At 73.6% G+C, this 43,886-nt stretch carries 34 protein-coding genes and 1 pseudogene; 14 read left to right on the top strand and 21 right to left on the bottom strand.

Annotated features, from left to right (window positions below; genetic code table 11):
• Together ACZ4MU_RS01125 and ACZ4MU_RS01130 are read left to right on the top strand one after the other, a co-directional pair.
• The coding region (locus tag ACZ4MU_RS01125; protein WP_467869455.1) for a Scr1 family TA system antitoxin-like transcriptional regulator at positions 1 to 200 on the top strand (200 nt) is incomplete at its 5' end.
• A gap of 212 nt (positions 201 to 412) precedes the next feature.
• Positions 413 to 622, top strand: a complete 210-nt coding sequence (locus tag ACZ4MU_RS01130; protein WP_467869457.1) for a DUF397 domain-containing protein — start codon at positions 413 to 415, stop codon at positions 620 to 622.
• 97 nt (positions 623 to 719) lie between these two features.
• On the opposite strand, the gene ACZ4MU_RS01135 is transcribed toward ACZ4MU_RS01130, so the two are convergent.
• Entirely contained in the window at positions 720 to 1,562 is an 843-nt protein-coding gene (locus ACZ4MU_RS01135) for a hypothetical protein (protein ID WP_467869459.1), read from the bottom strand.
• Between the two features lie 81 nt (positions 1,563 to 1,643).
• Between ACZ4MU_RS01135 and ACZ4MU_RS01140 the strand changes: the two genes are divergently transcribed.
• A complete protein-coding gene (locus ACZ4MU_RS01140; protein WP_467869461.1) occupies positions 1,644 to 2,426 on the top strand; it encodes an SDR family oxidoreductase in 783 nt (260 codons plus the stop codon).
• Between the two features lie 332 nt (positions 2,427 to 2,758).
• On the top strand, positions 2,759 to 4,354 hold the full coding sequence (locus ACZ4MU_RS01145) for a sodium:solute symporter family protein (RefSeq protein ID WP_467869463.1): 1,596 nt from the start codon (positions 2,759 to 2,761) through the stop codon (positions 4,352 to 4,354).
• Positions 4,355 to 4,361: 7 nt separating this feature from the next.
• Here the strand turns inward: ACZ4MU_RS01145 and ACZ4MU_RS01150 are convergent, their stop codons facing one another.
• The 4 genes from ACZ4MU_RS01150 to ACZ4MU_RS01165 all read right to left on the bottom strand — a co-directional run bounded on the left by ACZ4MU_RS01150 (position 4,362) and on the right by ACZ4MU_RS01165 (position 12,977).
• Positions 4,362 to 5,486, bottom strand: a complete 1,125-nt coding sequence (locus tag ACZ4MU_RS01150; protein ID WP_467869465.1) for an ADP-ribosylglycohydrolase family protein — start codon at positions 5,484 to 5,486, stop codon at positions 4,362 to 4,364.
• 519 nt (positions 5,487 to 6,005) lie between these two features.
• The gene (locus tag ACZ4MU_RS01155; protein WP_467870573.1) at positions 6,006 to 7,610 is read right to left on the bottom strand and encodes a tetratricopeptide repeat protein; all 1,605 of its coding nucleotides are present in this window, start codon (positions 7,608 to 7,610) and stop codon (positions 6,006 to 6,008) included.
• A gap of 1,850 nt (positions 7,611 to 9,460) precedes the next feature.
• Complete coding sequence (locus ACZ4MU_RS01160) at positions 9,461 to 12,070, bottom strand: bifunctional FO biosynthesis protein CofGH (protein ID WP_467869467.1); 2,610 nt, start codon at positions 12,068 to 12,070, stop codon at positions 9,461 to 9,463.
• A gap of 76 nt (positions 12,071 to 12,146) precedes the next feature.
• Positions 12,147 to 12,977, bottom strand: a complete 831-nt coding sequence (locus tag ACZ4MU_RS01165) for a TIGR03619 family F420-dependent LLM class oxidoreductase (RefSeq protein ID WP_467869469.1) — start codon at positions 12,975 to 12,977, stop codon at positions 12,147 to 12,149.
• Between the two features lie 203 nt (positions 12,978 to 13,180).
• On the opposite strand from ACZ4MU_RS01165, the gene ACZ4MU_RS01170 reads away from it, so the two are divergent.
• Complete coding sequence (locus tag ACZ4MU_RS01170; RefSeq protein ID WP_467869471.1) at positions 13,181 to 14,749, top strand: CehA/McbA family metallohydrolase; 1,569 nt, start codon at positions 13,181 to 13,183, stop codon at positions 14,747 to 14,749.
• Between the two features lie 604 nt (positions 14,750 to 15,353).
• On the opposite strand, the gene ACZ4MU_RS01175 is transcribed toward ACZ4MU_RS01170, so the two are convergent.
• The 8 genes from ACZ4MU_RS01175 to afsR all read right to left on the bottom strand — a co-directional run bounded on the left by ACZ4MU_RS01175 (position 15,354) and on the right by afsR (position 26,446).
• The gene (locus tag ACZ4MU_RS01175; protein ID WP_467870575.1) at positions 15,354 to 16,808 is read right to left on the bottom strand and encodes an aldehyde dehydrogenase family protein; all 1,455 of its coding nucleotides are present in this window, start codon (positions 16,806 to 16,808) and stop codon (positions 15,354 to 15,356) included.
• A 2-nt stretch (positions 16,809 to 16,810) separates the two neighbouring features.
• Complete coding sequence (locus tag ACZ4MU_RS01180) at positions 16,811 to 18,553, bottom strand: N-acyl-D-amino-acid deacylase family protein (RefSeq protein ID WP_467869473.1); 1,743 nt, start codon at positions 18,551 to 18,553, stop codon at positions 16,811 to 16,813.
• Between the two features lie 472 nt (positions 18,554 to 19,025).
• Entirely contained in the window at positions 19,026 to 20,153 is a 1,128-nt protein-coding gene (locus ACZ4MU_RS01185) for an LLM class flavin-dependent oxidoreductase (RefSeq protein WP_467869475.1), read from the bottom strand.
• A 115-nt stretch (positions 20,154 to 20,268) separates the two neighbouring features.
• On the bottom strand, positions 20,269 to 21,054 hold the full coding sequence (locus tag ACZ4MU_RS01190) for an SDR family NAD(P)-dependent oxidoreductase (RefSeq protein ID WP_467869477.1): 786 nt from the start codon (positions 21,052 to 21,054) through the stop codon (positions 20,269 to 20,271).
• Between the two features lie 11 nt (positions 21,055 to 21,065).
• The gene (locus ACZ4MU_RS01195) at positions 21,066 to 21,971 is read right to left on the bottom strand and encodes an LLM class F420-dependent oxidoreductase (protein WP_467870578.1); all 906 of its coding nucleotides are present in this window, start codon (positions 21,969 to 21,971) and stop codon (positions 21,066 to 21,068) included.
• Positions 21,972 to 22,149: 178 nt separating this feature from the next.
• Positions 22,150 to 22,557 (bottom strand): PaaI family thioesterase, encoded by a 408-nt coding sequence (locus ACZ4MU_RS01200; RefSeq protein WP_467869479.1) that lies wholly within the window; start codon positions 22,555 to 22,557, stop codon positions 22,150 to 22,152.
• A 343-nt stretch (positions 22,558 to 22,900) separates the two neighbouring features.
• Positions 22,901 to 23,179: a hypothetical protein gene (locus tag ACZ4MU_RS01205; protein ID WP_467869481.1), complete on the bottom strand. Its 279-nt coding sequence runs from the start codon at positions 23,177 to 23,179 to the stop codon at positions 22,901 to 22,903.
• Positions 23,180 to 23,479: 300 nt separating this feature from the next.
• Positions 23,480 to 26,446 (bottom strand): SARP-family global regulator AfsR, encoded by a 2,967-nt coding sequence (gene afsR / locus ACZ4MU_RS01210; RefSeq protein ID WP_467869483.1) that lies wholly within the window; start codon positions 26,444 to 26,446, stop codon positions 23,480 to 23,482.
• Positions 26,447 to 26,804: 358 nt separating this feature from the next.
• Here afsR and ACZ4MU_RS01215 point away from each other — a divergent pair, with 358 nt between their 5' ends.
• Complete coding sequence (locus tag ACZ4MU_RS01215) at positions 26,805 to 28,022, top strand: amidohydrolase family protein (RefSeq protein WP_467870580.1); 1,218 nt, start codon at positions 26,805 to 26,807, stop codon at positions 28,020 to 28,022.
• An 88-nt stretch (positions 28,023 to 28,110) separates the two neighbouring features.
• On the opposite strand, the gene ACZ4MU_RS01220 is transcribed toward ACZ4MU_RS01215, so the two are convergent.
• On the bottom strand, positions 28,111 to 28,320 hold the full coding sequence (locus ACZ4MU_RS01220; protein ID WP_467869485.1) for a DUF397 domain-containing protein: 210 nt from the start codon (positions 28,318 to 28,320) through the stop codon (positions 28,111 to 28,113).
• On the bottom strand, positions 28,317 to 29,144 hold the full coding sequence (locus tag ACZ4MU_RS01225) for a helix-turn-helix domain-containing protein (protein WP_467869487.1): 828 nt from the start codon (positions 29,142 to 29,144) through the stop codon (positions 28,317 to 28,319). Before ACZ4MU_RS01225 ends, ACZ4MU_RS01220 begins: the two co-directional genes overlap by 4 nt.
• Before the next feature lie 106 nt (positions 29,145 to 29,250).
• Here ACZ4MU_RS01225 and ACZ4MU_RS01230 point away from each other — a divergent pair, with 106 nt between their 5' ends.
• Positions 29,251 to 29,478, top strand: a complete 228-nt coding sequence (locus ACZ4MU_RS01230) for a hypothetical protein (RefSeq protein WP_467869489.1) — start codon at positions 29,251 to 29,253, stop codon at positions 29,476 to 29,478.
• A 247-nt stretch (positions 29,479 to 29,725) separates the two neighbouring features.
• On the opposite strand, the gene ACZ4MU_RS01235 is transcribed toward ACZ4MU_RS01230, so the two are convergent.
• Positions 29,726 to 31,327 carry a FadD3 family acyl-CoA ligase gene (locus ACZ4MU_RS01235; RefSeq protein WP_467870582.1) on the bottom strand — a complete coding sequence of 534 codons (1,602 nt, stop codon included), beginning with the start codon at positions 31,325 to 31,327 and terminating at the stop codon, positions 29,726 to 29,728.
• 161 nt (positions 31,328 to 31,488) lie between these two features.
• On the opposite strand from ACZ4MU_RS01235, the gene ACZ4MU_RS01240 reads away from it, so the two are divergent.
• Genes ACZ4MU_RS01240 through ACZ4MU_RS01250 form a run of 3 tightly spaced genes read left to right on the top strand, consistent with a single transcriptional unit; the run spans position 31,489 to position 33,842 of the window.
• Positions 31,489 to 32,631: a lipid-transfer protein gene (locus ACZ4MU_RS01240; RefSeq protein ID WP_467870585.1), complete on the top strand. Its 1,143-nt coding sequence runs from the start codon at positions 31,489 to 31,491 to the stop codon at positions 32,629 to 32,631.
• A 9-nt stretch (positions 32,632 to 32,640) separates the two neighbouring features.
• Positions 32,641 to 33,075: a Zn-ribbon domain-containing OB-fold protein gene (locus tag ACZ4MU_RS01245; protein WP_467869491.1), complete on the top strand. Its 435-nt coding sequence runs from the start codon at positions 32,641 to 32,643 to the stop codon at positions 33,073 to 33,075.
• A complete protein-coding gene (locus ACZ4MU_RS01250; protein WP_467869493.1) occupies positions 33,072 to 33,842 on the top strand; it encodes an enoyl-CoA hydratase/isomerase family protein in 771 nt (256 codons plus the stop codon). Before ACZ4MU_RS01245 ends, ACZ4MU_RS01250 begins: the two co-directional genes overlap by 4 nt.
• 60 nt (positions 33,843 to 33,902) lie before the next feature.
• On the opposite strand, the gene ACZ4MU_RS01255 is transcribed toward ACZ4MU_RS01250, so the two are convergent.
• The 3 genes from ACZ4MU_RS01255 to ACZ4MU_RS01265 all read right to left on the bottom strand — a co-directional run bounded on the left by ACZ4MU_RS01255 (position 33,903) and on the right by ACZ4MU_RS01265 (position 37,943).
• A complete protein-coding gene (locus ACZ4MU_RS01255; RefSeq protein ID WP_467869495.1) occupies positions 33,903 to 34,448 on the bottom strand; it encodes a hypothetical protein in 546 nt (181 codons plus the stop codon).
• A gap of 156 nt (positions 34,449 to 34,604) precedes the next feature.
• Entirely contained in the window at positions 34,605 to 36,944 is a 2,340-nt protein-coding gene (locus ACZ4MU_RS01260) for a serine/threonine-protein kinase (RefSeq protein WP_467869497.1), read from the bottom strand.
• A 222-nt stretch (positions 36,945 to 37,166) separates the two neighbouring features.
• The gene (locus ACZ4MU_RS01265; RefSeq protein WP_467869499.1) at positions 37,167 to 37,943 is read right to left on the bottom strand and encodes a VOC family protein; all 777 of its coding nucleotides are present in this window, start codon (positions 37,941 to 37,943) and stop codon (positions 37,167 to 37,169) included.
• A 425-nt stretch (positions 37,944 to 38,368) separates the two neighbouring features.
• On the opposite strand from ACZ4MU_RS01265, the gene ACZ4MU_RS01270 reads away from it, so the two are divergent.
• Positions 38,369 to 39,016, top strand: a complete 648-nt coding sequence (locus ACZ4MU_RS01270) for a TetR family transcriptional regulator (protein ID WP_467869501.1) — start codon at positions 38,369 to 38,371, stop codon at positions 39,014 to 39,016.
• Positions 39,017 to 39,244: 228 nt separating this feature from the next.
• Here the strand turns inward: ACZ4MU_RS01270 and ACZ4MU_RS01275 are convergent.
• A pseudogene (locus ACZ4MU_RS01275) lies at positions 39,245 to 39,724 on the bottom strand (nitroreductase/quinone reductase family protein); the annotation flags it as partial.
• Complete coding sequence (locus ACZ4MU_RS01280) at positions 39,721 to 40,935, bottom strand: acyl-CoA dehydrogenase family protein (protein WP_467869503.1); 1,215 nt, start codon at positions 40,933 to 40,935, stop codon at positions 39,721 to 39,723. The pseudogene ACZ4MU_RS01275 and the gene ACZ4MU_RS01280, both read right to left, overlap by 4 nt.
• Before the next feature lie 222 nt (positions 40,936 to 41,157).
• Between ACZ4MU_RS01280 and ACZ4MU_RS01285 the strand changes: the two genes are divergently transcribed.
• The 3 genes from ACZ4MU_RS01285 to ACZ4MU_RS01295 are packed head-to-tail and all read left to right on the top strand — an operon-like array spanning position 41,158 to position 43,669.
• Complete coding sequence (locus tag ACZ4MU_RS01285; protein WP_467869505.1) at positions 41,158 to 42,336, top strand: thiolase C-terminal domain-containing protein; 1,179 nt, start codon at positions 41,158 to 41,160, stop codon at positions 42,334 to 42,336.
• A gap of 43 nt (positions 42,337 to 42,379) precedes the next feature.
• Positions 42,380 to 42,970, top strand: coding sequence for a GNAT family N-acetyltransferase (locus tag ACZ4MU_RS01290; protein ID WP_467869507.1), 591 nt, complete (start codon positions 42,380 to 42,382; stop codon positions 42,968 to 42,970).
• A gap of 42 nt (positions 42,971 to 43,012) precedes the next feature.
• A complete protein-coding gene (locus ACZ4MU_RS01295) occupies positions 43,013 to 43,669 on the top strand; it encodes a pyridoxine/pyridoxamine 5'-phosphate oxidase (RefSeq protein WP_467869509.1) in 657 nt (218 codons plus the stop codon).
• The last annotated feature ends 217 nt before the right edge of the window (positions 43,670 to 43,886 follow it).

The raw sequence follows: 43,886 nt of genomic DNA on the forward strand, positions 1-43,886 counted from the left end.
AGTTCGCCATCCTGGAGTTCCACGACGCCATGGACGCGAGCGTGGTCTATCTGGAGGGCGTCACCAGCGACCTGTATCTGGAGAAGGCCGCCGATGTGCAGAGCTACACGGTGATGTACGAGCATCTGCGGGCCAAGGCGCTCAGCGCCGAGCACTCCCGGGACTTCATCCACGAAGTGGTGGACGGGTACTCGTTGTGAGCGAATGACACGAGGGGTGGCCGGGGCCCCCGGGGGCGGGCACCTTACACCTTGGCATCCTCAACTGAGAAGAACCCGATGGAATATGCCATCCGGACGGGTGAACGACCCCTGCGGCCGGTGATGTTGCGGCGTAGCGTCACACGCACAGCCGCTGGCCCTCAGCGGCCGGGCACATCACCCGGACAACCGGATCAAGCATCGGAGCCATCATGCGCGTTCAGAAGCCCGTACTGACGGACTGGACCAAGTCCTCGTACTCCGCCGTGAACGGCGACTGCGTGGAGGTCAAGGCGGCGGACAGGACGACCGTGTCCGTCCGCGACTCCAAGAACCCGCTCCACGGAATGCTCGACTTCGCCCCCGAGACGTGGTCGGCCTTCCTCCAGGACGTCAACCGCACCTCCCCGCGTGGAGTCTGATCTTCACCGGCATCGCTCCACCGCGAAGTGAGCAAGGCCCTCTCGACTGGTCCGCCGTCCTGGCCGAGGGGGCTGGTTGCTGTCCGGACCCCTCCGCTCAGCGGCGCAGCCGGTCGACATGGCGGTCGGTGCCCGGCACCGTGGGGATGAACGGCGCGGCCAGCTCGACCCGCCCGAGCCCCGATCCGGCCACCTCCTCCCCCAGGTCCGCGAAGTGCTCGGACCACACCCCGGCCGGATCCCGCTCCAGGAACCACAGCAGCGTGAGGCGGGTGTCGACCCCCTCGACCTGCTTGACGTAACTCATCCGGTCACCGGGCAGCGGGGTCGGCCGGAAGACCGTCACCAGCGCGGCCGGCCCGCCCGCGAGCCGGCGCGGCAGGTGCCGCGCGCGCAGCCACTCCAGCAACTCGGCGCGCCGGCCGGGGTTCTCGGAGTCGATCACCTGGAGCACCAGGCCCGCGTACGGGTGGTCCAGCGCGTGGTAGTCGCGCGGCCCCGCCGCCCCGTCCCGGTAGACGGTCGCCTCGTGGTCCTGGAAGGCCGTGAAGACGTGCGTGCGGTCCTGGTAGACGCGGCCGTCCCGATTGAGCCGCCTGTTGATGCCGACGGTCCACTTCATGTGGTCGTCGTAGCGGCCCTCGGTGATCCAGTACGTGGAGAGGTAGCACCCGGCGGTCACCGGAGTGGCGATCGCCGACCTCTCCGGGTAGCGCAGCTCCTGGAGCTCGCGGGTGGCCACCCAGCGCCGCCCCGCGAACATCCAGGGCATCGCCATGGCCCCGGCGTAGTAGTGGTCGTCCTCGTACCAGCGGTTGTACGCGTACTCGTGGCCGGGGTGCGGCTCCACCATGGTGATCAGGGCATGGCCCGGGTGCACCCCGTACGGTCCCACCGCCGCCAGCTCCGCGTACGTCTCGCTCCTGGTCTCCTCACCCACCGCGCTCCCCTTCCCTCCTGCCGCCGACCGCCCTACTCTGACGCCCCGTCAGAAGAACTGCCAGAGCCGGGAGGCACCCGGATGTCGTTGAACGGGAAGACGGTCGTGGTGTCCGGCGTCGGGGCGGGCCTGGGGCACCAGGTGGCCGCGACCGTCGTCCGGGACGGGGCCAACGCGGTGCTCGGCGCGCGCACCGGGGAGAACCTGCTGAGGACGGCCCAGGAGATCGACCCCGGGGGCGGGCGCACCGCCTGGCGGCCGACCGACATCACCGTGGAGGCGCAGTGCGAGGCGCTGGCCGCGCTGGCGCTGGAGCGGTTCGGCCGGATCGACGCGGTGGTCCATGTCGCCGCCTGGGACAGCTACTTCGGCGGGGTCGAGGACGCCGACCTCGCCACCTGGCAGCGCGTCCTCGACGTCAATCTGCTCGGCACCCTGCGCATGACCCGGGCGTGCCTGGCGGCCCTCAAGGAGCGCGGCGGCGCGGTGGTCGTCATCGGCACGCAGTCGGCGATCGCGGCGCCCTCCCAGGTGAGCCAGGCGGCGTACGCGGCGTCCAAGGGCGCTCTGACCTCCGCGATGTACTCCATGGCCCGGGAGTTCGGGCCGCACCGGATCCGGGTGAACACCGTTCTGCCCGGGTGGATGTGGGGGCCGCCGGTACAGGCGTACGTCCGGTTCACCGCGCACGCCGAGAAGGTGCCCGAGGAGGAGGTGCTCGGGCGGCTCACCGAGCGGATGGCGCTGCCGGAGCTGGCGACGGACGCGGACGTGGCGCACGCCGTGGCCTTCTTGGCCTCGGACCGCGCCAGGGCGATCACCGGGCAGTCGCTGCTGGTGAACGCGGGGGAGATCATGCGCTAGCGGAACCAGCCGACCCGCTCTCTCGGCCGCACGGGACCCGCATCCCGTGCGGCCGTTCACGTTGGTACGCGTCTGACGAAGTGGCCCGTTCATGGTGGGGCGGGGGCCCTCGGGGCGACAACACTCGGTGCGGTAAAGGCGGAGCAAAACCGTTCTGCCTCCTGACCTGTGTTCATATCCATGACCACCACAAGCCTTGACCGGCCCTCCGCACAGGCGGTTCAATCCCCGGAAGTCCCCGCTCCCGCACGGGGCCCGCTGAGCCGGACGTACTGACGAAGAGCACCGGCATACACCTCGACGTTCACAAGGCGGACCCCTCGGAGGGGACAATGAACAGTCTCGACTGGGCCGTACTCCTCGGCTACTTCGGCGTCATGGTCGCGATCGGCGTCTGGTCCCACAAGCGGGTGGACGACGTCTCCGACTTCTTCACGGCCGGGGGCCGGATGCCGTGGTGGCTCTCGGGCATCTCGCACCACATGTCCGGGTACAGCGCGGTGATGTTCACGGGGTACGCGGGCATCGCCTACCGCTACGGTGTGACGTCCTTCGTCACCTGGTCCTTCCCCATCGCGGTCGGCATCGGCATCGGCGCCAAGCTCTTCGCGCCCCGGCTCAACCGGCTGCGCTCCAAGCTGCACGTGGCCTCGCCGCTCGAATACCTCAAGAACCGCTACAACATCTCCACCCAGCTCGCGCTCGCCCTGTCGGGCATGCTGCTCAAGATCGTGGACGTGGGCGCCAAGTGGGCCGCCATCGCCACGCTCCTGTCGGTCTTCACCGGGGTCACCCTCACCCAGGGCATCTTCATCACCGGCTGCATCACCGCCGTGTACTGCACGGTCGGCGGGCTGTGGGCGGACGCGCTCACCGAGCTCGGGCAGTTCGTCATCCAGCTGTGCGCCGGCGTGGCCATGCTGGTCGCGACGATGGGCGAGCTCGGCGGGATCAGCGCGCTGTGGACCGTGTGGGACAAGCTCCCCAGCGGCCACGCCGACCCGACCGCCGGGCCCTACACGGTGACGTTCCTGCTCGCGTTCCTCTTCATCAAGACCTTCGAGTACAACGGCGGGATGTGGAACCAGGCCCAGCGGTACATGGCCACCGACTCGGCGCGCTCCGCCACCCGTTCGGCCCGGCTCTCCGCGATCCTGTGGCTGGTGTGGCCGGTGGTGCTGTTCTTCCCCATGTGGTGCGCGCCGCTCCTGGTGCAGGCGAAGAAGCCGGACGCCTCCGACAGTTACGCCCTGATGACCGAGACCCTGCTGCCGCACGGGCTGCTCGGCCTGGTCATCGTCGGTTTCTTCTCCCACACGATGGCGATGTGCTCCTCGGACGCCAACGCCATCTCGGCCGTCTTCACCCGCGACATCGCCCCGGCGCTCTCGCGGCGGGCACGCGGCTGGGACTCGCGGGCGGGGCTGCTGGCGGCGCGCCTGTCGACGCTGGTGTTCCTCGGCCTGTCGATGTCGATCGCCACCCAGGTCAACTCCCCCGCCTTCAAGGACATCATCACCGTGGTGATCAAGTGGGTGGCGGGTCTGATGGGCCCGATCGCGATCCCGTTCATGCTGGGCCTGCTGCGCGCCTTCCGCACGTGTGGCCCCACGGCGGCGCTCACCAGCTGGGCGGTGGGCCTGGTCGCGTTCTTCCTGGTCAACTACGACCTGGACGGCTCCGACCGTACGGGCGTGGCGCTCCAGTACCAGGTGTCGGTGCCGCTGGCGATCTCGCTGGTGCTGTACGTGGTGGTCGGCCTGGTCAGGCCGGAGGACACTCCGGAGCGGGACGCGCTGCTGGACCGGATCAACTCCGACGGCGACGGGCCGGGCGCGGGGTCGGGGACGGGGGCCGGTCCGGGATCCGGTTCGGCGTCGGCGGCGGTCCCGGGGCGGTCGGGGCAGGCGAAGGCGCTGGAGCTGTGAGGGCGGGCTAGGCCCGGGGGTAACGGGCCAGCCAGCCCGGGGAGTTGATGCCGGGCCCGTGCAGGGCGGGGCCCTGGGTCATCTCCATCGCGAAGTCGTCGGCGAGTTCGAGGACGGTGGAGCGCCCTTCCAGCCCCGCGAGCCAGCCGGGCGGGAGGGCGGTCTCGCCGTGCAGGGCACCCAGGAGCGTGCCACACAGGGTGCCGGTGGCGCCGGAGGGGCCGTCGTGGTTGACGGCGAGCAGCAGGCCGTGGCGGATGTCCTCGCCGACGAGGGCGCAGTACACGGCGATGGCCAGCGCGTCCTGGGCCAGGTGTCCCTCGCCCAGCGAGGCCACCGGGCCCGGGCTCGGCACGCCCTGGCGTACGGCGCCGAGCGCGTGCTGGAGGGCCTCGGTGACGGGCTGGTGGCCGGGGCGCTGGGCGAGCAGGCCGAGCGCCCGCTGGACGGCCGCGTCAAGCGGCTCGCCCCGGGCGAGCCCGTGCACGACCACCGCGAAGGCGCCGGCCGAGAGGTACGCGGCGGGATCCCCGTGCGTCTGGGCCGCGCACTCCAGCGCGAGCTGGAACACGAGCTGCGGCTCCCAGCCGACGAGCAGGCCGAAGGGGCCGGAACGGGTGACGGCGGCGGGGTCGCGGGCGTCGGGGTTCTTGGGCCGGTCGAGGGTGCCCATGACGTCGTCGGCGAGCCCGAGCAGGCACGGCCGGGCGGGGTCGCGTCTGCTGTACAGCCACTCCTGAGCGGCCAGCCACCCGTTGTCCGTCCGCCGCTCGTCCGGCCCCCAGTCCCGCTGGGTGGCGCTCCAGCGCAGATACGCCCGGTGCACGTCGGTCGGGGGGTGCCAGGCGCCGGTGTCGCGGCGGACCTGGGCGCGGATGAGGCCGTCGACGGTGAAGAGGGTGAGCTGGGTGGCGGCGCCGATCCGGCCTCCGCCGGCGCCGCCGGCCGGGCCGGTGACGCCCTGCGGGCCGTAGCGGGTGCGGATCGCGTCGAGGGCGAGGGGGGTGACCGGGGCGCCGAGCGCGTCACCGATCGCCCCGCCGAGGAGGCTGCCGCGGACCCGGCTGCGGAAGTCCTGCTGTTCGGTGCGGCCCCATATGGAGGTGGTGGGTCCGGTGGCTGCTGCGGTCATGGCGCAGCACTGTAATTGATTGGGTGCGGGTGAATAAGACCGTGGGGGACCGCTCTGTGGCGAGTTTTGTTCCCCCACCCCGCCCGTTCCCTCAACCCTCCGGGGGCGGGGGCCCTGCGGGGGGCGGGCTGTTCGTCTGCGGGTGGGTGGGGGCTGGTCGCGCAGTTCCCCGCGCCCCTGAGGGGGTCGGTGGGGGTGCCTGGATTTTGGCGGCGGGCCGGTGGTGGGCTGGTCGCGCAGTTCCCCGCGCCCCTTGGGGGGTCGGTGGGGGTGCCTGGATTTTGGCGGCGGGCCGGTGGTGGGCTGGTCGCGCAGTTCCCCGCGCCCCTGAGGGGGTCGGTGGGGGTGCCTGGATTTTGGCTGCGGGCCGGTGGTGGGTTGCTCGCGCAGTTCCCCGCGCCCCTTGGGGGTGCGGGTGCTGTTTCGGGGAGGTTCGGGCAATCCAGCCCCTCCGGCCTGTGAGGAGCGGGGTGCGGGGGCGGAGCCCCCGGGAAGTATCTTCCCCCGGCCCCGGAGGGTTTAGGGGAGCGGGTGGGGTGGGGGGAGTTCTCTCAGGAGGGCCCAGGCCTGGTGGGTTCGGGGGAGCAGGGCCCGGGGGGGCGTTCCGCACAGGCCCAGTTCCTCCAGGCCCTCCGCCCACCCCGCCCACACCTCCCACCCCGCGCCCCCGGACGACGACAGCAGCGCGTCCGCCCGGGCCCAGTCACCCCGGGCGCACGCCGCCACCACGTCGTCGCCCCGCCACCGCGCCACCCCGCCCGCCCGGCTCGCCGCCATCGCCCGGTGGAACGCGCCCTCCGCCCCCGCCAGCGAGGCCGCCGCGTCCGCCGCCGCCCCGAAGTTCCCCCGCGCCCGGTGCGACGCGGCCCGGGCGGGCCCGGCGGGGACGCGGCCGGACAGCAGCGCCAGGCAGTGGTCCAGGAACGGACCCGCCGCACCCCCGGCCGCCAGGCACTCCCGCGCCCGGCGCCCGTACGCCCAGCCGATCTCGGGATCGAGCGGGATCGCCCGGTCCAGGGCCGCCAGAGCCTCGCCCGGCCGGGAGAGGCCGAGCAGCGCCGACGCCGCCGCCGCGTGCGACGCGCCCTGCCCGGGGTCGAGCTCCACCGCCCGCGCCAACGACTCGTACGCCTCCTCGTACCGTCCGAGCGAGAGCAGGACCCGGCCGCGGCCCGCCACGGGGACCGCGTCGGCCGGGTCCTCCCCGGCCGCCGCCGCGTAGTCGCGCAGGGCCTCCTCGTACCGCCCGGCCCGCCAGTACGCCTCCGCCCGCGCCGTAAGGACCCCCCGGTCCCGTGGGCCCGCCAGGGCCACCGCCCGGTCCAGGTCGGCCAGTTCGGCCGCCGTCTCGCCCAGGTCCGCCAGCAGGAACGACCGCTCCAACAGCGGCGGCGCACCGGACGCGGGAAGGTCTGCCGCGCGGTCCAGGTCCGCGCGGGCCCCCGCCACCCGCCACAGCCGCCGCCGCACCCGCCCGCGCCAGGTGAGCGCGTACGCGTCGTCCGGCGCCTGCGCGACCGCCCGGTCCAGGTCCTCCAGCGCGCCCTCGGGGTCGCCCGACTCCGTCCGCAGCCGCGCCCGCATGATCAGCGCCCAGGTGTAGCCGGGGTCCACCTCCAGCGCGCGGCCGAAGTCCGCCAGCGCCTCCTGGTGGCGGCCCAGCGCCTCCAGGGACAGGGCGCGGCTGCCCAGGGCCCACGCGTACGCCCCGTCCAGCGCGAAGGCCCGCCCGTACTCCGCCACCGCCTCCTCGTGGCGGCCCGCCGCGCGCAGCACGTCACCGCGCTCGCCGACCACCCACGCCGGATCCGCCGCCAGCCGCTCCGCGCGCTCCAGGTCGGCCAGCGCGCCCGCCGTGTCCGCGAGGTCGCGCCGCACCTGGGCGCGGCGCACCAGCGCCCAGCCGTAGTCACCGTTCAGCTCCAGTGCCCGGTCCAGGTCCGCGAGCGCGTCCGCCGGCCTGCCCAGCTGATGGCGGATCCGGCCGCGGCTCGCCGGGGCCCAGGCGTCGCCCGGGTCGAGGAGGATCGCGCGGTCGAGATCGGCCAGCGCCTCCTCGAAGCGCCCGAGCCGCCGGTACATGTCGCCCCGGTAGCCGATGAAGTACGCGTCGTCCGGGGCCAGTTCGCATGCCCGGTCCGCATCGGGCAGCGCCGCCGCCGGGCCGTGCAGCGCGTAGCGCGCCACGGCCCGTCCGTAGTACGCCCGTGCCCGCCCGGGGTCGAGCGCGATCGCCTGGTCCAGGTCGGTCAGCGCCTGTTCGTGGGCGCCGGTGTGGCGCAGTTCCCTGGCCCGTACGACATGGGCGGCCGCGCGGCCCTCCGCGTCGAGGCCGCCCCGGGACAGCAGCAGCCCCACCACCCCGGACACGCCCGCCGGTTCGTCGCCGAGCGCCGCCAGGCAGTCGGCGCCCCAGCGCCGCAGCGGCCCGTCGTCGCCGTCCTCGCCCGCCTCGGCGAGCGTGGTGGCCCAGCGGCGGGCGGCGGCGGGCCCGGCCTCGCAGGCGTCGACGCCGTCGCGCAGCATCCGGGCGAGCGCGGCCCCGGGCCGGGCGCACAGCAGGTGGTAGGACTCCTCAAGGCGCAGCTCGCGCCACCGCTCAGCGCTCCACGGGCTGCGCGCGGGGACGGGGCCCGCGGCCTCGCGGCGCGCCCCGAGAGCCTCGGCGAGCCGCTGGTGGCCGGCGCTCCAGCGCTGCGGCGAGCCGGTGCGCTGGACGCCGAGCATGGCCGTGCGCACCACCGGGTGGTACTGGGCGCGCCCGCCGTGGTCGCTGACGAACGGCAGGGACCGCAGCCACCCGTACAGCCCCGCCGCGTCCTCTTCGACCGCCGCCCGGAACACGTCCTCGTCGATGTGCCGGGGCAGCGCGCAGGCGAGCGCGGCGGCCCGCCGCACCGGGTCGCCCTCCCACTTCAGGAAGCGGTCCACGGCGGTGGCGCCGGGGGCGCGCGCGTCGCCGGGGTTCTGGGCGAGCGTGGAGACCAGGACCGGCAGCCGTCCCGACAGGCGCAGCACGTCGCGGACGACGTCCTCGTCCACCACGCCCTTGGCGGCGAGCAGTTGGCGCGCCTCGGTCTCGGTGAACAGGTCGAGCGGCAGCTCCGCCACCAGGTCCGCGCTGTCCGCCCAGCAGCCGGGGTCGAGCCGGCGCTGGCCCGCGAGGACCACCACGACCCGGGCGGGCAGCGCCCCGTACCGCTCGGTGGTGATGAGGTCGCGCAGCCAGGTGTCGAGGAAGGGCGAGGTGCGTTCGTACGTGTCGAAGAAGAGCACCGTCCACGGCGCCTCGTCGGCGAGCCGCACCAGCTCCGCCACGAACACCGGGGTGAGGACCCGCACCGGGTCCAGGACCAGCTGGACGTCCTCCTGCTTGCCGAACCGGGCGCCCAGCGCGGCCCGCGCCCGGTCCGCGCCCTGGGCGAGCTGCTGGGCGTCCACCCCGCCCGCCAGCATCCCCACGCCCGGCACCAGGCCGAGGCCCACCAGGGAGGCCTGGGCGAGCAACGAGGAGCCGGGCGAGGGCGCGGCGGGGCCGGGACCCGCGGGGGCGGCGGACTCCGCCTCGTACCGCATCCGGCGGTAGGCCGCGAGCAGCCGCTCCAGGGACTTGAGCGGGCGTCCCTGGCGGGCGAAGTGGACGCAGAGCGCGGCGAGGGTCTCGGGGACGCTGTTGACGGCCTCGTCGGCGCAGGCCGTCACCGCGCCGCGTTCACGCGCGGTGTGTTCCAGCTCCCGCACCAGGGAGGTCTTGCCGACCCCGGCGGCTCCGTGGACATGGAAGACGAACCGGTGCCGCTCGTCGTCCACGGGGATGTCGAAGTTCTGCCGGAAGAGCGCGAGTTCGCCGCGCCGTCCGACGAATCCCGCCCGTCTGCGCCGCCGGATGAGCTCCTGCATCGACGCGCCGCCCGCTGCCATGGGATCAGTATGCGACCCCCCTGTGACAACCGCCCCCCCTCGACGACAGGCTCTCAGTCCCCCAGCACCGGCAGCAGCTCCGGCAGATGGCCGTCCGAGGCGAGCGCCGCCTCCCGGCGCTCGGGCGGCACCTCGCCGTAGAGCGTGGTGCGCGGCCTGGCCGGGCGGCCCGCCGCCTCCGCGATGGCCTCCAGGTCCCTGATGGAGCGGTACGAACCGTAACTCGACCCGGCCATCCGGGAGATGGTCTCCTCCATCAGCGTGCCGCCCAGGTCGTTGGCGCCCGAGCGCAGCATCTCGGCGGCGCCCTCGGTGCCCAGCTTCACCCAGCTGGTCTGGATGTTGGGGATGTGCGGGTGCAGCAGGAGGCGGGCCATCGCCACCACCGCGCGGTTGTCGCGGGTGGTCGGGCCGGGGCGGGCGATCCCGGCCAGGTAGACGGGCGCGTTGGTGTGGATGAAGGGCAGCGTCACGAACTCGGTGAAGCCCTGCCGGCCGGAGTCCAGTGCGGCCTGCTGGACGCGGGAGAGCGTACGGAAGTGGCCGAGCCAGTGGCGGGGCTGGTCCACATGCCCGTACATCATCGTGGACGAGGAGCGGATGCCCAGCTCGTGGGCGGTCTGGACGACCTCGATCCAGGTGGCGGTGGGCAGCTTGCCCTTGGTGAGGATCCAGCGGACCTCGTCGTCGAGGATTTCGGCGGCCGTGCCGGGGATCGAGTCGAGGCCCGCCTCCTTGGCGGCGGTCAGCCACTCCCGGATGGACAGACCGGTGCGGGTGGCGCCGTTGACGACCTCCATCGGCGAGAAGGCGTGCACGTGCATGCCCGGTACGCGCTCCTTCACCGCCCGCGCGATGTCGAAGTACGCCGTGCCCGGCAGGTCCGGGTGGATGCCGCCCTGCATGCACACCTCCACCGCGCCCACCTCCCACGCCTGTTCGGCGCGGTCGGCCACCTGCGACAGGGAGAGGGTGTACGCGTCGGCGTCGGTGCGGCGCTGGGCGAAGGCGCAGAAACGGCAGCCGGTGTAGCAGACGTTGGTGAAGTTGATGTTCCGCGTGACGATGTACGTGACGTCGTCGCCCACCACGTCCCGGCGCAGCTCGTCCGCGATCCGGCAGAGCGCGTCCAGGGCCGGGCCGTCCGCGTGCAGCAGCGCAAGCGCCTCCGCGTCGGTCAGCTTCGTGGGGTCGTCGGCGGCGGTGGCGAGCGCGGCCCGTACGTCGGTGTCGATCCGGGAGGGCGCCATGCCGGGCGCGGCCGCCTCGCGCAGCGCCTCCCAGTCGCCGTACACCTCGTCGAAGTCGTCGCGGCGGTCGCCGGTGCGGCCCTCGGTGTCGATGGTGCGGTGCAGATCGGTGCGGCCGGTGGAGGCGAAGGCCTCCTCGGGCTCCTGCCACGGGTGGCCCTCGACCACCGCGTCCGGCCGGGCCAGGCCCGTCTCCGGGTCCGCGAGCGCCCGGACGTGCGGCAGCAGCCGGGGGTCCAGCCAGGGCTCGCCGCGCGTGACGAACTCGGGGTAGACGCAGAGGCGTTCGCGCAGCTCGAACCCGGCGGCGGCGGACTCCGCGGCGAGCTGCTCGATCTTCGGCCAGGGCCGCTCCGGGTTCACATGGTCGATGGTGAGCGGCGAGACCCCGCCCCAGTCGTCGATGCCCGCCCCGATGAGCCGTCCGTACTCGCTGTCCACCAGGTTCGGCGGCGCCTGGAGGCAGGCGGAGGGGCCCATGATGTGCCGGGCCACCGCGACCGTGGCGACCAGCTCGTCCAGCTCCGCGTCCGGCATGCCGCGCATCGCGGTGTCCGGCTTGGCGCGGAAGTTCTGGATGATCAGTTCCTGGACGCCGTGGTAGGCGCGCGCCACGCGGCGCAGCGCGAAGAGCGACTCGGCGCGCTCCTCGTGGGTCTCGCCGATGCCGATGAGCAGCCCGCTGGTGAAGGGGACGGAGGAGCGGCCGGCGTCCTCCAGGACCCGCAGCCGCACCGCGGGCTCCTTGTCCGGCGAGCCGAAGTGCGGGCCGCCCGGCTCGGACCACAGCCGGGTCGCGGTCGTCTCCAGCATCATGCCCATGCTCGGAGCGACGGGCTTGAGGCGCTGGAAGTCGGTCCACGACATCACCCCGGGGTTGAGGTGCGGCAGCAGGCCGGTCTCCTCCAGGATGCGGATGGAGATGGCCCGTACGTACGCGATGGTGTCGTCGTAGCCGTGCGCGTCCAGCCATTCGCGCGCCTCGGGCCAGCGGTCCTCCGGCTTGTCGCCGAGGGTGATCAGGGCTTCCTTGCAGCCGAGCGCGGCGCCCCGGCGGGCGATGTCCAGGACCTCGTCGGGGGAGAGGAACATCCCGTGCCCGGCCCGGCGCAGCTTGCCGGGCACGGTGACGAAGGTGCAGTAGTGGCACTTGTCCCGGCACAGCCGGGTCAGCGGGACGAAGACGCTCTTGGAGTAGGTGATGACGCCCGGGCGGCCCGCCGCCTCCAGGCCCGCGTCGCGGACCCGGGCGGCGGAGGCGGCGAGGTCCACCAGGTCCTCGCCGCGCGCCTGAAGCAGCACGGCCGCCTCGGCGGTGTCCAGCGCGACACCGTCCCTGGCCCGTTTCAGGGCGCGCCGCATCGCGTTGGCGGTCGGTGCGTCTGCCTGCGGTCGCTGCGCGCTGGAAGTCATTCCCCGAGCATACGAGCGGCCCCCGCTCGGCCGAGTCCCGGCGTGGTGGCCCGGCCGGTGCCGGGCCACCACGCCCTCACACGTACGGCGCGAACTCGTCCAGCGCCTTCAGTACGGTCCGCTCCTCGGCGGACGGCAGCTGGAGGATGATCTCGTCGATGCCGAGGTCCGCGTAGTGGGCGAGCTTGCCGGGCGAGGGGAGCACCGCGTACGGGACGACCCGCAGGTCGGCCGGGGCGCGGCCGGCCTCCTCCCAGGCCCGGCGCAGCAGCGGCAGCGAGTCGGTGAGGCCGCCCCCGCCGATCGGCAGCCAGCCGTCCGCGAACTCGGCGATGTGCGCGAACAGCTTCGGCCCCGCCGCGCCGCCGACCAGGACGCGCGGCGCCCCGTTCCGCACCGGCTTGGGGTGGGCCTCGCTGGCCCGCAGCGAGCCGAAGCGGCCCTCGTACGCGGTGGGCTTCTCCGCCCACAGCGCCCGCATCAGCGCCATGCGGTCGCGCACCAGCTCGCGGCGCGTGGACCACTCCACGCCGTGGTCGGCGGCCTCCTCGCGGTTCCAGCCGTAGCCGACGCCGAGGGTGAAGCGGCCGCCGCAGAGGTGGTCCAGGGTCGCGGCCTGCTTGGCCAGGTCGATCGGGTCGTGCTGGGCGACCAGCGTGATGCCGGTTCCGAGGTCGAGCTCCGGGGCGACGGCGGTCATCTGCGCGAGGGCGATGAAGGGGTCCAGGGTGCGGCTGTACTGGCGGGGCAGCTCGCCGCCCGGCGGGTACGGGGAGAGGCGCTCGACGGGGATGTGCGTGTGCTCCGGCAGATACACGCCGGCGAACCCGCGCTCCGCCAGCTCGCGGGCGAGCCGGACGGGGGTGATCGTCTCGTCGGTGAGGAAGATCGTGGTGGCGATACGCATCCCCACTTCCTATCCCCGCGCCCTTCCGGGTGCAAGGGATGCGGCCCGGCCACCGCCCGTGCGGACCGGCCACGCGGCCGCCACGGACCGGCCATCGCCCAACCGCCGCCCCTTGCAGCGGAGTTCACTCGCGCGTACGACTGTGGGCAGCGACGGACACGCACCGACAGGCCCCTTCCCCCCCTCCGCTGGGAGCAGACGCCATGACCGGATCCGAGGACAGAGCCCAGGACGGCACCGACGACCGGACGCTGGGCCGGCGCGGGCTGTTCGTGACGGGAGCGGCCACCGCGCTCACGCTGGGAACCGTGAGCTTCGCGAACGCGGCGCCCGGTGACGGCGGGAGCGGCGGTGGCGCCGGTGGCGGCAGCGGCTCCCGGGAGGTGACCCGGGTCGTCACCGGCACCCTGCCGCCCGGCGCGCCCGACTTCGTGTACCTGCCGGTGGAGGTCCCGCGCGGGGTGCGCGAGCTGGCCGTGGCGTACACGTACGAGAAGGCGGCCGTCCCGGCGGGCACGCCCAACAACGCCCTGGACATCGGCGTCTTCGACGAGCGCGGCACCGGCCTGGGCGGCCGGGGCTTCCGGGGCTGGTCGGGCGGGGCCCGCACGGAGTTCTTCATCCGGGCGGACGCGGCGACCCCCGGCTACCTCCCCGGGCCGGTGCGGGCCGGGACCTGGCACATCGCGCTCGGCCCCTACACGGTCGCGCCGCAGGGGCTGCCGTACACCGTGACGATCACCCTGAAGTACGGCGAGCGGGGCCGCGCGCCCCGGCCCGTGTACCCGCCGTCCCGGGCCAGGGGGCGGGGCCGGGCCTGGTACCGGGGCGACTGCCATCTGCACTCCTGGTACTCCGACGGCAGGCGCACCCCCGCCGAGATCGCGGCGCTCGCGCGGGCGGCGGGCCTGGACTTCATCAACACCTCCGACCACAACACGAACGCCTCGCACCCCGCGTGGGAGGGGCTGTGGGGCGAGGACCTGCTGATCCTCACCGGCGAGGAGGTCACCACCCGCAACGGCCACGTGCTGGCGCTCGGCGTCGACCCGGGCACGTTCGTCGACTGGCGCTACCGCGCCCGCGACAACCGCTTCGGCCACTTCGCCCGGGAGATCCGGCGCGCCGGGGGCCTGGTCGTCCCGGCGCATCCGCACGGCACGTGTGTCGGCTGCAACTGGAAGTTCGGGTTCGCCGAGGCGGACGCGGTGGAGGTGTGGAACGGGCCGTACACCCCCGACGACGAGGTCTCGCTCCAGGAGTGGGACAGCACGCTGGCGGTGGCGGCGCGCTCGGGCGGGCGCTGGACCCCGGCGATGGGCAACAGCGACGCCCACCGGGACCCCGACCGCGTCGGCGGCCCGCAGACGGTGGTCCTCGCCGACGACCTGTCCCGTCAGGCGGTCCTGGCGGGCCTGAAGGCGGGCCACTCGTACGTGGCGGAGTCCTCGGCGGTCTCGGTGGTCTTCGGGGTGTCGGGCGGGCGGGGCGAACACGCGGGCATCGGGGACCGCCTGCGGGTGCCCCCGGACGCGCCGCTCACGGTACGCCTGGAGGTCACGGGCGCACCGGGCTGCACGGCGTCCTTCGTGACGGACCAGGGGGTGGTGTTCTCCTCGGTGCTGGGGGGTTCTGGGGCGGGGGTGGTGGAGTGGCGGACGACGGCGTCGTACGCGACGTACGTACGGGCGGAGGTCCGCCGCCCCCCGGTGACACCGGTCCTGCCCGGCGCCCTGGCCGCCTTCACGAACCCGGTGTTTCTGGGCGAATAGGTCTTGGGGGGGCGCCTGTGGGCGGGGGCTGCTCTTGGCCGGGGGTGCACCTGCGGGTCGTGGCGGGTCGCTCGCGCAGTTCCCCGCGCCCCTTGTGGACCGGGGGTTCGTGTACGGCCGGTCCCCGCGCCCCGGAAGGCCATGTTTTCGTCCGCCGGCCGGTGGGGCTTGCTCGCGCAGTTCCCCGCGCCCCTGAAGGGGCTCGACTCCATCTGCGGGCCGGTGGGGGCTTGTCGCGCAGTTCCCCGCGCCCCTTGGGTAGTCCCCCGCAGCCGGAAATGCGGCTCAGCCACCCGCTTTCAGGAGCGCGGGGAACTGCGCGAGCAACCCACCACAGCCCGCAGCCAAACGACAGCCCCTCAAGGGACGCGGGGAACTGCACGACCAGCCCACCACCAGGCCGCAGCCAAACAACAGCCCCGCAAGGGGCGCGGGGAACTGCGCGACCAGCCCACCACCGGGCCGCAGACAAACGACAGCCCCTCAAGGGACGCGGGGAACTGCGCGACCAGCCCAGCACCGGGCCGCAGACGAACCCCTGGCCGGGAGGGCACGCCCCGCCCGCCGCAGGCGAACCCCCGGGCATGAGCGGGACCGGGCCGACTCAGCCCGGCCAGACCAGGGACTGGAGTTCGCTGTACGCCCGCAAGGCGTAAGAACCCACATCCCTCCCCACCCCACTCCGCTTGAACCCCCCGAACGGCGCCTCCAGGTTCCGCCCCACCGTGTTCACCCCGACCCCACCCGCCCGCAACCGCCGCCCCACCCGGAAGGCCCGGGCCACGTCGCCCGACCAGACGTAGTCGATCAGGCCGTAGTCGCTGTCGTTGGCCAGCGCGATGGCCTCCTCCTCGTCGTCGAAGGGGACCACCGCCACCACCGGCCCGAAGATCTCCTCGCGGACGACGCGCATGTCGTTGGTGCAGTCCGCCAGGAGCGTGGGGGCCACGTAGAACCCCCGCTCCAGCGGCGGCCGTTCACCCCCGGCCACCACCCGTGCCCCCTCCTTCCGCCCCAGCTCCACATACGCCTCCACCCGGTCCCGGTGCGCCGAGGAGATCACCGGCCCCACCACCGTCCCGGGGGACGAGGGGTCGCCCACCGGCAAGTGGCCCGCATACCCCGCCAGTCGAGCCACCAGCTCGTCGTGCACCGACCGGTGCACCAGCACCCGCGTCGGCGCCGTGCAGATCTGTCCGCTGTAGAACGAGAACGTCGTGCCGATGCCCCGCACCGCCGACCCCAGATCCGCGTCCTCGAACACCAGGGCCGCGCCCTTGCCGCCCAGCTCCATCAGCTGGCGCTTCATCTCCCGGCCGCACACCTGAGCGATGCGCTGCCCGACCGCCGTGGAGCCGGTGAAGCTGACCATGTCGACGTCCCGTGAGTCCACGGCCGCCTCCCCGAGGGCCGGGGCAGTACCGGTGACGACGTTCACCACGCCCGGCGGCACCCCCGCCTCCGCGAGCGCCTCGGCCATGCGGAAGACGGAGAGGGGGTCCTGGGGCGCGGGTTTCACCACCACCGTGTTGCCCATGGCGAGCGCGGGCGCGACCTTGCCCGCCGGGTTGGCCCAGGGGTTGTTGTACGAGGTCACGCAGGTCACCACACCCACTGGCTGCCGTATCGCGAGCGCCCCGAAGACGCCCGCCCGCCCCATCGGCCCGGCCTCGTTGATCTGCGGCGGTACGGCGGTCTCGACCGGTTCCAGGGCGCCCTTCGCGTACCGACGGAAGCGTGCCGCGCCCACCGCGACCTGCATACCGCGTGCGGTCGCGGTGGTGGCGCCGGTCTCGGCGCGGGCGAGCTCGGCGTACGCGGTGGACTCGCGCTCGATGATGTCCGCCGCCCGGTCGAGGATCGCGGCGCGCTGTTCGGGCGCGGTGCGGGACCAGCCGTCGAAGGCCTCGCGGGCGGCCGAGGCCGCCGCGTACACCTGGGCGCGGCTCGCCTCGGGGGCCAGGCCCACCACCTCCTCGGTGGCGGGGTCGACGATCTCGTACCGCCCGCCGTCCGGCTCGACCCACTCGCCTCCGAGGAACAGTTTCGGCTCGTACACGCTCACTTGACCGACACCGTCCTCGTGTCGCGGCCGGAGCGCAGGACCGTCCCCGGCACGGCTCCGGTCACCACGTCGTCGCGGATCGTCTCGACGCCGTTGACGCGGACCGAGACGACGCCGATCGCCTTGGCGTCCAGGCGGGGGCTGCGGCCGGGCAGGTCGTGGACGAGGGTGGCGGGGCCGGCCGCGACGCGCTCGGGGTCGAAGAGGACGAGGTCGGCGTGGTATCCCTCCTCGATGCGCCCGCGCCCGCGCAGCCCGAAGAGCCGGGCCGGGTCGTCGCTGAGCATCTGCACGGCCCGCTCCAGCGGCACCAGCCCGCGCCCGCGCAGACAGTCCCCGAGGAAGCGGGTGGTGTACGGGGCGCCGCACATCCGGTCCAGGTGGGCGCCCGCGTCGGAGCCGCCGAGCAGGACGTCCTCGTGCTGCCAGGTCTCCTGGCGCAGCGCCCAGCTGGCCGGGTCGTTGTCGGTCGGCATCGGCCACAGGACGGTCCGCAGCCGGTCGTTGGCGCAGATCTCGACCAGGCAGTGGAAGGGGTCCTGGCCGCGCTCGGCGGCGATGTCGCGCACCACGCGTCCGGTGAGGGAGGCGTTGGCCTCGGAGTAGGTGTCGCCGATGACGTACCGGCCGAAGTCGGCGAGGCGCCGGAAGACCCCGGCCTCCTTGCTCCCGGCGCGGCGCAGCATCCCGGCGCGTACGGCCGGGTCGCGCAGCTTCGCGATCCGCTCGGGGACGGGGAGGTTGAGGATCTCCCCCCACCCCGGGATGAGGTTGAGGGCGCAGAAGGTGCCCAGCGACATGTTCATCGGGGTGAGGATCGGCATGGTCAGCGCGACGATCCGGCCGCCCGCGCGGCGGGCGCGCTCGCTCGCGGCGAGCTGGCGCGGGACGCGTTCGGGGACGGCCGCGTCGATGGTGAGCACGTTCCAGTTCAGGGGGCGTCCGGCGGCGGCCGACATCTCCACCAGGAGGTCGATCTCCTCGTCCGAGAACTGGTCCAGGCACCCCGCCACGATCGCCTCGATCTGGGTGCCCTCGTGCTGCCCGACCGCCCGCGACAGCGCGAGGAGCTCCTCGGGCCGGGCGTGCCGGGAGGCGACGGGGCGGCCGTCGCCGTCGGAATGCGTGGACGACTGGGTGGTGGACAGGCCCCAGGCGCCCGCGTCCATGGCGTCGTGGAGGAGGCGCAGCATGGCGTCGAGCTGGGCGGGGGTGGGGTCGCCGCCTACGGCGTCGGGGCCCATGGCGTAGCGGCGCAGCGCGCAGTGGCCGACCATGAACCCGGCGTTGACGGCGATCCGCCCTTCGAGGGCGTCCAGGTACTCCCCGAACGTCGACCAGCTCCAGTCGACCCCGTCCTCCAGGGCCTTGAGCGCCATGCCCTCCACCCGGGCCATCATCCGCCGGGTGTAGTCGGCGTCCTCGGGGCGGTCCGGGTGGAGGGGGGCCAGGGTGAAGCCGCAGTTGCCCCCGGCGACGGTGGTGACGCCGTGGTTCATGGACGGGGTGGCGTACGGGTCCCAGAACAGCTGGGCGTCGTAGTGGGTGTGGGGGTCGACGAAGCCGGGGGCGAGGACGAGGCCGTCGGCGTCCTCGCTGGTGCGGGCGGTGTGGGGGGTGAGGGTGCCGGGTTCGGCTATCGCCTCTATGCGGCCTGCCCGGATGCCGATGTCTGCGGTGTAGGCGGGGGCGCCGGTGCCGTCGGTGACGGTGGCGCGGCGGATCAGGTGGTCGAGCATGTCCCTCTCTCCCTCGCGTGGGTGCCCCGGCCGGGGCCGTGCGGCGGGCCGCCGCCGTTGCGGCCTCCGGCCGGGGGTACGGGGCGACGTTCCGGGAGGTCGCCGTCCCGCGCCTGTTCGAGCCCCCGCCCCGCCCCTTCCCCGAACTCTCCGGGGGCTGGGGTGCGTAGGGGCCTGATTTCGTCTGCGGGTGCGGTGGGGCGATGAGGGGCTCGATTTCGTCTGCGGGCCGGTGGGGGCTTGTCGCGCAGTTCCCCGCGCCCCTTAACCGGAGAACCCGGCTCAGCCACGGAGGTCTCCAGGGGCGCGGGGAACTGCGCGACCAGCCCACCACAACCGCAGCCAGACGACGGGCCCTCAAGGGGCGCGGGGAACTGCGCGAGCAACCCACCACAGCCCGCAGACGACCACCGGCCGAGAAGGGGCGCGGGGACCACGGCCCCGCCCGGGGGGTTCGGGGCGCGGTCCCGAGTCAGACTCCCGCCGACCCGCGGAATCGGGTCGTACGGTGCACCGGATCCGTATCGATCTTCGGAATCACATGCTCCCCGATCAGCCGGATCGTGTTCATCGTGTCCTCGTAGGGCACACCGATCGGCAGCCCGAAGGACAGCTGATCCGCCCCCGCCTGCTCCCACCGCTTGCACTGCCGCGTCACCTCCTCCGGATCACCGCAGATCATCAGCTCCTCCGCGATGAGGAGTTCGATGATCTCGGTGGTGTACTCGGGCAGCAGCTCGGGCCACTGAGGCACGCCCTCCGGGCGCGGGAACGTGTCGTGGTAGCGGAAGACCAGGGACTGGAGGCGGTTCAGACCGCCCGCCGCCGCGATGGCCACCGCCTTCTCGTGCGTCTCCGCGCAGATCGCCGTCGACGTCACCATCACGTTGTCGTTGACGAAGTCGGAGATCGGCTCCGCCTCCCGGATCGCGGTCTTGTACTGCTCCAGGACCCACTCCATGTCCGAGACCTTCTGGACGGAGAAGCCGAGGACGCCCAGGCCCTTCTTCGCGGCCATGGCGTACGACGAGGGCGACCCGGCCGCGTACCACATCGCGGGGTGCGACTTCCCGTACGGCTTGGGGAGGATCTTGCGCGGCGGCAGCGACCAGTGCTTGCCCTGGAACCCCACGTACTCGTCCTGGAGCCACATCTTGGGGAACTCCGCGATGGTCTCCTCCCAGATCTCCTTGGTGTGGTTCATGTCGGTCACCCCCGGCATGAACCCCAGGATCTCGTGGGAGCCGGCGCCCCGGCCGGAGCCGAACTCGAAGCGGCCCTCGCTGAGGTGGTCCAGCATCGCGACCTTCTCCGCCACCTTGACCGGGTGGTTCACCGCCGCCAGCGGGTTGAAGATGCCCGAGCCGAGGTGGATGCGCTCGGTGGCGTGGGCGAGGTAGCCGAGGAAGACCTCGTTGGCGGACAGGTGCGAGTACTCCTCCAGGAAGTGGTGCTCGGAGGCCCAGGCGTACTTGAAGCCGGACTTGTCCGCCTGGATGACGTACTCGGTCTCCTCCATCAGCGCCTTGTGCTCGGCCTGGGGGTCGACCGACGAGCGTGCCACGGGCACGTAACCCTGTACGAACAGACCGAACTCCACGGAGGTTCACCGTCCCTGTCGTCGTCATGGACTCTCGTAACCTGACGCATCGTCAGATTTCCGATGGTGCGACTGTTCCACCGGGGCCGTCCGCCCGTCAATACCTGATGCCTGGTCAGAACACGCTGACCCCCGCCAGCCAGCCCCCGTCGATCACGAACGGCTGGCCCGTGATGTACGCGGAGTCCTCGCTGGTCAGGAAGAGCGCGAGCGCCGCCACCTCCTCGGGGCGGCCGATCCGGCCCAGCGGCACCAGCCGCCTGTAGAGCTCGGCCACCGCCTCCCCCGCCTCCGCCGGATCGGCCGTCGGGTCCAGGGCCGCCGGGTTGGTCATGGGGGTGTCCACGGCGCCGGGGCACACCGCGTTCACCCGGATCCCCTTCGCCGCCAGCTCGACCGCCGCGACCCGGGTCAGGCCGAGCACGGCGTGCTTGGTGGCGGCGTAGGCGCCGACGTACGCCATGCCCGTGAGCGCGGTGTACGAGGCGGTGTTGACGATGGTGCCGCCCCCGGCCGCCTCGATCTCGGGCGCCGCGTACTTGATGCCCAGGAACGTGCCCACCTGGTTCACCTGGACGATCTGCTGGAACTCCTCCAGCGGCGTGGCCACGAGCTCGTTGAAGCGCAGGATGCCCGCGTTGTTCACCAGCCCGTCCAGATGCCCGAAGGTCTCCGTGGCCGCCGCGATCGCGCTCCCCCACTCCTCCTCCCGGCCCACGTCCAGGTGCACGAACCGCGCCGAGCCGGCGCCCAGTTCCTTCGCCACGGCCTCGCCCCGGTCGTCCAGGACGTCCGCGAGCACCACCTTCGCCCCCTCGGCCGCGAAGAGCCGCGCCTCCTGCTCGCCCTGCCCGCGCGCCGCGCCCGTGACGAGGACGACCCGCCCGTCCAGCTTGCCCATGTCCGTACTCCCTAGCTCAGATGAGGGGCCACACCGGCGGCGAAGGCCGCGATCTGGTCGACGAGTTCGGCGCGGCCGCGCGAGCGGAGGCGCACCTGGACCTGGTGGACGCCGAGCGCGGCGTACTCGCGCAGGGACTCGGCGAGTGCGTCCGGCCTGCCGCTGAGGGTGCGGCGCCCGAGGTCCCACCGCGCCTCGCCCACGTACAGGGGCTCCGTGATGGCCCCCACGCAGAACGCGCCCTCGATCCCGGCCCGCTCCCGCAGCTCCCGTATCCGCGCGATCCGATGCGGCAGCTGCTCCCGCGGGTCGCCCTGCGGGAGCCAGCCGTCGCCGCGCAGGGCCGCCCGGCGCACGGCGGCGGGCGAGGAGCCGCCCACCCAGACGGGCACCCGCTCCTGCGCGGGGCGGGGCCGCTGCCCGAGGCCGGAGAAGGCGAACCGCTCGCCGTGGAACTCCGGGAACTCCTCCGGCCCCAGCGCGGCCCGCAGCGCGTCGATCGACTCGTCCAGCACCGCGCCCCGGCCCGCGAAGTCGGCACCGAGCAACTCGAACTCCTCCCGTACGTGTCCGGCCCCGACCCCCAGGACCAGCCGACCGCCGCTGAGGTGGTCGAGGGTCGCGTACTGCTTGGCGGTGAGGAGGGGGTGGCGCAGGCCCACCACGGCGACATGGCTGAGGAGCAGGGTGCGGGTGGTGAGGGCCGCCAGATAGGCCAGGGTGGCCACCGGGTCGTACCAGGTGGTGCCCATCGCCCCCGCCAGGCGGCGCGGGATGGCCACGTGGTCGCAGGTCGCGAGGTAGTGGAAGCCGGCGCGGTCGGCGGCTCGCGCGATCTCGGCGAGGTCGCCCGGGCCCGCCCCGGCTTCCCAGGGTTCGGCGTAGAGGGTGCTCTGGGACTGGATGGGAAGCTGCATCCCGTAACGGAGCCGCCCCCCGTTGGCTGTCTGCGCGTACGGGTCCACGGCGCCGCCTCCTCGGTCCGGACGGGCGCCGGGGAACTGACACCACGTCACGTCGACTCGTCCGTGCCCATCGTGGTATCTGATGGGCCGTCAGACAAGGCCCCGGGCGGACCCCTCGGGAGGCGTACGGTCAGTCCAGGAGCGCGTAGACCGTGCTCGCCCGGGCCGCCGGCTCGTCGGCGCCCTCGGCGGTGAGGGTGATGTCGGCGAACGCCATGCGCCGCCCCAGTTTGGTGACCCGCGCCTCGACCGTTACGTCCACGCCCACGACCGGGCGCTGGAAGCTGGTCGACTGCTGCACGGTGGTCATGGGGCCGTACGCGTCCCGGGCGGCCGAGACGGCGATGACGGTGGCGGTGTCGGCGGCGGCCATCAGCGCCTGTCCCGACATCCCTCCGCCCTCCCGCGCCAGTTGCGGGTCCCACGGCAGCCGCAGCACGGCGTGCCGCGCCCCGACCTCCTCGACGGTCAGTCCGAGGCCGAGCACCCAGGGGGCGAAGTTCTCGGTGAGGATCTTCTGTGCGGTTCGGGCGTCCATGGGGGGATGGTGGCGGGGACCGGGACCGGGGGGCAAGGCCACCCCGCCCGTTCGGCACGGCGAAGCGCCCCGCGGCACGTCCGGCCGCGGGGCGCTTGGTTCCCCCGTGCTTCCCCCGTTCCCCCGTTCTCCCCCCGTGTCCCCCGTGCTCCCCCCATCCGGGGACGCGCACCCCCAAGTACGCGTCCCCGGCGTTCCCCCGTTCCCCCCGTTCCCCCGTGGCCCGGTGGTTCCCCCGTGGTTCCCCCGTGCTCTCCCCCGTACGTCCCCCGTGTGCCGCCGGCCGCGGCGCCCCCTCCGCGTCGCCGCGGCCGGTCCCCGCCCAGCAGTGGTGCCCGGGCGCTCAGACCTCTTCGGAACCGGCGTGGTTCTCCTGGGGCTTGAGCACATCCGTACCGATCAGGCCCGCGTGGTTCTCCATCGGCTTGACCGGACCGCCCACGCCCACGAACCCGGCGTGGTTCTCAAGGGGCTTGATGGTGGCGTCGCCACCGAGCAGGCCCGCGTGGTTCTCCATCGGGACGATGGTGCCCGTCCCCGTACCCGCGCCGGAGCCCGGGTTCCCCGCGTGGTTCTCCTGCGTGGTGGTGTCGCCGATCTCGGGCTTGTTACCGTCACTCATCGTGTTCAGCTCCCCTGAGTTGCTGCATGTCGTGCTGTGAACGGTGCCCGCCCGGCGGCTCCCCCGAGGGTCGCCGGACGGGCACTGCAAGGGCCGTCCACAGTAACGGGGAGGCCCACCGTCGACCCGCCTGCCCCCCGACGCGGCGAATCGTTGAGTAGAAGAGTGCCGAGGGGCGATAAACGAAGGCTAAACGGCGTCGGCAACCCTTTGGACCGTGCCCGCACGGCCGCCCCGGCGCGTGGCACGCGAAGCCGCCGCGCCGGGCGAAAGCCCTGGTGGCGGCGGGTGCGCCAAGCGCTACGCCGCCGCCGTCAGACTCAGCAGCTGCCGTACGTCCTTGGCCTCCGCCGCGCCCGTCGACTCGTAGATGGCCAGCGCCTCGCGCCAGCACGCGCGCGCCCGGTCGGCCTGGCCCAGCTGGTCCAGGGCCCGGCCCAGCGTCGTCAGGACGTTGCCGCGCATCCACTCGCCGCCGATGCAGCGCAGCGCCAGCGCCTGCTCCGCGTGCTGGGCAGCCCGCGCCGGGCGCCGCGCCGCGAAGTGCGCCTCGGCGATACGGAAGTGCGTGGTCCCCTCCCACAGGCGCTGGCGGTTGTCCTGGAAGACCTCCAGCGCCTGGCCGAGCTGGGAGAGCGCCTCGTCGTGCCGGCCCGCCCGGGTCAGCGCGATCCCCAGCGCGAAGCGGCCGTTGGCGCACCGCAGGGCCAGGCCCATCTCGCTGAAGATGTCCAGCCCGCGCTGGGCCAGCTCGACCGCGCTCGCGGTGCGGCCCATGTTCACGTGGATACGGGAGAGGTTGCACAGCGCGCTGGCCTCGCCCGGCCGGTTGCCGTCGGCGCGGTAGTTCTCGATGGCCTCCTGGAGGAAGCCCTCCCCGTCCGCGTGCCGGCCCTGGTAGAACGCGATGATCCCGCGGTCGGTGGGCGCGGCCCCGGCCGGCATCGGGTCACCTGCCTCCCGGGCGAGCAGCGCCGAGACCCGCGCCTCCTCGTCGGCCTGCTCGAAGCGGCCGGAGACGAGCAGCACGGTGGAGAGCGCGAGCCGGGCCCGCGCCTCGGCGCTCGCGTCGCCCCGCCGGTGCCCGGCGTCCCGTACCGCCGCGGCCGTCGTCTCGTACTGGCGCGAGTTGGCCCCCGACTCGGCGAGGTCCTTGGCCGCCCAGAGCAGGTCCACCGCGCGCCGCAGCATCGCCGGGTCGGCCGCGCACTGGTGCAGGCACGCGAGCAGGCAGTTGGCCTCCCCGTACAGCCAGTCCACGGCCGCGTGCCCGTCGGCGAAGGTGAGGCCGGGGTACTGGGTGGGCGCCAGGTGCTCCACCAGCCGGTCGCCGGGCCGCTCGATCGCGTACACCCGGGCGGCCGTGGCCAGATAGAAGTCGAGGAGGCGCGACATCGCGTCGGCCCGCTCGGACGGCGGGTCCTCGTCGCGCTCGGCGCAGGCACGCGCGTAGAGCCGTACGAGGTCGTGGTAGCGGTAGCGGCCGGGAGCGGCCGACTCCACCAGGCTGGTGTCGACGAGGGATTCGAGCAGGTCCTCGGTCTCCTGGAGCGGCAGGTCCAGAACGGCCGCGGCGGCCGCCAGCGAGATGTCGGAGCCGTCGGGCAGCCCCAGCAGCCGGAAGGCGCGGGCCTGGGCGGGCTCCAGCTGGCCGTAGCCGAGTTCGAAGGTGGCCTTGACCGCGAGGTCGCCCGCCTGGAGCTCGTCCAGGCGGCGCCGCTCGTCGGCGAGCTTGGCGGCGAGGACCGAGACGGTCCAGGTGCGCCGCGAGGCGAGCCGGGAGGCGGCGATACGGATGGCGAGCGGCAGGAAACCGCAGGCGGCCACCACGTCGAGGGCCGACTGGCGCTCCGCGCTCACCCGCTCCTCGCCCACGATCCGGGTGAAGAGCTGGAGGGCCTCCTCCGGGCTCATCACGTCCAGGTCGACCAGGTAGGCCCCGGCCAGGTCCAGCATCCGGATCCGGCTGGTGACCAGCGCCGCGCAGCCCGCCGTGCCGGGCAGCAGGGGGCGGATCTGGGCCGCGTCGCGCGCGTTGTCGAGCAGGACCAGGACCCGGCGGCCGTCGAGGGTGGAGCGGAACAGGGCCGCGCGCTCCTCCAGCGAGTCGGGGATGGACGCGTCGGGGGTGCCGAGCGCCCGCAGGAACGCGCCGAGCACCGCCTCGGGCTCGCAGGCGCGCGGTCCGGTGCCCTGGAGGTCGACGTAGAGCTGGCCGTCGGGGAAGTGCGGGCGCGCCGCGTGGGCGACGTGCACGGCGAGCGTCGTCTTGCCCACACCGCCGATCCCGGCCAGCGCGGAGACGGCCATGACGGTGGACCCGGCGGCGGCGAGCCGTGCCGACAGCTCCTGGACGAAGGCGACCCGGCCGGTGAAGTCGGGTACCGAGGCCGGGAGTTGGGCGGCCCGGACGGGCGCCGGGGCGGCCGGGGCCTCGGCGGGCCGGGCCAGGTCCTCGTCGGCCTGGAGGATGCGCTGCTGGAGCCGGGAGAGCTCGGCGCACGGGTCGACACCGAGCTCGTCGGCGAGCAGCCTGCGGGTGTCCGCGTAGACCGCGAGGGCCTCGGCCTGGCGTCCGCTGCGGTAGAGCGCGAGCATCAACAGCTCCCGCAGCCGCTCGCGCAGCGGGTACGCGGCGGTGAGCGCGGTCAGCTCGGAGACGGCCTCGGCGTGGCAGCCCGCGTCCAGCTCCATGTCGAGCCGCGCCTCGGTGAGCTGGAGGCGCCACTCGACGAGCCGGGTGCGCTCGGTGTCGGCGTGCGGGCCCGGGATTCCGGCGAGCGGCTCTCCGGCCCACAGCGCGAGCGCGGCCTTGAGCAGGTCGCGCGCCCGCGTCCGGTCGCCGCCGGCCCGCGCCTTCTCGGCCTCGGCGGCCAGCTCCTGGGCCTCGGCGAGGTCCAGGACGCAGGAGGCGAGCCGGATGGCGTACCCGCCGGACTCGCTGACCAGGACCCCGGGCCCGAGGGTCTTGCGCAGCCGCGAGGCATACGTCCGTACCGCGGCCAGAGCCTGCGAGGGCGGCTCGTCGCCCCAGATGGCGTCGATGAGCTCGGCGGCGGTGGCCGTGCGGCCGTCGCGCAGCAGCAGGGCGGCGAGCAGGGCCCGCTGCTGCGGTGAGCCGGACGGCAGGGCCTCCGGCCCCCGCCAGGCGCGTACGGGTCCGAGCACGCCGAAGCGCAGGTCCGCGGTGTCCGCGGCCTGGCCGGCGCCCGCCGCCGAAACCGGAGTCCGTTGCTCCGGAATGCGCGGCTCGCCGTTTCGGTCCATAGCGACCCCCTGTGCCCCCGTAGCGCTGGTAATGCCCGTGCCAGTCTGCCCTGTCCATGGCATGCGCGTCAGCTACGGGTGACGCTCCGCACAAGGGCTCTGCACACTTTCGTTACAGGTCACCGGCGCTTGTCCACGGCCGCGTCCGGGGGCGGACAGGCGTCGCGGCGGTGGGGCCACAGGGGCGAATGGCCGACGAGTGACGGGTGAGTGGCCGGGGGGCGACCGGTGCGCGGGCGCGACGGAGCCGCCGGCTCCACCGGGCCCGGGCGGCGAGCACGGCGGACGGACTGGCTGACGGATCGTCAGATCAGGTCTACCGTGAGGAGCCATGGAGACCATGGAGACTGTGGAGACCGTGGAGAGCTTCCCGAGGATCATCTCGGTGGACGACCACACGCTGGAGCCGCCGCACGTCTGGCAGGACCGGCTCCCGTCGAGGTACCGGGACTCGGGCCCGCGCGTCGTCCGCGCCCCGCTCAAGGAGATGACCTTCCTCGGCGGGAAGTTCGCGCCGGTCATGGGCGCGCCGGGCGACGAGGGGCCGGTGGGCGACTGGTGGGTGTACGAGGACCTGCACCGCCCGCTGACCCGGCTGGACACGGCGGTCGGGTACCCGAGGGACGAGATCCGCCTCGAAGTGATCACCTACGAGCAGATGCGGCCGGGTTCGTACAGCGTTCCGGAGCGGCTCGCGGACATGGACGTCAACCACGTCCAGTCGGCGCTCTGCTTCCCCACCTTCCCGCGCTTCTGCGGCCAGACGTTCACCGAGGCCTCCGACCGGGAGCTGGGGCTGCTGTCGGTGCGGGCGTACAACGACTGGATGGTGGAGGAGTGGTGCGGGCCCGAGGCGCACGGCCGGCTGATCCCGCTGACCCTGATCCCCCTGTGGGACGCGGAGCTCGCGGCGGCGGAGGTGCGGCGCAACGCCGCACGGGGCGTACGGGCGGTGGCCTTCTCCGAGATCCCGCCCCACCTGGGCCTGCCCTCCGTCCACACGGACCACTGGGACCCGTTCCTGGCTGCGTGCGACGAGACGGGCACGGTGATCGCGATGCACATCGGCTCGTCCTCCCGCATGCCGTCCACCTCGGCGGACGCGCCACCGGCGGTCGGCTCCACGATCACCTTCGCCAACTGCTGCTTCTCGATGGTGGACTGGCTGATGAGCGGCAAGTTCGAACGCTTCCCCCGGTTGCGGGTGATGTACGCCGAGGGCCAGATCGGCTGGATCCCCTACATCCTGGAGCGCGCGGACGTGGTCTGGGAGGAGAACCGCGCCTGGGGCGGAGTGGCGGAGAAGGTCCACCGCCCCCCGTCCGAACTCTTCGCCGACCACGTCTACGGCTGCTTCTTCGACGATGCCTTCGGCCTGCGGAACCTGGAGGCAATAGGGGTGGGGAACGTCCTGTACGAGACGGACTACCCGCACTCGGACTCCACCTGGCCGAAGTCCAGGGAGGTCGGGGCGGCCCAGATGGCGCACTTGCGCAAGGACGTGGTGGAGCGGATCGTCCGGGGGAACGCGATCGGCCTGCTGGGGCTGACGGAGACGGGGCTCTGGGCGGGGTAGGCGGGCCCGGCGGCCACCGGGCACCCGCCACTGCCCGCGGAGGCGGGAGTGGCGGGGTGTCACCGCCGGGTCGCTCCTGGCCGAGCGCTCAGGCGTGGTCGAACCAACCTGCCTTGATGCCTGAGACGAAGGAAGAGTAAGCCTCGGCACGGAGGTCGAGGACGGGGCCGTCCGGGCGCTTGGAGTCACGGACGGGGACCACACCGCGCGCGGCGGCGACGGTGTGGGCGACCTGAACACACTGGCCGCCATTGTTGCTGTACGAGGACGTGAACCACTGCAGATGTTCGGTCGTCACGGGGTGCCCTTTCGTAACCTGCTGATCATGGCCACTGCCTCCGCCTGGGAGGGGGATTCGCCTTGCAGTTGATGGTAGGCCGTCAACAGCGGGAGCACGAAGGTGGATTCACGTTCGAGGTGGCCTCGATGAGTGGATTCCGCGTAGGACACGAGTGACCGGTCCGGCAGCGTCAGGACCGTCACCGGCAGGTCGAACGGACGGCGGGCTCCCATGTCGAACGGGGCCACCTGGAAGAGCGTGGTCGGCAGGTCGGCGAAGTCCAGCAGGCGCGCCAACTGCGCGTCCATGACGTCCGGCTCCCCGATCGGCCGACGGACACAGCTCTCGTCCAGCACCGCGTGCACCAGCGGTGGCGGCATGCGGTCGAGGGCGGCCTGCCGTTCGGCGACGAGGGAGACCCGCTCCTCCGCCTGCTCGTGGGTGATCGCCCCGCGCTTGACCGCGCTCCGGGCGAGCACGGCCGCGTACTCCGGCGTCTGGAGCAGACCGGGGATGACCCCGACCTCGTAGAGCCGGATCTCCGCCGCGCGCGCCTCGTGCTCCACGAACTGCGGGAAACCCTCCATCAGTCCGGCGTTGCGGACCTTGCGGTACGCGCGCTCGAAGGCGTCACCGGCCCCGAACGCCTTGTCCGCACTACGCGCGAAGCGAAGAGTCGGCAGTTTGCGACCAGTTTCCACCGCCGAGATGTGCGTACTGGAATACCCCATACGCTCGGCCACCTCTTCCTGCGTCCACCCCCGCTCCTCCCGCGAACTGCGCAGACGCGCGCCGAAGGCCGCCTGGGGCGAGCTGTCCGGGTCCAACTCCTTGCGGTTCAAGGGGCGTTCACCGACTTTCCGTGCCGTTCTGACAGATTGAGGGGTTCCCGCTGCGCGGTCACTCTGAATCCACAGAGTAGTGCTGTCGCTACGGAGAGGAGCGGCCATGCCCGACAAGGACAGGCCGGCCGAGAGGGCCGAGAAGTACATGGCGGACACCGCGAACGACGACAGGATCGGCGTGGTGCAGCAGCGGTACGAGGGAAGCGTCTACCTGCGACCCCCCGGCGGCGGCACCGAATGGGCCACGTCCCCCATGGCCCTGAGAACCCTGACCCCCGCGGAACTCCACCGGGCCCGCGTACTGGACACCCCGATCGGGGGTGGACGGTGATGTGGGCGCTTCCTGTGGGGATTCCGGGGGGTGGGGAGGATGGGGAGGAGCCGGAGGGCGGGGAAAAGGAGGAGGCCGCGCTCCTGTCGGGGCCGAGCTCAGATCTTCGCCGCGGCGGCCCCCCTCAGGAGCGCGGGGAACTGCGCGACCAGCCCCCACCGGTCCGCAGACGACACGACTGAGCCACCAGCCCCCCAACCGGGGCACATACGAAAGCCCGGACCAGGGTTACCCGCCCCCGGAGGGTTCAGGGAAGGGGCGTGGCGGGAGAGAACCCCCTCAGCGTCCCCTTCACCACCTTCCCCGACGCGTTCCGCGGCAACTCCCCCACGAACACCACCCCCCGCGGCACCTTGAAGTTCGCCATCTCCCGCCGCGCCCACGCGATCAGCTCGTCCGCCGTCAGTGAAGACCCCTCCCGTCGCACCACGAACGCCCGCCCCACCTCCCCCAGCCGCCCGTCCGGTACCCCCACCACCGCCACATCCGCCACCTCCGGATGCAGCCCGAGCGCCTGCTCGATCTCGGCGGGGTAGGCGTTGAACCCTCCGACGATGAACATGTCCTTGATCCGGTCGGTGATCCGCAGATTGCCCGCCGCGTCGAGCACCCCCACGTCCCCCGTCCGCAGCCACCCCTCGGACGTGATCGCCCGGGCTGTCTCCTCCGGGTCCTCGAAGTACTCCCGCATGACGTTGAATCCCCGCACCCGCACCTCCCCGGGCTCTCCCGCGGGTGCCAGCACCCGTACCTCGGTACCGGGTATCGCCCGCCCCGATGTGGCCGCGACCACCTCCGGCGGGTCCTCGCGGCGGCACATCGTGACGATGCCGCTCGCCTCGGACAGTCCGTACGCCGTCAGGACCGTGCCGATCCCCAGCTCGGTCCGCAGCCGCTCGACGAGCCGCAGGGGGACGACCGCCGCGCCGGTGACCACGAGCCGCAGCGCGGACAGGTCGTGGGACGCGCGCGCCGGGTGGTCGAGGAGGGACTGGTGGAGGGTGGGCGGGCCGGGCAGGACGGAGATGTGCTCGGCCGCGATCCTCGCCAGGACCGCCTCGGCGTCGAAGACCGGCTGCGGCACCATCGCCGCGCCCCGCGTCAGACAGGCGATGATCCCCGCCTTGTACCCGAAGGTGTGGAAGAAGGGGTTCACGATCAGATAGCGGTCGCCCTCCCGCAGCCCCGCCAGCTCGCTCCACAGGGCGTACCCCCGCAGCGTCTGCGCGTGCGTGATCACCGCGCCCTTGGGCCGGCCCGTCGTACCGGACGTGAAGACGATGTCCGACGGGTCCGAGGGCCGCACCGAGTCCGCCCGCTCCCGCACCCCCTCCGCCGGCACGCCTTCGCCGTCCGCCAGGAAGTCCTTCCAGGTCCGGAAGGAATCCGGTGCGTCCTGCGCCAGCACCACCACCTGCTCCAGGTGCGGCAGCCCCGGCAGCGGCCCGGTGCCCGCCCCCTCGGCGGCGGCGCTGCGCAGGGTGGCGACGTAGGAGGTGCCCAGGAACGTCCCCGTCACGAACAGCAGCTTCGCCCGGCTGCGCTCCAGGACGTACGCCGCCTCGGACCCCTTGAACCGTGTGTTCAGCGGGACGAGCACCGCCCCGGCCGTGACCGCGCCGAGCGCGCTGACGATCCAGTCCAAGGTGTTCGGCGCCCACACCGCGACCCGGTCGCCGCGCTCGACCCCGGCCGCCATACAGGCCGCTGCCGCCCGCTCCACCCGCTCGCCCAGCTCCGCGTACGAGACGCGCAGGCGCCCGTCGACGACGGCCTCCCGCTCCCCGTACCGCTCGGCGGCGCTCCGTACGAGCCGGGGCACGGTGCCCCACTCCAGGTCACCCCGTATGTCCGCCCTGTCCGCCCGTGTGTCCGCCCCCATGGCAAGCCCTCCCGCTGACGGTAGCCGTACGCCCTAGCTGACTGTCCGTCAGATTAGCTGTACCCTTCCACGCTGTCAGCAGCAACAGGCGCAGGAGCGCACGACGTTGGCGGAGGTGGCGGGTGTCGATGCTCAAGGACGCGACGGCGATCGCGGGCATAGGCCAGACGGAGTTCGCACGCCGGCTCGGCGACTCGGAGAAGAAGCTGGCCTGCCGGGCCATCCTCGCGGCGCTCGACGACGCCGGGATCCCCCCGGGCGAGGTGGACGGCTTCGCCTCGTACACGATGGAGGAGACCGACGAGGTGGAGGTCGCCAAGTCGATCGGCGCCGGCGACGTCACCTTCTTCGGCAAGGTCGGCTTCGGCGGCGGCGGTTCCTGCGCCACCGTCGCCCATCTCGCCGCCGCCGTCGCCACCGGCCAGGCGAACGTCGGAGTCGCCTGGCGCTCACGCAAGCGCGGCAGCGGCCCCCGCCCCTGGACCAACACCACCGTCCAGCTCCCCACCCCCGCCCAGTGGACGCGCCCTTTCGGGCTGCTGCGCCCCGCCGACGAGATCGGCATGCTGGCCCGCCGCTACATGCACGAGTACGGCGCCACCCGCGACCACCTCTTCAACATCGCCCTCGCCTGCCGCAACCGCGCCAACCAGAACCCGGCCGCGATGATGTACGACCGGCCGCTGACCCGCGACATGTATATGACCTCGCGCTGGATCAGCGAGCCGCTCTGCCTCTTCGACAACTGCCTGGAGACGGACGGCGCGCTGGCCTGTGTGATCGTCTCCGCCGAGCGCGCCCGCGACTGCCGCCGGAAGCCGGTGTACGTGCACGCCGCCGCCCAGGGCCTGCCCGCCCAGCACCACGGCATGGTCAACTACTGGAACGACGACCCGCTGACCGGCCCCGCCTGGACTGCCGCCCGCCACCTGTGGAAACACTCCGACTTCGGCCCCCAGGACGTGGACGTCGCCCAGATCTACGACGCGTTCACCCCGCTGGTGCCACTCTCCCTGGAGGGGTACGGCTTCTGCGGCCGGGGCGAGGGCGGCGCCTTCACCGAGGGCGGCGCCCTGGAGATCGGCGGACGGCTGCCGCTCAACACCGGCGGCGGCGGCCTGAGCGAGGCGTACGTCCACGGCTTCAACCTCATCAACGAGGGCGTGAAGCAACTGCGCGGCAACTCCACGGCCCAGGTGCCGGGGGCCGCGACCTGTCTGGTGACGGCGGGCGAGGGCGTGCCCACCTCGGCCGTCCTGCTGAGGAGTTGAGGAGTGCCGATGCTGACCCCGGTGACCGACGACGACGGCGCCCCGTTCTGGGAGTACGCGGCGCGCGGCGAACTCCGCGTCCAGGCGTGCGCCGCCCCCGCCTGCGGGCGGCTGCGCTTCCCGCCCCGGCCGTGCTGCCCGCACTGCCACTCCTTCGACAGCGAGTGGCGCGCGATGTCCGGGCGCGGCCGGATCTGGTCGTACGTCCTGCCCCACCCCCCGCTCCTGCCGGAGTACGCGGCCCAGGCCCCGTACAACGCGGTGGTGGTGGAGCTGGCCGAGGACCCCCTGATCCGCCTGGTCGGCAATGTGGTGGCCGAAGCGGACGCGCCGCTGAACTCGGTGGCGCCGGAGCGGCTGCGGATCGGGGCGCGGGTGCAGGTCGCCTTCACGGAGACGGGCGAGGGCATGACCGTCCCCCGCTGGCTCCTGGAGCGCCCATGACCCTGTCGGTCCTGCGGGACGAGGCGACGGGCGTCGCGGTGGTGACGCTGAACCGTCCGGAGAAGCACAACGCGATCGACCTGGAGACGGCGGCGGAGCTCGCCGCCGCCTGGCGCGGCTTCCGCTACGACGACGCGATCCGGGCCCTCGTGCTGACCGGGGCGGGCGGAAAGGCGTTCTGCACGGGCGTCGACCGCTCGGCCGAGGTCCCGCAGCCGGCCTCCCCGTACGCGATCGACGACCCCCTGCTCACCATCGGCCCGAAGGCCAACGACCTGTGGAAGCCGGTGATCGCGGCGGTCCGGGGGATGGCGTGCGGCGGGGCGTTCTACCTGCTCGGGGAGGTGGAGTTCGTGATCGCGGCCGAGGACGCCACGTTCTTCGACCCGCACACGACGTACGGCATGGTCAGCGCCTACGAGTCCGCCCACCTGGCCGCCCGTATGCCCTTCGGCGAGGCGGCGCGGCTGGCCCTGATGGGCACGGCGGAGCGGGTCTCGGCGCGCAGGGCGTACGAGACGGGGCTGGTCAGCGAGGTGACGGCCCCGGGCGAGGAGGTGGGGGCGGCGCTGAGGTGCGCCGAGATCCTGGCCTCCTGCCCCACCGGGGCGGTGCAGGGAACGGTGCGGGCCCTGTGGACCACCCGCGCCCCCGCCCTTGCGGACTCCTTCGGCCACGCGCCGCAGCTGATCGCGCTGGGGAACCTGCCGCCGGACAGGCAGAAGGAGTTGTTCGGGCGGAGGCAGACGGGGTTCAGGCTGAGGTGAGTGCCCCGGGCGCGGGAACCCCTTCGCTCGGGGGCCGTCGTCGGCCGGTCGCGCCGGCCGTCAGCTCCACTCCATGAGCTGCGTCAGCCGGCACTCCTTGACCTTCGCGACCCGGTCCGGCACCGCCATCGGCACCTCCACGTTCCGCGTCTCCCCCGCGTCCAGGGTCACGAACGCGGACCCGGTGTCGACGGTCTCGCCGGCCGCGCCGAGGAAGTCGACCTCCAGGCGGTAGCGCCGGTTGTCGCTGGCCAGCGAGTCGGCGGTGACCCGGACGGTCGCCGAGGTGACCGCCGCGCGCTTGCCCTGGGCGGGCGCGGCGCAGCTGACGACGGTCCCGGCGGGCGTGGCCGAGGGGGACGGTGTCGGGCTCGGGGTGTAGCTCGACCCGGAGCCGGAGCCGGAGCCGGAGCCTCCGGTGCTGTCGTAGTCGTCGTCGTCCGTGTGCCGGTACCCCGACCCCGAACTTCCGTTGCTCTTGTGCGAGTTGGAGCAGCCGCCCCCGCCGTCGCCACTGCTCTTGCCGTGCCCGTGCCCGGAGAACCCGGTGAGCGCCAGCACCACTGCGGCCAGTACGGCCGCGAACCTTATCCGTCGACGCAGCATCGCGCCCCCACCCCCGTAAAGCGGAACCTGCCGAAGTCGCGGCCCGTCGAAGGCCGACCAGACCGCCGACACCGTAACAGCAGGGCCCGGCGGGGGATCAGCCCGCCTGCGGGGCCGCCACACGATCTCCTCCGCGCCCCCGTGGTCCCGCCACGGCTACCTCCCCGACGTCGCCGTCCCCTTCACCGCGTCCAGCGCGTACACACAGCGGTCCTTGCTGCACGCGTACACCACGCCGTTGCGCGCCACCGGGGAGCCGGTGATCTCACCACCCGTGGCCAGCTTCCAGCGGAGCTGGCCGCCCGACGCGTCCAGCGTGTAGAGGCAGTGGTCGGCCGAGCCGAAGTGGATGCGGCCGTCGGCCACCACCGGGGCGCCCACCACCTCCGCGCCCGCCGCGAAGCGCCACTTGGGGGTGGAGGTGACCGCGTCCAGGGTGTAGAGCGCGTTGCCGCTGCCCACGTGGATGTTGCCGTCCGCCACCAGGACCGGCTCGATGGACTGGCGCGACTCGGTCGCGATGCGCCAGCGGTCCTTGCCGGTGGCCGCGTCCAGCGCGTACACCGTGCCGAGGTAGTCCGCCAGGTACACCCCGCCGCCGGCGACCGCCGGGCCGGGCGCGAAGGCCGGCGGGCAGAGAAAGACCGCCGGGGCCTCGAAGTGCCAGCGGACATGACCGCTGGCGATGTCGATCGACAGGACCCGGGTGCCCGCCGACACGTACACATAGCCGTCCGGCGCGGGTGCCAGACGGACCGGGACGCCGCCGCATGAGGCCGCGTCGCCCACCGGGTACGACCAGCGCTCGGTGCCCGTACGCGCGTCGAGGGCGCGCAGGCGCGCGTCCTGCCACACGTACACCGTGCCCTCGTGGATCACGGGACCGGCCTCGGGGGTCTCGAAGTCGCTCTGGGCGCCGGTGATCTCCCACAGCTTCTCGCCGTTGGCGGCCTCCCAGGCCTGCACGCCGCCGCCCCGGGTCGCGGTGACGATCGTGCCCCGGGCGGCCTTCAGCGCGTAGACCCAGGCGTCCGTCGGCAGGCGCCACAGCTCGCGGCCGTCCGTCGCGTCCAGCGCGTAGAGCGTGGGGCCGTCCGAGGCGTGGATACGGCCCGCCTCCACGGCCATCGCCCAGGCGACGTCCCGCGTCTTGAACTGGCGCCGGCCGCTGGCCACGTCCAGCGCGTGCACCTCGAAGGAGGTGACGTAGAGGAGGTCGCCCGCCACGACCGGGGTGCCCCACACGTCGTTCGACATACGGAAGCGCCAGGGGCGCCAGCGGCCGGGCGGCTCGGGCGTGCGCGGCGAGGGCGGGACGGGGGGCGCCGACGCGGACGCCCCGTTGGCCGGGGGCCGGTCCGGTCTGCCCAGGGGGCCGCCGGCCGGGACCCTGACCCACCCCGTGGCGGGGCTGGCCTCGGCCGTCGCGCGCGTCTGATCCAGGACCCGGGGTCCGGGACCGATCGGCACCTTCGCCCCGGCGAGGCGCACGGGCCCGTCCCCCGTGGCCTCCGCGAGGGGCGAGCGGTGCGGGGGCTGGTAGGGCGGGCGGGGCGGCGGCGAAGGGGCCGCGTCCTGGTCGGGACGGGCGACCGGCTTGGCCCGGCCACCGCCCCTGCGCTGCTCGATCATCGCCACCGAGCGGTCGGGCAGCCACGCGGAGGCGGTGCCGCTGTCGTCGGAACCGCCGAACAGGTGCGGGGCGAGCTGCGCCTGGAGGTCCTCGGGCGAGGGCCGCAGCGCGGCCTCCATCTGCATACAGGACTCGATCAGCGGGCGCAGCTCGTCGGGCAGCCCGGCGAGGTCGGGGCCCTCGCGCAGCAGCATGAAGACGGTCTCGACCGGGTTGGCGCCATGGAAGGGGGCGTGCCCGGTCGCCGCGAAGACGAGCGTCGAGCCGAGCGAGAAGACATCGCTCGCGCCGGTCACGCTGCGGGAGTCCTTCGCCTGCTCGGGCGACATGTACGCGGGCGTGCCCACGGCCACGTTCGTCATGGTCAGCCGGGTGTTGGAGACGCCGGAGGCGATACCGAAGTCGATGACCCGGGGGCCGTCCTCGACCACCAGGACGTTGGAGGGCTTGAGGTCGCGGTGGACCAGGCCCGCCCCGTGGATGGACTGAAGCGCCTCGGCGATGCCGGCCGCGAGCCAGCGCACCGCCTGGGCCGGGAGCGGCCCGCACTCGTTCACTATTTCTTCCAGCGAGGGCGCCGGGACGTACGCGGTGGCCAGCCACGGCACGGCCGCGCGCGGGTCGGCGTCGACCACGGCCGCCGTGTAGAAGCCGCTGACGGCCCGGGCCGCCTCCACCTCACGGGTGAAGCGGACCCGGAACAGCTGGTCCTCGGCGAGCTCCGTGCGCACCGTCTTGATCGCCACGCGGCGGCCGGACGCCGAGCGCGCCAGATAGACCAGCCCCATGCCGCCGGCACCGAGCCGTCCCAGCACCTCGAAGGGGCCGATACGCCTCGGGTCGTGCTGCGTCAGCTGCTCCACTTGCCTGCCACCTCCCCGTACGGGCCCTCAGTATCAACGCGTCGCAACAAGGCCCCGTGCAGCGTCTCACGCGGCACCCCGATTCTTCCTGCCGGAGGCACCCGGTGGCCAACCCGAGTACGGATCGGGATGTCTCATCCCGATCCGGACATCCCCCCGACCCGGCCCCACCCTCCCCACCTGCGAAAACACCGGTCACGCGCCCGGCGCGCCCCCCGCGCCTCACTCCTTCTGGAGGATGGCGAAGCTCGCCCCTTGGTCATCGGTGAGGACCGCCATGCGGCCGTACGGGATGTCGACGGGCCCGGCGGTGACCCGGCCGCCCAGGTCGCGGCAGGCGGCGGCCGTGGCGTCGCAGTCCCCGACCGCGAAGTAGACCAGGAAGTGGTCGGGCATCTCGGCGGGGAAGGCGTCCCCCAGAAGAGCGCGGCCGCCGAGGGCCGTTCCGGGGCCCGGCGCGGAGCCCGCGGGCGACCAGGTGCGGTAGTCGCCCTCGGTCTCTTCCACGTCCCGGCCCTCGAAGCCGAAGACCGCCTCGTAGAAGCGGTCGGCCTGGGCGGTGTTTCGGGTGTAGACCTCAATCCAGCAGAAGGCGCCCGGCTCGCCGCTCTTCTCGAAGCCCGCGTGTGCCCCGGCCTGCCACAGACCGAAGACCGCGCCGCCGGGGTCGGCGGCGACCGCCATCGTCCCGTACGGAGGGAGCGGGACGGGGTCCGTCAGCAGCTGGCCGCCCGCCGCCCCGATACTCACGGCGAGGGCCGCCGCGTCGGGGGCCGCGAAGTAGACGCCCCAGGCGGTGGGCATACGGCCGTCCCGCTTGGGGACGAGCCCGGCGACGCGCCGCCCGCCGCTGAACGCGGTCGTGTAGTGCCCGTACCTCTCCTGGGCGTCCTCGTCGAAGGTCCAGCCCATCAGCGCGCCGTAGAACCGCTTGCCCGCCGCGAGGTCGGGCAGCGTCACGTCGGCCCAGCACGGCGCGCCTTCCGGATATCCGCCCATGCGCCTGGTTCCTTCCTGGGTGGCCCCGCCCTGTCTGCCGGGCGGAACGCGGGTGCCGCTACGCGGCGAAGCTAACGGCCCCACCCGCGCCTCGCACCGGCATAAATCGAACAAATGGACCGCATTGCCCCCACTGTAGGCGTTCGCCCCCTTTTCCCGCACGGGTTGTCCACAGAGTGTGTCCACAGGCTGTTGATAACACCATTCGAGTGGCGGACGGGCGCGCGAGGCGCGGCGGGGGCGGGGCCGCCGCGGGGCGAGGGTCCGGCACGCGCATGGGGTGAGGGGGTGGCGGGCCCCGCCCGGGGCCCGGGTGGAAGGCGCCGGAGCCCCGGCAGGGGCCTTTCCCGGGCGGCCGTCAACCCCCGGCCCCCATTTGCAGTCGGCCGAATCGCGCTCCGATCACCCCTCGGTAAGCTGACGGCATGACAGGACAAGTACGCACCGTCGACGGCCGCGTGGCAGGCCGACGCGGCCAGGCGACGCGGCAGAAGCTGCTCGACTGCCTCAGCGAGATGCTCAGCTCCTCGCCGTACCGGGACGTGAAAGTCATCGATGTGGCGCGGAAGGCGGGCACTTCACCCGCGACCTTCTACCAGTATTTCCCGGACGTCGAGGGCGCCGTCCTGGAGGTCGCCGAGGAAATGGCCAAGGAGGGCGCGGCGTTGACCGCCCTCGTGGAGGGCCGCTCCTGGGTCGGCAAGGCCGGCTGGCAGACGGCGGAGGAACTGGTCGAGGGATTCCTCGACTTCTGGCGCAGGAATGACGCGATCCTGCGGGTGGTGGACCTGGGCGCGGCCGAAGGCGACAAGCGGTTCTACAAGATCCGCATGAAGATCCTCAACTCCGTGAACAACTCCCTTACCGACGCGGTGAAGGAGCTCCAGTCGAAGGGCAAGGTCGACAAGGACATCAGCCCGGCGGCGATGGCGGGCTCGATCGTCGCGATGCTCGCGGCGGTCGCCTCGCACCAGAAGGGCTTCCAGACCTGGGGCGTCAAGCAGGCCGAGCTCAAGCCGAACCTGGCACTGCTCGTGCACCTGGGCATCACGGGCAAGAAGCCGACGAGGTAGCGGCGCCGGCCGCGGCCCGCGGACCTGCGGGTCCGCGCGGGGGCACACGCCCCGGCGCCGGCGCGGATACCGCTGCGGCGCACCCCGTCCGCTCCTCAAGTCCTGTCACGCCGGCGGAGGTTCACCGAGGTGAGCCCCGCCGGCTTTCCCGTTCCCGCCGGGGCCCCCCTCCGCCTTTCCCTTCCCGTTCCCCTTCCGCCTCCCCTTGTCCGGCGCGTCCGCGCCGCCGTCCCTCCGCTCCAGCCGGAAGAGCCGGATCTCCCGCTCGACGCGGGCCTGGTACGCGGCGTACGGGGGCCAGAACTCCAGGGCCGCCCGCCAGGCCGCCGCACGCTCCTCCCCCGTGAGCAGCCGGGCCCGTACCGGCACGTCCCGCCCCTTCCAGCTGATCTCGGCGTCCGGATGAGCCAGCAGATTGCCGGTCCAGGCGGGGTGGCCGGGGCGCCCGAAGTTCGACCCGACCAGCAGCCAGGTCCCGCCGTCCTCCGGCATGCAGGCGAGCGGCGTCCGCCGCGCGAGCCCGGAGGAGGCCCCGCGCGCGGTGAGCACGGCCCCCGGGAGCATCCGCGCGCTCGGCAGCACCCGGCCCCGGGTGAGCCGGTGCACGGCCCGGTCGAGGGCGGGGACGACGTGCGGGGCGACCTTCGCGAACGCGCGCGTGGAGGACACCTTCCGCACGAGGCGCACACCGCGCGGGACCCGGCTCACCGGACGCCCGCCCGCGCGCGCGTGGCGTCGGCGCCGTCCTCCGCGTGAGGTGGACGAGGCGTACGGAACAGCCCCGCCCGCTCGGCGGCCCGGGCCCGCAGCGCGCAGACCGGCCCGAAGAGCAGTTCGTCGGCCGCGGCCCGCTTGAAGTACAGGTGCGCCTCGTGCTCCCAGGTGAACCCGATGCCGCCGTGCAGCTGGATGGCCTCGGCGGCGGTGCTCCGCAGCGCCTCCAGCGCCTGCGCGAGGGCGAGTCCCGCGACGTCCGGGTCCCAGGCGGCGTAGTGGACGGCTGAGCGGGCCGCCCGCACCTGTACGTACCGGTCGGCCAGCCGGTGCTTGACGGCCTGGAAGGAGCCGATGGGCCGCCCGAACTGCTCGCGCTCCTTCACGTACGCCACGGTCCGCGCCAGCGCGTGGTCCGCGGCGCCGACGGCTTCGGCGGCGAGGAGGGCGGCGGCGGTGCGTCCGGCGGCGGCGAGGGCGGGCAGCGGATCGCCGTCGCCCAGCAACTCCCCCTCCACGTCCCGCAGTTCCACCCTGCCTTGGGTGCGGGTCTCGTCGAGGGTGGTGTGGCGGGTCCGGTGGAGCCCGGGTGCGTCCCCCCGTACGAGGAAGAGGCGGACGCGGCCACGGGTGAAGCCACCGGTACGGGCGGCGACGAGGAGGAGGCCCGCGCGGTGGCCGTCGATGACCTGGGCGGCCTCTCCGTACAGCCGCCAGCGCCCCTCGGCAGCCCGCGCCTGCACCCCTCCGGCGCGCCCGCCACCGGCCCAGGCGCCGTCGGCGGTGTCACCGGTGAGCCCCAGGGCCGGGGCGAGGGCGGGTCCCGGGACGGCGAGGGCGGCGGTCAGCTCGCCACGGGCGAGGGGCGGGAGGTGGGTCCGCTTCTGCGGCTCGGTGCCGAGGGCGAGGAGGAGGGGGACGGCGAGGGCCGCGGTGGCGAGGAGGGGGGAGGGCAGGAGGACGCGTCCGGTCTCCTCGGCGGCGAGGACGAGCTCGGCGCCGGTACAGCCGCCCCCGCCGTACGCCTCGGGCACCGCGATGCCCGCCAGCCCCAGCTCCCCGGCGAGCAGCCGCCACAGGGCCTCGTCGTACCCGAGCGCGGTACGGGTCGCGGCCTTGACGTCGTCGGGGCCGCAGCGCCTGGTGAGGAGGGTGCGGAGGGTGCGGCGGATCTCTTGCTGCTCGGGGGTGAGCTCGGGGTCCATGGGGCTTCTCCTCCCGGGAGGGGGGCGGGCAACGCGGGCGCCGTACGCCGCGATCTGACGGTACATCAGTTACCGGCAGGCCACCCCCGCCCGGGAGCTCCGGGAGCTCCGGGAGCCACCAGGAGTGGCGGCCGGAGGGGCCGGGCCGACCGCAGGGGGCTTCACCGGAAAGCAGGGCGGAAGTGCGGGTGTCCGCTGGATATCTGATGTACCGTCAGATTCATGGCAGCCCACGCCCGTACGCCCCGCCCCGTGGCCATCGTCGGCGCCGCCCTCTCCGACACCGGTCGCGTCGACGGCGTCACCCCGTACGCCCTGCACGCCCAGGCCGCCCGCCGGGCGCTCGCCGACTCCGGGCTGTCACGGGAGGTCGTCGACGGGTTCGCATCCGCGGGGCTGGGGGTGCTCGCGCCGGTCGAGGTGGCCGAGTACCTGGGGCTGCGGCCGGCCTGGGTCGACTCCACCTCGGTCGGCGGCGCCACCTGGGAGGTGATGGCCGCCCACGCGGCGGACGCCATCGCCGCCGGGCACGCCAACGCCGTCCTCCTCGTCTACGGCTCCACCGCCCGCGCCGACATCAGGGCCGGGCGACGGACCTCGAACCTGTCCTTCGGGGGGCGCGGGCCCCTCCAGTTCGAGGTGCCCTACGGCCACACGCTCATCGCGAAGTACGCCATGGCCGCCCGCCGCCACATGCACCAGTACGGCACCACCCTCGAACAGCTCGCCGAGGTCGCGGTGCAGGCGCGCGCCAACGCCGCCACCAACCCCGACGCGATGTTCCGCGACCCCATCACCGTCGACGACGTCCTGGCGGGACCGATGATCGCCGACCCCTTCACCAAGCTGCACTGCTGCATCCGCTCGGACGGCGGCTGCGCGGTGCTGCTCGCGGCGGCGGAGTACGTCCCCGACACCGCCAAGGCGCCCGTCTGGGTGCTGGGTTCGGGCACGGCCGTCTCCCACACCACCATGTCCGAGTGGGAGGACTTCACCGTCTCCCCGGCCGCCGTCTCCGGCCGGACCGCCTTCGAGCGCGCCGGAGTGCGCCCCGCCGACATCGACCTCGCGGAGATCTACGACGCCTTCACGTACATGACCCTCGTCACCCTCGAAGACCTCGGGTTCTGCGGGAAGGGGGAGGGGGGCGCCTTCGTGGAGAAGGGGCGGCTGCTCACCGGGGGCGCGCTGCCCGTCAACACCGACGGCGGGGGGCTCTCCGCGTGCCATCCCGGGATGCGGGGGCTGTTCCTGCTGGTCGAGGCCGTACGGCAACTGCGGGGCGAGGCGGGACCGGGACAGGTCCGCCGGGCCGACGACACGCTGCCCGAGCTGGCCGTCGCCTCGGGGACGGGGGGCTGGTTCTGCTCCTCGGGGACGGTGGTGCTGGGGCGGGGGTGAAATTGCGTGGCGACGCCGGTCCGGGCCGTCCCACAATCACCCCATGCCCACCCTTCCCGCCCCTTTCCTCACCACCGGCCGCCTCGTCCTCCGCCCCTTCGCCGACACCCCCGCCGACCTCGACCTCGTCGTCGAGCTGGACAGCGACCCCGAGGTCATGCGGTACATCACCGGGGGCCGCCCCATGAGCCGCGAGGAGATCCGCGCCGAGTCGTTCGCGCGGATGCTGCCCGGGGGCTTCTGGGCGACGCATCTGCGCGACACGGGTGAGTTCATCGGCTGGCACTGTCTGCGCCCCGGCCTCGACGCGCCGGCGGACCAGGCGGACCTCGGGTACCGGCTGCGGCGGGCGGCCTGGGGGAAGGGGTACGCGCGCGAGGGTGCGCTCGCCCTCATCGAGAAGGGTTTCGGGGAGCTGGGGTACGCGCGGATCACCGCCAACACGATGTACGTGAACGACCGCTCGCGGCGGGTGATGGAGCGGTGCGGACTCACGTACGTACGGACGTACTTCGAGGAGTGGCCCTACTCCGTCGAGGGGGACGAGCACGGGGACGTCGAGTACGCCCTGACGCGGGAGGAGTGGCTCGCGGCGCGGGGCGGGGCCGGGGGCGCGGCCCCGGGGGCCGTCTGAGCGCCCGGGGAGCGCCGGGGAGCGCCGGGTGAGAATCTGCGCATGGAATTCGAGGAGTACCTGCACACCCTGCGTGTCTGGGACGTCGAGCTGCCGCGCTTCGATCCACGGGACGCGCCCGAGGAGCCCGTCGCGCTCTTCCAGGAGTGGCTGATGCACGCCGGCCGCGCCGGGCAGGCCGAGCCGCACACGATGACGCTCGCGACCGTGGACGGGGAGGGGCGGCCGGACGTACGGACCGTGATGCTGCACGGGGCGGATGCGGCGGGGTGGTCGTTCGGGTCGCACTCCGGCAGCGCCAAGGGACGGCAGCTGGCCGGCTGCCCGTCTGCGGCGCTCGGGTTCTACTGGCCTTCGGTGGGGCGGCAGGTACGGGTGCGGGGGACGGTGACCCCGGCCGGGGCCGAGGCGAGCCGGGCCGATCTCCACGCCCGGTCCACCGGGGCGCTGGCGGCGGCGCTGGTGGGGCGCCAGAGCGAGGTGCTGCCGTCCCTGGAGGAGCTGGCGGAGGCCTCGGAGCGGGCCTGGGCCCGCGCCGCGACCGCACCGGACACGGTGGTCCCGAGCTGGACGCTGTACGTCCTCGACCCCGTGGAGGTGGAGTTCTTCCAGGGGGATGCGGGGAGGAGGCATGTGCGGGTGCGGTACTCGCGGGGGCGGGCGGGGGTGGGGTGGGGGCGGGAGTTGCTCTGGCCGTAGGGGGTGCGGGGGTGCGGGGTTCGCTTTGTCCGCGGGCCGGTGATGGGTTGCTCGCGCAGTTCCCCGCGCCCCTTGGAGGGTCCGGCGCAGCCTTGACGTGTGGCTCGGGGCGTTGCCCTTCAGGGGCGCGGGGAACTGCGCGACCAGCCCACCACCGGGCGGCAGACAAAGTCCGGGCCCTGAAGGGGCGCGGGGAACTGCGCGACCAGCCCACCAC

The organism is Streptomyces sp. NPDC026377 (assembly GCF_055567715.1).

Bases quoted from the DNA above. Each gene is read 5' to 3' on its own strand.
- ACZ4MU_RS01130 (WP_467869457.1), top strand. From the start codon at position 413: ATGCGCGTTCAGAAGCCCGTACTGACGGACTGGACCAAGTCCTCGTAC.
- ACZ4MU_RS01140 (WP_467869461.1), top strand. From the start codon at position 1,644: ATGTCGTTGAACGGGAAGACGGTCGTGGTGTCCGGCGTCGGGGCGGGC.
- ACZ4MU_RS01145 (WP_467869463.1), top strand. From the start codon at position 2,759: ATGAACAGTCTCGACTGGGCCGTACTCCTCGGCTACTTCGGCGTCATG.
- ACZ4MU_RS01150 (WP_467869465.1), bottom strand. From the start codon at position 5,486: ATGACCGCAGCAGCCACCGGACCCACCACCTCCATATGGGGCCGCACC.
- ACZ4MU_RS01160 (WP_467869467.1), bottom strand. From the start codon at position 12,070: ATGACTTCCAGCGCGCAGCGACCGCAGGCAGACGCACCGACCGCCAAC.
- ACZ4MU_RS01165 (WP_467869469.1), bottom strand. From the start codon at position 12,977: ATGCGTATCGCCACCACGATCTTCCTCACCGACGAGACGATCACCCCC.
- ACZ4MU_RS01170 (WP_467869471.1), top strand. From the start codon at position 13,181: ATGACCGGATCCGAGGACAGAGCCCAGGACGGCACCGACGACCGGACG.
- ACZ4MU_RS01180 (WP_467869473.1), bottom strand. From the start codon at position 18,553: ATGCTCGACCACCTGATCCGCCGCGCCACCGTCACCGACGGCACCGGC.
- ACZ4MU_RS01190 (WP_467869477.1), bottom strand. From the start codon at position 21,054: ATGGGCAAGCTGGACGGGCGGGTCGTCCTCGTCACGGGCGCGGCGCGC.
- ACZ4MU_RS01195 (WP_467870578.1), bottom strand. From the start codon at position 21,971: ATGCAGCTTCCCATCCAGTCCCAGAGCACCCTCTACGCCGAACCCTGG.
- ACZ4MU_RS01200 (WP_467869479.1), bottom strand. From the start codon at position 22,557: ATGGACGCCCGAACCGCACAGAAGATCCTCACCGAGAACTTCGCCCCC.
- ACZ4MU_RS01205 (WP_467869481.1), bottom strand. From the start codon at position 23,179: ATGAGTGACGGTAACAAGCCCGAGATCGGCGACACCACCACGCAGGAG.
- afsR (WP_467869483.1), bottom strand. From the start codon at position 26,446: ATGGACCGAAACGGCGAGCCGCGCATTCCGGAGCAACGGACTCCGGTT.
- ACZ4MU_RS01230 (WP_467869489.1), top strand. From the start codon at position 29,251: ATGCCCGACAAGGACAGGCCGGCCGAGAGGGCCGAGAAGTACATGGCG.
- ACZ4MU_RS01240 (WP_467870585.1), top strand. From the start codon at position 31,489: ATGCTCAAGGACGCGACGGCGATCGCGGGCATAGGCCAGACGGAGTTC.
- ACZ4MU_RS01245 (WP_467869491.1), top strand. From the start codon at position 32,641: ATGCTGACCCCGGTGACCGACGACGACGGCGCCCCGTTCTGGGAGTAC.
- ACZ4MU_RS01250 (WP_467869493.1), top strand. From the start codon at position 33,072: ATGACCCTGTCGGTCCTGCGGGACGAGGCGACGGGCGTCGCGGTGGTG.
- ACZ4MU_RS01255 (WP_467869495.1), bottom strand. From the start codon at position 34,448: ATGCTGCGTCGACGGATAAGGTTCGCGGCCGTACTGGCCGCAGTGGTG.
- ACZ4MU_RS01265 (WP_467869499.1), bottom strand. From the start codon at position 37,943: ATGGGCGGATATCCGGAAGGCGCGCCGTGCTGGGCCGACGTGACGCTG.
- ACZ4MU_RS01270 (WP_467869501.1), top strand. From the start codon at position 38,369: ATGACAGGACAAGTACGCACCGTCGACGGCCGCGTGGCAGGCCGACGC.
- ACZ4MU_RS01280 (WP_467869503.1), bottom strand. From the start codon at position 40,935: ATGGACCCCGAGCTCACCCCCGAGCAGCAAGAGATCCGCCGCACCCTC.
- ACZ4MU_RS01285 (WP_467869505.1), top strand. From the start codon at position 41,158: ATGGCAGCCCACGCCCGTACGCCCCGCCCCGTGGCCATCGTCGGCGCC.
- ACZ4MU_RS01290 (WP_467869507.1), top strand. From the start codon at position 42,380: ATGCCCACCCTTCCCGCCCCTTTCCTCACCACCGGCCGCCTCGTCCTC.
- ACZ4MU_RS01295 (WP_467869509.1), top strand. From the start codon at position 43,013: ATGGAATTCGAGGAGTACCTGCACACCCTGCGTGTCTGGGACGTCGAG.